This is a genomic window from endosymbiont of Bathymodiolus septemdierum str. Myojin knoll, assembly GCF_001547755.1.
Lineage (GTDB): Bacteria > Pseudomonadota > Gammaproteobacteria > PS1 > Pseudothioglobaceae > Thiodubiliella.
In genome coordinates, this window is the sequence record NZ_AP013042.1 from 457,514 (window position 1) to 513,872 (window position 56,359).

Consider the following 56,359-nt stretch of genomic DNA (forward strand, 5'->3'; position numbering starts at 1 on the left):
TCGTCAAGACGGTGAAGTTTTGGTGGAAGAAGTAACACAACAACAATACAAGGAGAAGTAATGACTAAATTAATTGATTTGTACAATCGGACTTTTGTATATTTGTATAAATTCACAGATGATATTTTTAAACTTTTTTTACGCTTATATGTTGCAGATGTATTTTTTCGTGCAGGCTTAACCAAACTTGGTAGCTGGGATTCAGAGTTGCCTTTTTTGTCATCAGGCGCACAATATTTATTTGAAAGTGAGTATAGCGTTCCTCTCATTCCCTGGGAATTGGCAGCCTATCTTGGCACGGCAGCAGAGTTGTTTTTGCCAATATTATTGCTATTGGGTTTGGCAACTCGTTTGAGCGCATTGGCTTTATTTGCTTTTAATATTGTTGCGGTTGTTTCGTATCCTATATTGTGGGAAGGTGGATTTTACGACCATAAGCTTTGGGGCGCGATGCTTTTGGTTGTTGTCATTTACGGGCAAGGAAAAATATCGTTAGATAATATAATTTGCAGGAGAGTGTCAAAATGAAAACAGAGACTGTGATAGAGATGTTTGAAACAGCAACCCCTGTTCTGGAGGCTTTGTCCACGCTATTTGTTTTTGCGATTGGTTTATTTGTTCTACTTATTGTTATTGTTTTTATCTTTGATATTAGCCAAAGAAAGAATGCGGTTTTACGAAATTACCCTGTTATTGGGCATTTTCGCGGTATTTTTTCTAGTTTAGGTGAATTTTTTCGTCAATATTTCTTTGCGATGGACAGAGAAGAGATGCCATTTAACCGTGCAGAACGAGAATGGGTGCACAGGGCTGCGAATAATACCGATACCACAGTGGCTTTTGGCTCTAGCAAAAATTTAACCCCTGTGGGTACTGTAATTTTTGCCAATTGCCCTTTTCCAACCCTTGACGAAGATGCGACTGAAACTCGTCCAATTGCAATTGGCGAGGGATTTTGTCAAAATCCCTACACGGCAAAATCACTTTTTAATATCTCGGGTATGAGTTTTGGTGCGATTTCTAAACCTGCAGTTTTAGCATTGTCAAACGGCGCAAGAATGGCAGGTTGTTGGTATAACACAGGTGAAGGCGGGCTGTCACCTTATCATTTAGAGGGCGGCGGCGACATTGTTTTTCAAATAGGCACGGCAAAATATGGTGTGCGTGATTTAGAGGGTAATTTAAGTGATGAAAAATTAATCGAAATTGCTGAATATGAGCAGGTCAAAATGTTTGAAATTAAAATGAGTCAGGGTGCAAAACCTGGCAAAGGTGGTATTTTGCCAGGTGCCAAAGTGACCGAGCAAATCGCCCAAATTCGTGGCATTGACGCGGGAGAAGATTCTATTTCCCCTAATCGCCATTTGGATATAGCATCTACTGACGACTTATTAAATATGATTAATCATGTGCGTAAGGTTACTGGCAAACCTACGGGTTTTAAGTCAGTGATTGGTGCGACGGATTGGCTGGATGATTTTTTCAAAGAGATTAACAAACGCGGCGAAGCATTAGCACCAGATTTTATTACCCTAGATAGTGGCGATGGTGGCACAGGAGCAGCGCCGATGCCATTGTTAGATAATGTCGGCTTGACGATTAAAGAAACCTTACCACTATTGGTTGATAAATTAGAGCAATACGGTTTAAAAAATCGCATTAAGGTTATTACCTCTGGCAAATTGATTACCCCATCTGAAGTGGCTTGGGCGTTATGCGCAGGGGCGGATTTTATTACCAGTGCGCGTGGGTTTATGTTTTCAATTGGTTGCATTCAAGCATTAAAATGCAATAAAAATACCTGTCCAACTGGCATTACCACACACAATAAACGCCTACAAAAAGGCTTAGACCCAGATAATAAAGCTACCAAAGTCGCTAACTATGTACATAATATGAATCACGCAGTTGAAGTTATTGCCCATTCTTGTGGCGTATCAGAGCCTAGAAAATTAAATCGCAATCATGTGCGTATTGTGCAAAATAACGGCCGATCAATACCAATGAATGAACTTTATCCGTCGCAACATTTAGGGGGAACGGTATGAAGGCATCCGATTTATTTGTTAAAGCCTTAGAAAACGAAGGCGTTGAATATATTTTTGGCATTCCTGGCGAGGAAAATCTAGATTTTTTAGATTCTTTGCAAGGCTCAAGTATTAAATTTATTTTAACCAGACATGAGCAAGGGGCGGCCTTTATGGCGGCCACTTATGGCAGAATGACAGGGAAAACAGGTGTGTGTCTAGCCACTTTAGGTCCTGGCGCTACTAATTTTGTTACCTGCGCAGCTTATGCACAACTTGGTGCTATGCCAATGCTGATGATTACGGGACAAAAACCAATTAACTCAAGCAAGCAAGGGCGTTTTCAAATTGTTGATATAGTGCGTATGATGGAGCCATTGACTAAATCTACCAAACAAATTGTGAATGGCAGTATGATTCCATCATTAGTGCGTGATGCCTTTCGTTTGGCTGAAGAGGAAAGACCAGGGGCAGTACATTTAGAATTACCCGAAGATGTGGCAGCTGAAGAAGTTGATAATTGGCATATTTTTCCTGTGCATGAAATTCGTCGCCCTGATGCCGATAAGCAGGCTTTGAATGATGCTATGCAAATGATTAAACTTGCTAAACGCCCATTAATATTAATGGGTGCGGGTGCCAATCGTAAAAAAGTGTTTGAGCCGTTAAAGTGCTTTATTGATAAATCGGGCATTCCTTTTTTTAATACACAAATGGGTAAAGGGGCGGTGAGTTGTGAAAATCCATTATTTTTAGGAACGGCTGCCTTATCAGATTCTGATGTATTGCACCGAGTGATAAACATGGCTGATTTAATCATTAACATTGGTCATGATGTGGTGGAAAAACCACCATTTTTTATGCACGAAGGTGGCACTAAAGTTATTCATGTTAACTTTAATTCAGCACAAGTAGATGAAGTGTATTTTCCACAATTAGAAGTAATTGGCGATATTGCCACCAGTATTAGTGCGCTAAGTAGACTTTTGCCAGAAGCATTGGACAATGATGTCGCTAATTTGCTTAAAAAGCGTGAAGAAATCAAGCGTGTTATTCATGAAATGGATACAAATGATTGTTATCCTTTGCTACCACAGCGCATTGTTGCTGATGTACGCCGTGCACTTGATAAGGATGCAATTATTGCCCTGGATAATGGTATGTATAAAATTTGGTTTGCAAGGCATTATCACACCTATATGCCCAATACGGTTTTACTTGATAACGCCTTAGCAACGATGGGTGCAGGTCTACCAAGTGCAATGGCATGCGCTTTAATTTATCCAAATAGACAGGTAATGGCCATCTGCGGTGACGGTGGGTTTATGATGAATTCTCAAGAAATAGAAACCGCAGTGCGTCTTAATTTGAATTTAGTTGTATTGATTATAACCGATCGTGCGTATGGAATGATTCGTTGGAAACAAAAGGGACAGGGCTTAAAAGATTTTGGGTTGAAATACAATAATCCTGATTTTGTTAAATACGCGGATAGTTATGGTGCAATAGGGCATAAAATACAAAGCGCAGATGAGTTTGTGCCATTGATTCAATCTTGCTTTAAGCAAGGTGGCGTGCATATTATTGATGTTCCGATTGATTACCGAGAAAATAAAAAGCTTTTCCCTAAACAACTACAAAATATATAGGCGTTTATTATGAAACAATTAATTGTTAAACAGGCTTATACTGATGCGATATTGGCTGAACTTACAATGCACAACGCCGAACAGGTAACGGCAATGTTGGCAACAGCCAGTGCTTTAGATAAAAACGGTTGTTTGCCCACATATAAGCGTATTCAGATTTTGCAAAAATTGGCAGATTTAATAAAAAATGAAGAGGAATATTTTGCGCGCTTAATTGCCAATGAAGGTGGCAAACCAATTAAAGATGCACGGGTAGAAGTTGCCCGTGCTATTGATGGTGTGCATTTGGCAATCTCAGCTATTCGTGATATTAAAGGTGCAGAAATACCAATGGATTTAACCCCTGCAGGTGCAGGTAGAAAAGCTTTTACCAGTATGGAGCCAATTGGCGTGGTGGTTGCTATTAGTGCTTTTAATCACCCTCTAAATTTAGCCATTCATCAGATTATTCCTGCTATTGCCACAGGTTGTCCCATTATTATCAAACCTGCCAGTTTGACGCCATTATGCACGCTACGCCTATCCAAGTTGATTGAGCAAGCAGGTCTACCGGTAGGTTGGGTGCAAGTGGCATTATTAGACAACGAAAATGCAGAAAAATTAGTAACCGATCCACGAGTGGCGTTTTTTAGTTTTATCGGTTCTGCAAAAGTAGGTTGGTATCTTAAATCAAAACTTGCGCCTGGTGTTCGTTGCGCCTTAGAGCATGGTGGAGTGGCGCCCTTAATTTTTGATGATTATCAGGATATAGACGGTTTTGTAAATGGCGTGGTAAAAGCCAGTATGTATCACTCTGGACAGGTCTGCGTTTCTGTGCAACGCGTTTATATTCCAAGCGTTAGAGCAGAAGAGATAGCACAAAAAATTGCCGCTGTTGCCAACCAACAAGTTGTTGGCGATGCAATTAATGAAGACAGTGACTTAGGGCCTTTAATCGCACCCAAAGAGGTGGATAGGGTAGAATCATGGGTAAATGAGGCTGTTGCTCAGGGTGCACGAGTAGTAACTGGAGGTCGGCGCATCAATAAAATCACTTATGAGCCAACAGTGCTGCTTAATCCAGCAAAAGATGCCAAAGTTTCAACGCAAGAAATATTTGCCCCTGTGGTTTGTGTATATGCTTATGATGATATCAATGAAGCGATTGAAGCGGCTAATAGTTTGGATGTGTCTTTCCAAGCTGCTGTATTTAGCGATAATCTCTCTCTTGCCATGGATGTGGCTGATAAATTAGAAGCCTCGGCAGTGATGATTAATGATTACACCACGTTTAGAGTAGATTGGATGCCATTTGCAGGTCGCAAGCACTCAGGCTATGGCATTGGCGGTATTGGCTATACCATGCGTGATATGCTTGAGCATAAAATGATTGTTATTAAATCTTAATTTAAATAAATCATTCCAGCCGAGCGCTTACGCGTCAGATGATTTTAGGCGTTATGTGTAAAAATTCTCACCACTTGCCCTGCGTGTAAGCAAGGTTTAGCACGGTATGAAAATTCAACAGGGGTTAATACATTGGTCTCTCTTAATCTTTTCATTTTGGACTTTCCGTTCATTTTTTTGTATTGCCAAAAAAACGAACCAAAAAAAGGCAACCCTTATTCCGCATTTTATTTTTACTAAACTTGTTTGCTAAAACTTTTAAACTCGCTACGCTCAAACAAAAAAGTTTTTTAACGCAAACGGCGTTAAGAAAAAATTAAAAATGCTTCATCAAGGGAACGCATTAGAGCTTCGTTGTTGGTGTATGTGAAAATCAAAAGCAGGGTAAAAAATAATAATTACAAATATACCTTGTATAATATATAAAAAATACAGGATTAATTCATAATAAGGATTAAGTATATCTTTATGAAAATATTGATAATATTAAACAATAATTTATATATTAATATATTTTTAGGTTTATTACACAATATATTCAATTTTTAATGAAATACATATGTTTATTAACGAATTGTGGTAATAATAAATAGTTAGCTCAAAAAAAGGAAAAACAATATGCCTCGTAAGTTAAAAGGAAGAGATGGTATAGCCATTACCATTCCAGATGGTGGTCATGGTTTGCAAGGTCGTGATGGTCATATGGCTGCCATTCCAAAAGGAGGCCGTGGGTTACAGGGAAGAGATGGCAGGATGGTTGCTATCCGCACTGGAGGGCGTGGCTTACAAGGCCGTGATGGTCGTATGGCTGCCATTCCAAAAGGAGGCCGTGGGTTACAAGGACGTGACGGCAGGATGGTTGCCATTCCTGCTGGCGGGCGTGGACTGCAAGGTCGTGATGGACGAATGGTTGCTATTGGCAAGGGGAAACATGGTGTCCAAGATACAAATGGACGTGTACGTGTTAAGAGCTAACAAGGCCTGCAGTTGACCCAGCAATACGCCGTTTCGCTTCGCTGCACGTCGCATCGCAGGTCAACTGAGTTTAAGCGTTATACGCCTAATTAAAATTATGGGTAAAATTTAGATTTTAAATAAAGAGGATAAAAAAATGTTAAAAAATATAATTATCAGTGTTATTGTATTGGTGAATATGTTGATTGTTGGCTGTGTATCTCAACCAATAAATAATAATTCACAACAGGGCGATAGAGTTACAGTAGGCACAGTACAAAAAGAAATTAAAGTTGGTATGAGTGCTGCCTCTGTTGCTTCTGTACTTGGTAGTCCGAATATTGTAACATCAGGTGACAACGGTGGAGAGGTTTGGATTTATGACAAAATATCCTCAAATGCGAGTTATTCAAGTAGTGATGCTTATGCAACGATATTACTAATTGGCGGTAGTGAATCAAGCTCTAATGTTTCTAGTTCTCAAAGAACATTAACCATTATTATTAAATTTGATACCAATAAAAAAGTATCTAGTTTTAAATATCACACTTCTAGATTTTAATATTTATTGGAGATAAATTATGCGTTTTAAATTATATGTAGTTATTCTATTTTCTCTATTTATCACATCGTGTGGCACAATACCAAAGGACGCTTTAAGGCTTACACAAAAAAGTTTAGAACTGCGACAAATGCAGCAAAAAGAATACGACAATGTTACAGAAAAACATATGTTGATTGCTTCTGCTAATGTTTTACAAGACATTGGTTTCATCATCAAAGAAAGTGAGCAGGATTTAGGATTGTTGATAGCAGAAAAAATCAGAGATGCAACTAACACTGGTCAAGTGATAATGGCTATATTGTTAGGTACTCCAATGGATACACATCAAAAAATTAGAGTATCCTTAATTACTAGAATTAAAAATAATAATTCTATTTTAGTTCGTGCAAGTTTTCAGAGGATAGTGTTTAGTGATACACAATACCAAAGGGACGTACCCACTACAATGGAGTACATAAAAGATAAGAAAATTTATCAAGACTTTTATACTAAGTTAGATAAAGCTATATTTTTAGCAAAACAAGGAATTTAACATGAATATCAAAAAACTATTACTTTTAAGCGTTATAACTTCATCTTTTTTATTGACTGGCTGCGTTAGTTCTACCGCTCAAATTATCAATTCAGAATCAGAGTCACAGTTAAAAGTTCGTTCATATCAAACTAAAACTTACGATAATATTTCAAAAGTCAAAGCAATTAGAGGTACAATAGCAGTATTACAAGATTTAGGTTTTGTCATTGATAAAGCAGATTCATTAACTGGAACTGTATCTGGTACAAAATTAGATGGCTATAAGGTAGTCATGAGTATTACCATAAGACAAATACAAAAATCAGTAAAAGTAAGGGCTAATGCACAATATGGTGTTAAAGCAATTAAAGACCCTAAAATATATCAAGACTTTTTTGTATCTTTAGATAAAGGCATGTTTTTAGAGAAAAATACACTATAAATGAAAAATAGGGACGCTACCTTTTTAACTAAATTGGTGCTGGTAAAGTGAGGCGTATTCGCCATTTGCATCGAGCAACTCTTGGCGTGAACCTTGCTCAATAATCCTGCCTTGTCGCAGCACGACAATCTTGTCTGCTTTTTTAACGGTGCTAAGGCAATAAAAGGGTAGCGCCCCCTTCTTCTCTTTTGACGTTTTGTGTATAATAGATTTTCTTATATTATAGAGATAACAAAGATGGCAAAGAAAGAATCTAAAACGACTGAAGTAGCGCAATCAATTGATTTAATACAGGAAACTTATGTTGATGGCACAGCAAGTATCACTATTCGTCAAAATGTTGCGAAGATTGATTTTTACCAAGCCTCTCCAGTGGTGAATGAAGACAGCTCCGGAGAGCAAAAAGAATTCCGTAAGGTTTCTCATCGTTTGATTTTACCAGTGGCTGGTTTGGCTGAGATACATGGAATCTTAAGTAAAATTATCAAAGAAAGCCAAAAAGACAATAAAGAGTAATTCTTTATTTTTTTTTTGCATCTAAAAAAACCTTAACTGATAATATTGCTACTAATGCCAATATTTTCAAAAATTGAAAAATAGGGACGCTACCTTTTTAACTAAATTGGTGCTGGTAAAGTGAGGCGTATTCGCCATTTGCATCGAGCAACTCTTGGTGTGAACCTTGCTCAATAATCCTGCCTTGTTGCAGCACGACAATCTTGTCGGCTTTTTTAACGGTGCTAAGGCGGTGGGCAATAATAATTGTGGTGCGGTTTTTTTGCATTTCATCGATAGCCGCTTGAACTTTTTGCTCGGTGGCAGAGTCTAATGCGGAAGTGGCTTCGTCTAGAATTAGAATTGGGCTATCTTTGGCGATTGCTCTGGCAATCGCTAAGCGTTGCCTTTGTCCGCCAGAGAGAGATACGCCGTCTTCACCGATTTGTGCGTCAAATTTTTCGCTCAATGCTTGAATAAAGTCATAGGCATTGGACACTTTGGCGGCATTCTCAATTCTATCATTACTCATTGTATCTACTTGACCTAGGGCAATATTGCCCTTAACGCTGTCATTAAACAGGCGTACATTTTGATCAACAAAAGCGATTTGTGAGCGTAACGAATCTAGCTCAAATTCATTGATATTAATACCATCAATGGCAATAGAGCCAGAATTGATGGAATAAAATTTTGCTAATAATTGAATAATCGTGCTCTTGCCACTGCCTGTAGCACCAACAATTGCAACGGTTTCCCCAGCTTTAATATCTAAGTCAATATGCGATAGGACTTGATGCTTGTCGCTGTAAGCAAAGCAAACATTTTTAAAACTAATGTTGCCTTTTGTATCTTTTAGTTGTATTTTACCTGTGTTGCTTTCTTCTTTTTCATCCATCAATCCAAACACACTTTCACCTGCAGCCATCGCCCCCTGCAAGGGTTTGTTGATGTTAATCAAACTTTTTGCAGGTTTGACCAACATCCCCATCGCTGTAAAGTAAGACAAAAATGCACCAGCACTCATTTGTAAATAAGTGGCAGAAAAATACACGACAGTGCTTAACGATAAGCCAATCAAAATATTCACTACTACTATATTCAATGCACTGGTCATATCCACCTTAAAGCGTTGCTGACGGATATTTTTAATCAATTCGCCAAATTTAGTGCGTTCTTGCGCTTGTGCTTGATAAATTTTCACCAAAGAATTGCCCGAGATATTTTCATCCAGTAAGTGTGTCATATTGCCCATTGACTGTTGCACTTGCGTGTTAGAAGCGCGCATACGATTTGATGACAGTTTGACAATGAGATAAACCAACGGCAAAAATACCAGTAAACTCAGGCTCAATTCCCAACTTTTGTAAAATAAATAACCAATTAAAATAATCACAAACACTGAAGATTTGATAAGACTCAGCCAAATTATCGAAGCCGCAGATGCAATCTGCTCTACATCGTAAGTTAATTTTGATAATACCTTACCTGTTGTATTTTTATCAAAATAGAGCTTAGGCATCCTCAGCAACTTTGCAAACATATCCTCACGCAAGTCCATAATCACTTTATTAGACACCCAAGAACTTGCCGCCGTAGAAGTTAGTGCTAATAATGAACTGATCACAATGACAATTAACAGTATGCCTGCATACAGTAATGCTGTATCGTTGTTACGATCTCCTGCAAATAAATCATCCACAATTCGCCCTGTGATTTCAGGAATTGAAGTTTCCAGCGCCGTTGCAAGTACCATCAACAATGAGGTAAATATTAATTTACCCAGGTGATTTTTTAGATATGCATATAGTTTAGTAATAAAGTTTTTGTAACCCATTGGGCGAATTTTACCCATTTGATTGAGATGAATTGGTTAAAAAATATAAAATTAGGGTATCATACGCATTTCAACTTTGTTACTTTTTTATGGCAACAAAATACATATTTATTACAGGTGGTGTGGTTTCTTCTTTAGGGAAAGGCATCGCATCCGCCTCTTTAGCAACGCTGCTTGAATCTCGTGGTTTGAATGTAACCATGCTCAAATTAGACCCTTATATTAATGTTGACCCTGGGACGATGAGTCCATTTCAACATGGCGAAGTTTTTGTGACCAATGACGGTGCAGAAACAGATTTGGATTTGGGGCATTATGAACGCTTTGTGCGTTTGCAACTCGGTAAGAAAAACAATTTTACTGCAGGGCGTGTCTATCAGCGCGTGATTGAACGCGAACGGCGTGGTGATTATTTGGGCGCAACAGTGCAAATTGTGCCACATATTACCAATGAAATTAAGGAGTTGACACAAGCAGGTGCAGAGGGTGCGGATGTTGCCTTGGTTGAGATTGGCGGTACAGCAGGTGATATTGAGTCATTGCCATTTTTAGAGGCAATTAGACAAATGGGTCTTGAATTAGGTCGTGAAAATACCTTATTCGTGCATTTAACCTTATTGCCTTATATTAAAGTCGCAGGGGAATTGAAAACTAAGCCAACGCAACACTCTGTGAAAGAATTGCGTGGTATTGGTATTCAGCCAGATATTTTGATTTGTCGTTCTGAGTATCCATTACCAGACGAAGAGCGTGCTAAAATTGCATTGTTCACTAATGTGGCATCGGATGCGGTTTTTACTTCGTTAGATGTAGACAGCATTTATAAAGTGCCGAGAGCCTTACATGATCAAGGGTTAGACAGCGTAGTAGTGAAGAAATTATCATTAGACTGTAAACCAACAGATTTGAGCGAGTGGGATAGCGTGGTTGATAAATTGAATTCATCAACTGCGGATATTAATATCGCTATGGTGGGTAAATATATGGATTTGACTGAGGCGTATAAGTCGCTGTCTGAAGCGTTATTGCACGCGGGTATTCATACACAAACTAAGGTTAACATTCACTATTTTGACTCCGAAGAAATTGAAAAAGTAGGCACAGATTGCTTAAGTGAAATGAGTGCAATTTTGGTGCCAGGTGGCTTTGGTAATCGTGGCGTTGAGGGAAAAATTGCCACCGTTACTTATGCGCGAGAAAATAACATCCCTTATTTAGGCATCTGTTTAGGTATGCAGGTTGCTGTGATTGAATATGCACGCAATGTTGCCAATATGGGTGGTGCAAATAGCACTGAATTTGATGCATCTACATCATATCCAGTTGTGGGCTTAATTACAGAATGGAAGGATGAGGATGGCAGCACACAAATGCGTGATAAAGACTCTGATATGGGCGGTACAATGCGTTTGGGTGGTCAAGAATGCGCATTAGTTAGAGACTCTAAAGCCAAAGAAATTTATGCCAAAGAGGTTATTACTGAGCGCCATCGTCATCGCTATGAAGTTAATAATACGCTTATTGAAAAAGTAGAAGATGCTGGACTGAAAATCTCAGGCCGTTCAATTGATGGAACTTTGGTAGAGATGGTAGAAATTCCAGGTCACCCGTGGTTTGTAGCGTGCCAGTTTCACCCAGAATTCACTTCCACGCCTCGTGATGGACACCCATTGTTTGAGAGTTTTATCAGAGCTGCAAGCAAGGCGCACGACCTTATTCTATCGGCATAGTGTTTCAAGAGGCACTTGATAATTTTGCTGTAGATGGATTTACTCACGCATTCAAAGATGCATTTAAGTTATTGCCCGTAGGTGATTTGCCGTTAAGTGTTTGTTGTCAACACAGTGGTAATATTGACGAGAATTCTATTGTTGTTACTATTCTATCCAGTGCAGAAACCGAGAAAATTGTGCAATTAAAAATTGGCATATTTTTTCAAGAAGTGCTTGTAGGCTGTGCGTGTAGTGATGACTCATCACAGGCAATGATTTATGAAAATGGGTATTGTGAATTAACAGCAGAAATTAACAAGACAACTGCACTTATTTCTTTTTCTTAATAAACTTCATTAAGCGACGCTTTTTGGCAATCTGCCTGGCGTTCAATTCATTTTTTTTGCCTTTAAATGGATTGTCACCACTCTTATATTCAATCCTCATTGGCGTATTGGTCAAACCCAAGGCGTTAATAAAGAAATTTTTTAAATAACGGTCATACGCATTTGGAACACTTTGCAAGTGGTTACCGTGAAAAGTCAAAGTTGGTGGAAAAGTGTCGGTTTGATTGACATATTTAATTTTCAAGCGTCTACCTTTCACTGGCGGTGGCTGATGTCCAGCGTTGGCTTTTTCTAATATTTTATTAAGTTCAGGTGTTGCAAAATTAGTCCCCGCATTGGTGTAAGCCTTGATGATTGGCGCAAATAATTTGCCCACGCCCGATCCATGTAATGCAGAGATATAATGCACAGAAGCGTAATTGACAAAGGATAATTTCACTTCTAATTTGCGTTTAACTTCCTGCTTTTGATACTCATCTAAGCCATCCCATTTATTAATTACAATTAATAATGCCCTGCCTTTCTCGCCAATCATACCTAATAAAGTAGCATCCTGTTCCGTTACCCCTTCACTGGCGTCAAGCACCAATATCACAACATGAGAACGGTCCAAGGCTTCGCGAGCTTTAATGATTGAGAAAATTTCAATCTTCTCGTGGGTAGAGCGTTTACGACGAATGCCCGCAGTATCAATCAAAGTATATTCCTGACCTTCGCGTTCGAATGGGATATAAATACTGTCACGAGTTGTGCCAGGTAGGTCGATGGCTAAAACGCGCTCTTCACCTAAGATACGGTTAATCAAAGTTGATTTCCCTACATTTGGTCTACCTAAAACAGCAACAGCAATACCTTCAATTTCCTCCTCTTCCACTTCAATATTCTCTTCTTTTGGAAATTTTGGCAGGGTGTAATCAATCAAATCACCAATTCCCTGACTGTGTTCTGCGGAAATAAGTTGTGGATCACCCATGCCTAATTCGTAAAATTCTGATGCCAGAGTAGGATCTAAACCCTCTGCTTTATTGCAGACTAGGATAACTTCTTTTTTGAGTTTTCTAAGTTGTGCGGCGATTTCTCGGTCTAAACCGATGACGCCATCACGAGCACTGACGATAAAATAAATAATATCAGACTCTTCTAATGCATTAAGTACCTGCGTTTGAATGCCGCTATCAATGATATTATCTTGCTTGGTCAAGCCACCTGTGTCAATAATTGTGGCTTGCGTTTGCGTCTCTTCGTCAAACATCACCTCTGCATATTGACGGTCACGCGTTAAACCTTCAAAGTCAGATACCAAGGCTTGACGCGAATTGCTTAAGCGATTAAAGAGTGTAGACTTGCCGACATTAGGACGCCCAACAAGAGAAATAATGGGCATTTAATTTAAATCTTTGAGTTTGATTGTAATTAAATTAATTAACGCTGAGCCAGTTGGCAATTGTGTTAAAGCTGCTTGATAATGTTTTTTGGCGTTCGTTATATCATTTTTAGAAAAATAAATATCCCCTTTGATATTGTCATACATGGCGCCAAAGATTAAATCAATATTGTTACCTAATATTGCAAGTGCTTCATCTGTTTTATTCATTTCTAAATAAACGCTGGCTGCTCTCATTTTAGCGATGTGTTTTAAAAATTTATTCTCACTTTCGGTTAATGGCAATAAGTGTGCAATTGCACTTTGATAATCGCCTTTTGTTACGGCTTGTTTTGCTAGCAGTAATTCTGCTTCTTGTGTGTAAGTACCACTCGCTTTTAATGCGCTTAATGCTTTGGTGTTATCTGGATTTGCAACGACAGACAAGTAATTAGCACGCGATTCAAGTGCTTTTTTATATTGTTCAGTTTCATAATAATTAAAACCCCAAATGCCACCCAAACCTAAAGCAACACCGATAATGATATGTGGTAAATTTTCTTTTAGCCACTTTTTAATCTGTTCCGCTTGTTCTTCTTCAGTTTTACTTACTTCAATAAAATTTTTCATATTGTTATCCTTTAAAATATTGTATCGCATCATCAAGACTCATTGTCTGTTGTTCGCCTTGACCTTTAAGTGGTTTGATGGACACTTGATTGTTATTAATTTCTTCTTCGCCTAAAATAATCGCAAAATCTGCACCTGCCTTATTGGCTTTTTTAAACTGAGATTTAAAACTGCCCATACTGATGTCATTATAGAGGATTATCCCGGGTAATGCTTGATGGAGTTGTCGAGAAATTTGTATAGATTTGAGTTGCGCAGCATCACCAAGTGCTACTATATAAATAGACTCGGTGGTTTTACCAATAGACAAACCTTGTGTTTGTATGAGTAAAATCAAACGCTCTAAACCTAAAGCAAAACCCACGGCAGGACAGCCATTACCCCCCATTTGCTCTACCAATCCATCATAGCGACCACCCGCACAAATCGTTCCTTGTGCGCCTAAATCTGTCGTTGTCCATTCAAATACCGTACGGTTGTAGTAATCTAAGCCACGCACCAAACGGGCATTGATGACATAAGGAATGTCAAGGCAATCTAAGTAAGTTTTGAATGTTTCAAAATGTTGTGTTGAGGCTTCATCCAAATGGTCCATTAATTTAGGCGCAGATTCAATTAACGCCTGCATGTCGTTATTCTTAGAGTCTAAAATTCTCAAAGGATTGGTCTTTAAACGGCGGGTAGAGTCTTCGTCTAGTTGGTCTTTATGTTGCATGAAATATTCGACCAAAATCCCGCGATAATTTGCTCGTGCTTCAGTAGACCCTAAGGTATTGATTTCTAATTGTACATTTTTTAAGCCTAAATTCTGCCAAAGTGAATGTGTAATCGCAATCAATTCTGCATCACACTTTGCAGTATCCGCACCAAAAACCTCTGCACCGATTTGATGAAATTGACGATAGCGACCTTTTTGCGGGCGCTCGTGTCGAAACATTGCCCCTTGATAAAATACCTTTTGAATACCTTCTCTCGGTAAATTATGTTCAATCATACAGCGCACCACACCTGCTGTATTTTCAGGTCGGAGGCTTAATAAGTCGCCATTTGAATCCGCCCAAGTGTACATTTCTTTTTCAACAATGTCTGTTACCTTACCAATTGCACGATGAAAGGTTTCGGTTTTCTCAACGATAGGTGTGCGTATATTTTTGTAACCATAAGCAAGAAGCAAATCAAAAATGGTTTTCTCCAGTGATAACCATAGATTAGAATCGTTCGGAAGTAAATCGTTCATTCCACGAATGGCGTTGATTTTGTTATTCATTGGTTATGATGGATATAAAATTAAAATTGAGGTTTATTTTACCATTGGAGACCTTTGCATAAATATAAATAATCAAAACCACAAACTAAGCCCGGCTTAGTTTGTTTAAAGTGGAGCGTTATTCATTAGTAATGCCGTTTGGCACATGTCCTGTGGAGACATATTGAGCAGCGGATTTACAATGACTATGTTGGTCGTCAAAGAAAATATCAGCGCCAAATTCTTTAAGGAATTTGCCTTTATCCAACCCCCCTAGAAAGAAAGATTCGTCAATACGAATGCCCCAGGAGCGCATGGTGTGAATGACGCGTTTGTGTGAGGGGGCGCCTCTGGCGGTAGCAAGTGCGGTTCTGATTGGATTGTCTTCTTCTGGAAAAGAAGATTGAATGTCGTGCAATGATTTTAAGAAAGATTTGAATGGACCTGATTTGAGTTCAACATCGGCAAATTTTTCTTCATTTTCTGAAAAAGCTTTGATGCCACTTTCTTGATAAACTTTTTCAGCTTCATCAGAAAATAAAACTGCATCGCCGTCAAAGGCAATTCTTAGTTGAGTTTTGTGCGCATTTTTAGAACTGGTGCCAATAATAGAGGCGGCAGCAAAGCCAGATTTTATGGCTTTTTGCACATCTTCATAATGACTGGATAAAAATAAATCTGCTTCAAAGGCATCTAGCAGAGAGTGCGTTGGCTCACCACGGGTAAAAGCCGCTCGTTCAATGTTTAATCCGTAATGTTCAATTGAGTTAAAAATGCGCAAACCAGTATCAGCACTATTACGAGAAAGTAAAATTACATCAATAGGTGTTTTTTGGCTATTCAGTGAGAGTAGTTTTTTCACCATCGTAAAGCCAACTCCAGGTTTTAACACCATAGTTTCATTTTCTTGCTGATGTTTGGCGTAGGCTTTCACACCTTTTTCTTTAAAAATTTTATGTGATTCATCTAAATCAAATAACGCTCTTGATGAAATTGCAACGACTAATTTACCTTTTGCGTTGGCATTTACACTGTCTGCCATAATTTTCCTTTGTATGTATTTAAACAATAATCCAACCACTTTTCAATAAAAGTATTTAACTCCCATTGTATATTCATATCATTGCATATGGATGCGAACTATTCAGCGTGGTTTCGTTACACACTGATAACACTTCCAATAATTTTGCATCAAAAAATATCTTGAATTTAATATCAGGGCGATTAACTTCACCCAAAATATGAGTAAGGATAAAAGTACCGGTATAAGGCGTTCTTTCTTCAACCAACAAATGTAAGTCTTGCATACTATCATGGCGAATTATGCGGTTATTTGTTACTTCTTTTAGAGTCGGTATTAGTTTTAAAATCTTATGATAATTTAACTCAAACAACGCTGACACATCTGAATAACGCTTCGGATTGTGTTGCGTATATAATGATTTTAAAAAATTATCTTCTATACCCATTGCGTTTCATAGTCCAAGTGTCCGCTATCGCTTAGCGTGTAATAATTAAAGCCAATGCGTTTTTCATCGGTAAATTGCATTGCCGTTGAAGGGCAGGCGATAATTTTTATGCCTTGTCTATTAAATTCTGCCGATTCGTGCACATGCCCAAACAATACAGCTCGTATTTTAGCGTATTTGTTCAAAACTGCGAATAAATCCTGCGGATTTTTCAAAGAAAGTGTGTCATCCCAAGTGCTGTTCATCGGTACGACAGGGTGGTGTAGCATTACAATAATGTATTTGGCAGTTGACAGGCTCAGTCGTTTGTTTAATTTAGTTAGAGTATTTACTGTGAGATAGCCACTGGTTTTATCTTTTTGCACAGAATCAACGCTGATAATATCCCACGCACCAAGCGATATTTTTTTAAATAAATTCTGTGCAAAAACATCGTTAAGTTTATCCGAATCATGGTTACCACCAATGACAAAAATGTCACTGCGTATAGGCGATAAAAGGGCTTTTAATTTTTCATAAGATTTTGTTGTGCCATGATGTGTTAGATCCCCACTGATAAAAACAGCCTCACTTTCCACAGTGGTGATTTCTTTAACAACCTGTGCTAAATTTTGATGCGTATCAACACCCATCGACTTTGCAGTGTCGTCAATATGACAATCGCTTATTTGAACAAAATTATGCACCACGAACAAACGCCACGCGATTACTCACACCTGTCAATAATTCATAACTAATGGTGTCGCTATGTGTTGCTACCGTTTCCACGCGCAGTTTTTCATCCCCCCATAAAATCGCTGTATCGCCTATTACAACTTTCACATCGTTAACATTTATCATAATCATATCCATTGACACGCGCCCAACTAACGGACAAAGTGTGTTGTTAATTAAAACAGGGGTGCCATTTTTAGCGTGGCGAGGGTAACCATCGCCATAGCCAATACCAATGATTGCGATTGTTGTTGCTTTATCCGCTGTCCAAGTTGCACCATAACCAACCGATTCACCCGTTTGAATGGTTTTAACCGAGATAACCGGCGCGGATAGTTGCATCACGGGCTGTAAGTCAAAATCATTATCAGAAAATGGCGATGCGCCATACAGCATAATGCCTGGACGCACAAAATCAAAATGCGTGTCTGGATTGGATAAAATCGCCGCAGAGTTCGCCATAGAGCGATTATTGGTATTGTTGGTTAATCGTTCAAAGGTCTTGAGTTGTTTTTGATTCATTGGATTTACCAACGCATCAGCGCAGGCAAAATGACTCATTACAGATTCAATGCTAATCAATGGGTTACTTTCAAAATCAAGCAAACACTGTTGATACTCATCTTGTGACAAACCCAATCTGTGCATCCCCGTATCAATTTTCACCCAAACACGAATTGCCTTATCATACTTAGCAATCAAAGATATTTGCAATCTATGATGCAACACAATCTGACAGTCCAAATCAATCGCCTGTTGTAATTCTTGAGAAGAATGAACGCCTGACAATAAAAGAATAGGGCGGTCGGTTATTCGGCGTAATTTTTGCACTTCTGCCAATTCGCTGACTGCCAAGATATCCGCCCCTTCAATCAAAGGCATTACCAAGTTTAAATGGTGCCCATAGGCGTTAGCCTTCACCATTGCCACGATTTTTGCAGATGATTTTCTCTTAACAACGGATAGGTTGTGTGTCAGCGCAGATTGAGAAATGACTGCAACAGCGGACATGATTTAGAAGGCCTCTGTCTCGAAATTAGGTGTGTCACCGTCTTCAAAATTAGGCACATTGTGTGCATCTGCGGCTTCTATCTGATATTCATTAGGTGCATATTGCATTTGTGAATCATTTGCTAAGTTCTCAAAGCGTGTATATTGCCCAATCCATGCCAGTTTAATATTACCCGTTTCGCCATTACGATGCTTAGCAATCATCAAATCCGCCTTACCTACTTCTTCGGGGTTGGAGTAGGTTTCATCGTGATATTGCTCATCGCGATAAACAAATGCAATAATATCCGCATCCTGCTCAATCGAACCCGATTCACGCAAGTCCGACATTTGCGGCATACGACCCTTGTTCGCTTTAGGGCGTCCTTCAACGCCACGATTTAACTGCGACAGAGCAATTACAGGCACATCGATTTCTTTGGCAAGTGCTTTGAGTGAACGAGAAATTTCAGAGATTTCTTGCACCCTATTCTCACTCTTGCCGTGTACCGTCATCAATTGTAGGTAATCCACCATAATAAGGGACAAATTAGGATATTGTCTTTTAGCTCGGCGTGCTTTCGCACGAATTTCTGTCGGTGTAATAGAGGGTGTTTCATCAATCAAAATGTTATTTTTATCAAGTGCCGTAACCGCATGACTAAAACTGTTCCAATCGGTTTCCGTCATTTCACCCTTGCGGATTTTCTTGCTATCAATATGCCCAAATGAAGAAATCATTCTCAATACCAATGCTTCAGTTGGCATTTCCAATGAAAATACCAAGACAGGTTTACCTTGTTCTATTGCGACATTACCCACAACATTCATTGCAAACGCTGTCTTGCCCATCGAAGGACGACCAGCAATGATGATTAAATCACCATTCTGTAAGCCCGAGGTTTTTTCGTCTAAGTCGGTAAAACCTGTTTCCAGCCCTGTGATTGAGCCTTGACTTTCTGCCCATTCCTGCACTTGGTTAGCAATATTTTTAGTGATGTCTTTGACATTTACGACATCTTGTTTGCCACGGGTAATTTGTTCGGCAATCTTAAAGATTTTTCTTTCAGATAAATCAATCAATTCTTGGACTTCAATGTCTTTCGGTTGATAAGCCGCATTGGCAATTTCTTGACTGACTATAATTAACTGACGGTAAACAGATAACTCTCGTACATGTTGCGCGTAAGTTTTAACATTGCTAACACTCGGTGTGCTTTCAGCGATTTGTGCTAAGTATTCAAAGCCACCAGCAGTTTCTTCATCACCTGTCTTTTTAAGTCTTTCTTTAACCGTTAAAATATCTGCAGGTTCGCCGTGTTCTAAGAGTATATGAATTGCATTAAAAATAGCACGATGAGAAGGTCGATAAAAATCATCTGCCGTCAATACATCTGCCACATCATCCCAAGCATCATTATGCATTAGTAAGCCACCTAGTACAGATTGCTCTGATTCTAGTGAATTTGGCGGTACTTTAATGTTTTCAATGTCCATAATGCTTAATAAGTATTGCTTTTGAGGTAAAAAAACCCTCGCAAGAGGGTTTTTTATTTTAACTTATTTTTGTTGCTTTTTACTGCTCTTCTTCCGAAGCCTTGACAATTACTTTAACAGCAACGCTGATATTAGTGTGTAGTGTAACGCTAACTTCATATTCGCCAACATGGTGAATCGCCTCTGACATATTAATGTTGCGCTTTTCAACTTCATGACCTGTTGCTGCCAAACTGGTAACGATGTTCATTGTTGTAACAGAGCCGAATAATTTACCTTCGTCACTCGCATTTACAGTCAATGTACAAACCACGCCTTCCATTGCTGCCGCTTTTTCTGTTGCTACTTTAACGGTTTCTGCTTCTTTCGCTTGTAAGTCTGCTTTAATAACTTCAAACTCAGCTAAATTTGCCGCCGTTGCTGGCTTTACCTTACCTTGTGGAATTAGAAAGTTACGCGCATAGCCTGCTTTCACATTAGCCGTGTCGCCTAGACCACCTAATTTACCAATTGTTTCTAATAAAATTACTTGCATAATAACTCCTATTTTTTATGTTTGTCAGTGTAAGGAATCAATGCTAAAAATCTAGCGCGTTTGATTGCAGTCGTTAATTGACGCTGGAATTTAGCGCTAGTCCCTGTCATTCTTGATGGGGTAATCTTGCCACCTTCGTCAATGTTTTTTAACAAAACATCTACTTCTTTATAGTCAATCTCTTTAACACCTTCTGCTGTGAAGCGGCAAAAAGTGTTGATCTTAATTTGAGGTCTGCGTTTTCTCTTCTGTTGCTTAGCCATAATATCTCCTATTTCCTCTCTTTTCTTTCTTTATCAGCGTCTTTAGCCGTCATCATAATTGAAGGTTCAGTGATTGCAGTCTTTCTAGAAATGATTAAATTTCTAAGGATAGCGTCATTGAAACGGAAATTATAATTCAACTTATCAAGCGTTTCTTGATTGCATTCGATGTTTAACATCACATAATGCGCCTTATAGATTTTGTTGATTGGATAAGCCAGGTGCTTACGACCCCAGTCTTCTTCGCGATGAATGTTACCGCCATCAGCAGTAATCATTTCTTTGTATTTGTCCATCATTGTACCAACCTGTGTAGATTGATCAGGATGCACAATTAGTGTAATCTCATAGTGTCTCATGAGTGTTTTCTCCTTGTGGTTATTATAAAAAAAGCTTGCTAGGATGGACCCAGTCAAGCAAGGGAACAGATATTATACACTTTTTATATGGATTAACTGCCAAATTTTTGATAAATTAGCGTATATTTTGAGTCTTGAATCAATATTAGTGATATTAAATTATGTCAATAACAGACTGGCACGAAAACGACAGGCCGAGGGAGAAACTGATTAAGTTTGGGGCTAAGAGTTTGACGGATGCAGAATTGTTGGCAATATTTTTAAGGGTAGGGGTTAAGGGTAAAAGTGCAGTAGAATTGGCGCAAGAATTGATTAATCAATTCGGGTCTTTGAATAATTTATTAATGGCAAGCGAGGAAGAATTTTGCCAAGGTAAGGGTCTGGGGGTGGCAAAATATGCAGGGCTTCAAGGGGTGCTAGAGATGGCAAAACGGCATTTTGAATCAGGGCTAAAGAAGGGCGATGTGTTTACCAATCCAGAACAGATTGCAAATTATTTACATTTACATATTGGTAATTCAAGCCGAGAGACTTTTGCGGTGATGTTGTTAGACCAAAAACATCATCTGATTGAATTGGTGTCGTTGTTTACGGGGACGGTTAATCAGGCAAGTGTGCATCCACGAGAGGTATTAAAATTGGTACTAATGAAGAATGCGTCAGCGGTGGTATTGGCGCACAACCATCCATCGGGCGACCCAATGCCGTCGCAGGCGGATATTGATATTACACAGAAAATCAGGCAGGCATTGGCACTGATTGATGTTCGGATGCTGGATCATATTATCATTGGTAATAAAGGGCAATTTGAGAGTTTGGCGCAAAGTGGCAATATCTGATGAAGTGGTTCAGTCGATTAATGGTACTTGGGGTAGTGGTTTTTGTTGTTTACGCATACCAACTTCATACGCTAGTTAAGGTTGAATTTTCAAAACCGCTTGATGCGACTAATTCTAATTTGGCATTAAAAAATCACCCAACTGCATTAATTAATATGTTGTTAATTGTGGAGGATCAATCATTTTTTAAGCATAATGGCGTGGATTTTACGGAGATTGCAAGAGTTATTCGTGATTATTGGGTTGATGGAAAAAAAATTCGCGGGGCAAGTACAATTACGCAGCAGTTGATTAAAAATACCTTATTGACACACGAAAGAACACTTGGTAGAAAGACAAAGGAGGCGTTGTTGGCGCTGTTGTTAGAGTTGTCTTTTGATAAAGAAACGATTTTAAATCGATATATGAACAGCGTGTATTTAGGGCAGTATGGTAATAACGAAGTACACGGTTTTCAGCGGGCATCACAGTTTTATTTTAACAAGAAATTAAATAAATTGTCACTTGAAGGTTTAGCAACTTTAGTGGCATTATTAAAAGGACCGAGTTATTATCATCCAATCAAGCATCCTAGTCGTTTAGTTAAGCGTAGGAATTTGGTGTTACATTTGTACAATAAGTATAAAATAGCTAAATGAAAAATATACTTGCCATCGATACCTGTACTGAAGTGTGCTCTGTTAGCCTTTATACGCAAGGGAAAATAATTTCTCGATTTGTCAAAGATGTGGCAAAAAGTTCGAGTTTGGTGTTACCGTTGTGTGATGAGGTGTTTACGCAGGCAGGGGTGTCGGTGGCAGATTTGGAGGCGATTGTTTACACGCAAGGACCAGGTGCGTTTACAGGTGTACGGGTGTGCGTCAGCGTGGTGCAGGGGATATCTTTGGCGCACGCTATACCGACAATGGGTTTTTCGACGCTGGAAGTGGTGGGCTTTGGTGCATCGCAGAAATACCAGACAGATAAAATTGCTGTGGCGTTGGATGCACGAATGAGTGAGGTGTATTGGGGCGTGTATGAACAGGGTGTTTTAACAGAGGAACGCCTGGCAAAACCTAATGAAGTTGATGTTTTGAGTGGGGATTTTATTGGCGTTGGAGCAGGCTGGGGTGCTTATCAAGATACTTTGGTTGAGCGGACGGGGGTTGAGAATTTTGTGGCAGATTTTTACCCTAAATCGGAGAATTTAATAACTTTGTATATCAATAAAAAATCAAGTGCTAGTGATGAATTACCCTTGCCGATTTATTTGCGTAACAATGTCGCTAAAAAGTCATTAAAATAATCTATTTTTAGGTAACGCATATAATTATGTGGAAATGGATACAGGCATTTGCCTCACCTCGCAATTTTTATCAAACCAGTGCAAAAATTATCCCTTGGATGATGGTACCGTTTATCGCTTTGTCATTACTGGGCTTGTATTGGGGCTTGGTGCTGTCGCCGTCAGACTATCAACAGGGTGAGAGTGTGCGGATTATGTATGTGCATGTGCCAGCAGCGTGGATGAGTTTATTTATTTATATTGTGATGGCAGTTTCAGGGGCAATTGGGCTGATTTGGCAGATTAAATTGGCGCATGTGGTGGCAAAAGTGTCGGCACCGATTGGTGCAGTGTTTACACTGTTGGCGTTAATTACGGGCAGTGTTTGGGGTAAGCCGATGTGGGGTACTTGGTGGGTTTGGGATGCGCGGTTGACTTCTGAGTTGATTTTGTTGTTCTTATATTTGGCCTATATCTCGTTGAATAATGCTTTTGACAATCCAAAAACGGCGTCTAAGGCATCCGCAATTTTGGCGATTGTTGGTTTGGTAAATATTCCGATTATTTACTATTCGGTAGAATGGTGGAATAGCTTGCATCAAGGTTCATCTATCAGTGTTAATAAAATCTCAATGCAGATTGATATGTTTATTGCGTTGATGTTGATTAGTTTTGCCTTTAAATTTTTATACGCTGCGTTGGTACTGATGCGTGCAAGGGACGAAGTGCTGGTACAAGAACAGAATTCTCGTTGGGTGAAAGAAGTGATAGGAGATCAGTGATGGATTTTTTAATGTTTGATAAATATACAACTTATATATGGGTATCGTATGGGCTGACTTTTGCAATGGTGGCGTTTTTGTTTATTAGCGCTAAGTCCAATCACACTCGCGTGGTCAATCAATTACGCGTTAAATATGCAAGGGGTAAATAATGACTAAAAGACAAAATAGAATGGCGTTGGTAGCAATGTTGGTAGCAGGTGCAGTACTTGCAGTTACGCTGTTGTTTCAGGCACTTGGTAGCAATACTAATTATTTTTATTCACCGACGGAAGTAGCAGAAGGCAAGGCGCCGATTGGCAAGAGTTTCCGTTTGGGCGGTTTGGTGGCAGTGGGTAGTTTCAAACGCGAGGATTTAAAATCTACTTTTAATGTAACCGATAATAAACATCAATTTACTATTCAATATACAGGCATCTTGCCAGATTTATTTAGAGAGGGGCAGGGGATTATTACTACAGGTTCTTTGCAAGGTGATATTTTTGTGGCAACGGAAGTGCTGGCAAAACATGACGAAAATTATATGCCACCAGAAGTCGCGGATGCCTTAGAAAAAGCCAAAGGGAGTCAAAAATAATGGGTAAGTTTTTACCTTTGGTTATTTTTGTCGTCTTGGCGTGGTTTTTATATGACGGTTTAGGGCGAGATACTAAGAAAATTCCATCGCCATTAATTGGTAAAACTTTCCCAAATCTTATGGTGGAAGATTTTCAAACGGGTAATAAATACAATCTACACGATAGATTAAAAGGCAAAGTGTCTTTGGTGAATGTATGGGCGTCTTGGTGTGTAACTTGTAGGGCAGAACATCAAATGCTGAAAGACATTGCTAGGATGAGTAGCGTGCAGATGGTGGGCATTAACTACAAAGATACCAAGAAAGAAGGTAAGCGTTTTTTAAAGATACTAGGCAATCCCTTTGACTTTATTGTGTTTGATGATAAGGGAGAATTGGGTTTAGAATTGGGCGTGTATGCAACACCCGAGACTTTTTTAGTGGATAAAAACGGCGTGATTCAGTTTAAGCGAATTGGCGAGCTAACCCCAAGGATTTGGCAAACTAAAATTTTGCCGTTGATTAATCAATTACAGAAATAATATTTTTTTCTAAAAGCCTCTTGACAGTAAGGATTTTTGCGGGATAATTGCTTTTTTTAAAACAGTTTACATAAATAGGAGTAAGATGATGAATAAATCAGATTTAATTGATGCAATTGCATCAGCGACAGATCTTTCTAAAGCAGATGCAGGTCGTGCATTAAACGCAACAACAGACGCAATCTCAGGTGCTTTATCAAAAGGCGACAGTGTTGCCATTACTGGGTTTGGTAGTTTCTTAGTGAGAGACCGTGCAGCACGTACAGGTCGTAACCCACAAACAGGTGCAACGATTCAAATTAAAGCCTCTAAAAACCCCGCCTTTAAAGCAGGAAAAGCGTTAAAAGAAGCTGTAAATTAATTTTTTCATTACACTATAATATACCGATTGCTTAATTAAGCAATTAATGATTTTTTGGGCGCTTAGCTCAGTTGGTAGAGCATCGCCCTTACAAGGCGAGGGTCACAAGTTCAAGTCTTGTAGCGCCCACCAAAAAATGGAGCGGTAGCTCAGTTGGTTAGAGTGCCTGCCTGTCACGCAGGACGTCGCGGGTTCGAATCCCGTCCGCTCCGCCATTTTTGAACCCACCGAAAGGTGGGTTTTTTTTTACTCATTCAAAAAATATAGACATGATATTCTGGCACAATTTAGGTTAGAGTGCCTGCTATTGCCTTTATTACGCAGGACGTCGCGGGTTCGAATCCCGTCCGCTCCGCCATTTTTGAACCCACCGAAAGGTGGGTTTTTGTTAGTCCAAATTTTTTTTATGTTTATTTGTATTAATAGTAAAATATTTGGGCTTTTCGTTTATAATTTAAGACTTTAAAATTTTATGAGATTTATCTATGTTGGGCTCTATTAGAGAAAAAATTAAAGGCTGGGTTGCCTATGTTGTTATTGCTTTAATCATTGTGCCGTTCGCTTTATTCGGTGTCAGTGAATATCTCACAGGTTCGTCAAATATTGTGGTTGCTAATATTGATGGAGATGAAATCTCTAAAGAGGTTTTTTTATCGGAGTTTGAAACTCGTAAAAGACGCTTGCAAGAGGAACTGGGTGAGCGATATACGGCTGAAATTAATCAGTCGGTTAAAATGAAAACCATTAATGGGATAATTAATAGACGCTTATTGAAAAAATTGTCAGATAAGTTAGGGTATGTAACTACGCAGCGTGAATTACAGATATTTATTCAAACAAATGATGCATTCAAAGTGGATGGTAAGTTTTCTGTAGATAGATACAAGCAATTACTTAGGTTAAGCGGGTTTTCTGATACAGAATACGAAGCCTCGCAAACGAACGAGTTAACACAAAGTCAAATTAATTTTAATTTCTTAGATTCTGCATTTGTTACGCAGTCGGTTTTGAAACGCCTACAATTATTAAACGACCAGCAACGACAGTTTGACTACCTTACATTGAGCGTCAAGGAGCACTCTAAAGAGGTAGAGGTGGATCTTAAGAGTGTAAAAGAATTTTATAAAGCGCAAAAACAAGCATTTTTTGAACCACAAAAAGTAAAGGTTGATTTTGTTGAGTTGTCATTTAAAGAGGTGGCTAAGGGCATCAAAGTGAGTGACGATGAGTTGTTTAATTTTTATGAAGACGAACAAGCGCGCTTTACTATCGAAGAAGAACGACAGGCTCAGCATATTTTGGTTGAAAGTGAGGCACTGGCAAACACCATCGTTGCAGAACTTAAAGCGGGCGCTGATTTTACTAAGTTAGCAGCCAAGTACTCGATAGATACTGGCTCAAAAGATAAAGGTGGTGACCTAGGTTTGTTTGGCAAAGGCGTTATGGTGCCAGAGTTTGAGGCTGAAGCATTTAGCATGAAAGTGGGTGAAACCAGTGCGCCAGTGAAGACTGATTTTGGTTATCATATTATTAGATTGACTAAAGTGCAAGCGGAGGCAGTGAAGTCATTTAAGTCGGTGCGTAGTGAGCTAAAAAAACTTTATACCGAGCGCGCTGCACAAAAGTTGATGTATAAATTGACCGATGATTTTAGTAATTTGGCATACGAAGTAAGCTTGGAAGAGTTGGCAGATCAGATGGATTTAAAACTTAAAACTTCTATTTTCTTTTCGCAAGATAGCAAAAATTATAATGCTAAATTTGTGGCAGTGGCTTATAGCGATGCAGTATTGAATAAAAATGAGAATTCTGCACCAATTGAAATAGACAAAGATAAACTTGTCGTGTTAAGAATAAACAATAAAATTGCACAAAGACAAAAAACTTTTAAAGAAGTAAAGGCAGAGATTACTAAATATCTCAAGAGTTTGCTGGCAAAGGCTTTTATTGATGATGTGGCAAATAAAATTTCGATTGCGCTGAATAAGGGTGACAGCAAAACGGCAGAGCAATTAATCAAGAGCAATAAACTTAAGTGGAAGAAAGTAGGTTGGATTGGTAGAGACTCTAAGAAAGTGGATGCTAATGTTATTGACGGTGTGTTCGCCCTACCAAAGCCGAGTAAAGGTAAAAAGGCAATATATACAGCAATAAGCACGGACCAAGAGGCGATTGTTTTAAAGTTGCTTGCAGTTAAAACACCTAAAAGCACCTCAAGTGCGTTACTGGAAAATGTGTTGTTAAATTTTGAGTCTGAAGAAGTGTTTAGGAGTATTTTGATGACTTTGCGTAAGGATACGGATATAGAAATCTTTGCGGATAACCTCTAAAGATTTTATTTAATTGATAGACAACAAAAAACCCTTCGATGCAGGGTTTTTTTTGTTTTTAGTGCTAAATGTTATTACTCAGGACCTTTGTCGTAGAAGTTGTAACCTGAATCGATATAAGTGATTTCGCCAGTGATACCTGATGCCAAATCAGAGCATAAGAACGCAGCGGCATTGCCCACTTCTTCGGTGGTAACATTGCGTTTTAGGGCAGAAGAGTCTGCTGCATAATCTAATAATTTACCGAAGTCCTTAATACCTGACGCCGCTAAAGTTTTGATTGGACCTGCGGATACTGCGTTTACACGAATGCCCTTTGAAGGTCCCATCGCTGCTGCCATATAACGCACATTGGCCTCAAGTGAGGCTTTGGCAACGCCCATCACATTATAGTTAGGAATAGCACGGATGGCGCCCAAGTAACTAACAGTAAGCAGGGCACCGTTTTCATTTAGCATTGGGCTTGCAGCCTTGGCTAATGCAGTAAAACTGTAAGAGCTGATGTCGTGAGCGGTGGCAAAGTTTTCACGGGTGGTGGCTTCAACATAATTACCATCTAGGGCTTCGCGTGGGGCAAAAGCGACAGAATGAACTAAGATATCAAAGTTATCCCAATGGGTTTTGAGTTCGCTAAAAGTTTCTTCAATGCCACTGTCAGTGCCTACATCACAAGGGATGACGATGTCTGAGTGACAAACAACGGCACACTTGTCCACGCGTTTTTTCAGTTTTTCGTTTTGATAAGTCAGTGCAATTTCGCAACCTTGTTTCGCCATTGCTTCGGCAATCCCCCATGCAATTGAACGGTTAGAGGCAACGCCTACAATTAATGCTTTTTTTCCTGTTAAAAATCCCATAATAATCTCAATAATATAAAGAGACAAATTATAATGGTAATTTTCCCTGAGTGAAAATTATGTTGGATATTTTATTAACACCGATTAAGGCGATGCGATTACGCTATGTGCCATTGCTTTTGATTTATTTCGCTTATGGTAGTAGTTTTTTTACTGCAATTGCAGAGAGTTTTTGGGTCAAAGACAGTTTGAATATGACTGCGGCAGATTTGGCAGAGTTGGGTATTTGGCTGAGTGTACCATGGACAGTGAAGATGATTTTTGGCTCATTGGTAGACAGCGTTTTGGTTTTTGGCTCTAATCGAAAATCCTATGTGTATATTGGGGCTTTGCTGATTACTGTCAGTTCCTTATTGATGATTGCGGTGGTGGGCGACTACGAATTTGTTGTACAATTTTCTAAAAAATCGGTATATATTGTTGCCAGTGTCATTGCTGTCATCGGTTTTGTAATGCAGGATGTGGTGGCAGATACGATGAGTACCGAGGTGGTGGGTAAGTCCCAAACCGAAGCCCAAATCCATCAAGAGCTGGCAACCATTCAAGTGTTAGCGCGGTTATCTCTAGGTTTTGCAATTTTTATCACTGGTTGGATTGGCGGTGAGTTGGCAAGTGTGTTTAAGGATAATCGTGAAATGGTGTTTATTATTGCTTTATTTATACCGATACTATCAATTATCGGGGTAACATTGGTTAATCTGAATCCTGTGGCAGTGTCGCCGATTAATAAACGCGTGTTATTTGGTGGCTTGATTTTTGCATTATTCGTGGTATTAATAGGTTATTCTGAGGTGCCTTATTCACAAGAAATCGTGTTCGTTATTTCTATTAGCATCGTCTTATATTTACTCAATGATTTGATTGGTGACTTGAGTGAAAATGCGATTCGTCATATTAAAATGGCAATGATTATTATCTTTGTTTATCGGGCAATGCCGTCGGTAGGCGTTTCTTTACAGTGGTGGCAAATTGATGTATTGGGTTTTGATGAATCGTTTTTTGCCAAATTGTCGGCAATTGGCGGCGGTATTGCTTTGGCAGGGATGTGGTTTAGCGCCAAATTTATTGTTAAACGGGATATTGCTGAAGTATTAATATTTTTAACCATTATTGGTACATTATTGTCACTGCCTATTTTGGGCATGTATTACGATTTACACATTTGGCTAGGTGTGGAAGCCCGTACTGTGGCGTTGGTAGATACTGCGCTGGCATCACCTTTTAACTATATTGCACAAGTGCTAATGTTAACCTTAGTGGCAATTTATGCACCTGAAGGCAAAAAAGGCACTTGGTTTGCACTCATGGCATCATTGATGAATATCGCCTTATCGGCGGGTGGCTTATTAACGAAATATTTGAATAAAATCTTTATTGTTAGTCGTGAAATTGTTACCGATGGCGTGGTCACGACGACGCAAGATTATTCACAACTTGGCGACTTGTTATGGATAGTGACTTTGGCAGGTTTTATCATTCCAATCATCGTTATTGTTAAATACAACCCGAGTAAAGCATGACACTCAGTAAATATTATGGCATCGCCATCACTCTAATTTTACTTGACCAATTGAGTAAAATTTTTGTAGCAAACACGATGGAATTTCAAAGCAGCATTATTGTCACCGAATTTTTCAGTTGGCATCATGTGCGTAATTATGGCGCGGCATTTAGTTTCTTAGCTGACCAAGGTGGATGGCAGAGGTATTTCTTTGCTGGTCTTTCTTTTATTGCTAGCATTGCTTTGATTGTTTGGATGAAAAAAACATCGTCAACCAAGAAATTTGAATTACTTGCACTTAGTCTCATTTTGGCAGGTGCTGTGGGCAATTTGATTGATAGAGTTGTTTATGGTTTCGTGATTGATTTTATTGATTTACATTATCAAGATTTTTATTGGCCAGTGTTTAATGTTGCTGACATTACCATTAGTGTTGGTGTGGCGTTGCTATTATTATCTGAATTTAAAAAATAAGGAAACTGAATTTATGAGCATGCAAAAAGATCAAATTGCCGAGGCGCTTGTTAATGAATTTATTACACTTTGGAAAGAAGAGAGAGGGGTCGCTAAACAGAATTTAATTAAAAAGACTTACGAAGAGCTAGGGCTTCCAAAAATTATTATTCGCATAGCTATAAATTTATTAGAGGCGGCTATTAAATCTCACTTAGAGGACAATAAAAACGCACTTATTAAAAAGGCAAAGGATTACCCGTCTATTCAGCGTTTATTATGCTGGTTTTTAACAAAAATAAAAGGAGAGGTGCCAGCAGATAAATTGGATGACTTAAATACGAAAGATTTTTTTGACGCCTTGCAAGATTTAGAAAATAGTATTACTCAAAACCTTTCTTGGAATCCAATATTAACATTTGATACACCAACTAAAAACATTGAAGAGGATATTATTAAGCAACTACATGCCCACAATAAATACCATACCTATATTGGCAGAGAAAAAAGCAAAAACATATTGCAAACCTTTTTAGAACAAGACGCGGCGTTTTCATGGATGGGGATTGTTGGCGATGCAGGCAGTGGCAAGACGCGTTTTGCTCATGAATTTGGTCAAATTGCACAACAGCAATATTGGCGTGTTGGATTTTTAGGAAAAAGCAGTCTGCAATCTTTAGAACAATTACAGAACTGGCAACCTATTAGACCAACACTCATTTTTATTGATTACGCCAAAGATCATGTGGATGAGGTGCAGAGATTGCTCAACGCTTTAGCGACTAAATCATGGGATGATGGTGTGCTGGTGCGTTTAGTGTTGATTGATAGATCTGGCTTTAAAGTTACAGCGGATAACCAAATTGAAGATCATATAAACGCTCGGCGTTTTACCGATTTTAAAGGTCTGGTGGAGTCGGATAATTTAGTGTTAACTCCATTAGAAGATAACGATATTAGGAGGTTAATTAGGCAATTTGAAGGCATTAATGTTGAGCAAGTACTTAAAAAAGTTAAGCAGAAACACTATCAAGCAAAACCATTGTATATTTTGCTTTTGTGCATTCAAAAAGAACAAGGGGAGCAGGCAGACATAGAAGATATTTTGGCGCATTTACTCAAGAGACAAGGTCGATTGCCTTGGGACACTGAGAACGATGACAATGCTGTTGAAGTTTCGCAAGCCATTCAAATTGCCACCTTGTTTGGAGAATTTACATCTCAAGATTTTTCAGCTATTCAGGTTAATCCCACTGAAAATAGTAAGAAACAGAAAATTATGAAGGCCGCTGCTATCATCACCAAACAGGAAGACGACGTATTAAAACCTTTAGAGCCTGATTTACTAGGTGAGTATTTTGCACTCGCATTGATGGATTTTTTAAGCAAACAAGGCTTATCGCTTGACTCAACTTTATTTGAAAAAGACTTGAATTATTACGAGGCGTGTATTAAGCGTTGTCATGATGATTTTCCAGAAAAATTAAAGGCGTTGCGTAGCTACCTAATTGATCCATTGAAAGATGACACGGTAAAACAAGATATAGAAGCATATCTCGAGCCTAATGCGGATACATTATTTGAAAAGCATTTGAATGCTGTACTAACAAATAATTTTGAAGAAGCACGCAAAGTGTTTGAGCAATTAACAACCCTAGCCAAAGACTACCCCAACAATCAAGAGATGCAGTTAGCCCTTGCCAAGGCTGCGTTTAATTGGCTAAGTGGTTTAAATAAGAATCCAGCAGACTTTAAAGAAGCGCGCAAAGTGTTTGAGCAATTAACAACCCTAGCCAAAGACCACCCTAACAATCAAGAGATGCAGTTAGCCCTTGCCAAGGCTGCAGTTAATTGGCTAAGTGGTTTAAGTGAGAATCCTAAAGAAGCGCGCAAAGTGTTTGAGCAATCAACAACCCTAGCCAAAGACCACCCTAACAATCAAGAGATGCAGTTAGAACTTGCTAAGGCTGCAGTTAATTGGCTAAGTGGTTTAAGTGAGAATCCAGCAGACTTTAAAGAAGCGCGCAAAGTGTTTGAGCAATTAACAACCCTAGCCAAAGACCACTCTAACAATCAAGAGATGCAGTTAGAACTTGCCAAGGCTGCGTTTAATTGGTTAATTGATTTGTTGAATAATGATTCAACGGCATTTGTTAGTGAAATTAAGCAAACACAGCTAGTTTTACAGAATGTTTTACAGGGTTTAGTGCAACAAGTTGACTCTTTTAAGCCAGGATTTGCACAAGAAGTGTGGAATGTGTGTCGTTCTTTTGAGAAAATAGAGTCTCTTAAAGAAATCGTTAAAGCCCTGCAACGAGCTATTCAAGCGCATTTTTCATCATGAGTGATTGCATCATCATCGGCGGCGGTGTGATTGGAATGATGAGTGCACGCACTTTAGCGATGTCGGGGGCGAGTGTTAGATTGATTGACCAACGAGCCTGTGGTAAGGAATCTTCGTGGGCAGGGGGCGGCATTATCAGTCCGCTGTATCCGTGGATGTATAGCGATATGGTGAATGAATTGAGTATGGCATCCCAGGTAGTTTATGAGGAACTGTGTGCGACTTTACTTGAGGAAACGGGGATTGATACCGAGTATGTGCGTTCTGGGTTGCTGATGATGGATGAATACGACAGGTATGAGGCGATTGATTGGATGGCTGTGCATAAAGTACACGCTGAAAAACACCCTAAAGGGACACTGTTTACCGATGTAGCGCAGGTGCGTAATCCGCGATTGTTAAGGGCACTTAAGGCTGATATTTTAAAACGCGGTGTGGAAATTGTCGAATTTACCAAAGTCGATGAATTGATTGTTGAAAATAATACTGTGCTTGGTGTTAAGACTGAGAATAAAGCCTATTATGCGGATAATACCGTTATTTGTGGCGGCGCCTGGAGCTCTGAATTATTAGAGGCTAAAAACGAGATGTATCCCGTTAAGGGGCAGATGATTGTGATTCGCTCTAAACCTGACACGCTTGCGCATATTGTACTTGATAAAGGCAGGTATCTGATTCCAAGAAAAGATGGGCGTATTTTGATTGGCTCTACCACTGAAAATGTTGGTTTTGACAGAAGTTTGAGTGACGAAGTGGGACTTGAGTTGCTTAGATTTGCCACAGAGCGATTTCCAGAATTACAAGGCGCAAGTATTGAACATCATTGGTCGGGTTTTAGACCAGCGAGTAAATCGGGAGTAGTTATTAAAAAAGATGAAAAATTGGATGGTTTGTTTATCAATACTGGACATCTTCGTAATGGCTTAAATATGGCGCCTGAGAGCGCTAAAAGGATAGCTGAGTTGATAAAAAAATGTTAACACGAAAAATAGATGAGGCTTTATTTGAATCATATTCAGATGATATTCCTTTAATTCTAAAAAAAATTTACGCCGCTCGTGGTGTGGCAGAATCACAATTAACTTTATCCTTGGCTAAATTAATTACCCCCAATTTTGAGCAATTACCCGCTGCCAACACGATACTTACACAAGCTTTAAATGAACAAAAACGCATTTTAATTATTGGTGATTTTGACTGTGATGGTGCTACAGCATCAGTACTTGCTGTGAAATCTCTACGCTTAATGGGGGCAAAATATGCAGATTTTTTAGTGCCAAATCGCATCGAACACGGCTACGGACTTAGCCCTGAAATCGTTAAATTAGCCATTAAAGAAAAACAACCCGATTTGATTATCACTGTGGATAACGGCATCTCCAGTTTTGATGGGGTTGCATTGGCAAAAAAACAAGGTATCAAAGTTATTATTACCGACCATCATTTGCCCAGTGAATTCGTGCCAGAAGCCGATGCGATTATCAATCCGAATCTTAAAAATTGTGATTTTCCAAGTAAAAATTTAGCAGGAGTTGGCGTCTGTTTTTATTTATTTTCATCGCTAAAAACCCATTTACTAAAGCAAGATTATTTTACCAATAATAATATTCCAGTACCTGATTTACGCACTGTCTTAGATTTGGTTGCGCTCGGCACGGTGGCGGATGTCGTCAAGTTAGATCAAAATAACCGTATTTTAATTGCAGAGGGTATTCAGCGTATTCGTGGTAAATTATGTTCACCTGGTATTTTGGCATTGTTAGAAGTTTCCAATCGCAAAGCTGAAACCTTGCAGGCCTCTGACCTGGGTTTTTCCGTAGGGCCGAGGCTGAATGCCGCAGGGCGCTTGAGTGATATTTCTCGTGGCATAAAATGTTTGCTCACGGATGATATGAATGACGCAAGGCGTTATGCCAATGAACTTGAAGAATTTAATCAAACTCGTCGAGCCAAACAAGCTGATATGCAAGAAGAAGCACAAGCCATCATCGATGCGCAAGATGAGCAATCGGGAAAATTTGCTATCTGTCTATTTAGCGAAGAATGGCACGAAGGCATTGTTGGTATTGTCGCTGGTAAACTCAAAGAGGACTATCATTGTCCAGTTGCTGTTTTCGCTCAATCTGGCAACGATTTAAAAGGCTCAATCCGCTCTATTCCCAGTGTACATATTAAAGATTTACTAGATTTGGTTGATAGGAGGCACCCTGATTTAATCCTCAAGTTTGGCGGACACGCAATGGCAGCAGGACTTAGCATTAAGCCAGAGAATTTTGATAAATTCCAGCAAGAATTTTCAAATGCCATTCAATCCCACTTAAACAACGAAATCCCGAAAGTAGAATTACTCACCGACGGTAAACTTAATGCGTCTGATATCACACTTAAAAATGCACAATTAATTGCTGACTCTGGTCCGTGGGGGCAAGGCTTTGAAGAGCCTGTGTTTTTTGGTAATTTTGAAATCGTTGAACAAAGAGTGGTTGGCGAAAAACACCTAAAACTACGCCTAAAACCCACCAATGGCACCACCATCATCGACGCTATCGCATTTTTCCAATCCCCCCTTGAGAGTAAAAAATCAACCGTTGCTTATAAGTTATCTATTAACGAATGGCGCGGTAGTACTTCCCTGCAATTAATGGTTGAGCAAGTTAATTAAACGCTAAGATTGACGGTGTATGCGCGCACAAATACGGCGATTTCTATTTTAGCGTGCCAAATATGGTCTGATTGAATTGGGTAATAAACCTAATATAATCTTCCTACTTTGATGCCAATAGATTGATAATAAAAGCAACATGGTGCCGATTAATACACCAGTTAAAGCAAAATTATAGCCAATATCACCATAAATTTTTAGAATGTTTGAGATTGCATATAAAACATATATCAAAGAAGAAACCATAAAAGCACGCCTATCAATAGCGATAGACAATAAACTCATAAAAATGTATAAGACAACAACGCTGATTAAAACACCGATGCCTGAATCGCCATCTAGTAAACCAATCATTTTAAAAACAGGATGGATAATTAAGGGGGCCGAGACTAAATGCAGCCAAAAAGCAACATCAGATTTGTGTGTAACTCTGTCAATATCGGCATAATCCCAAAACATAGCCCACATAAAAGTCATCACCCCAAAAGTCAATATAATTGGCGTTAGATAATTTTCCGTTGCAGGAAAAATGGAAAGGATAAGTGCGATTAAAAATCCGATCAGCGAGACTGCGCCAACAGCAATGGTAATTGGCACTTTAAAACGCAACCAATGTAGATAAGCACCCAATGTTGACGAGGAAGCGGCAATGGCAAAGGCTATTTTATCGACAGTTGGAAATGACAGTAAATTGATACACAGGGAAAATATACCACCAATAAAAGCAATGAGTAGCACAATAGCGGGTAACGACATTTTTTTATTGCGGATAAAAATTTCACTCAGCCCCCATGCCAGTATTGGAAATGCAATATAACCACTGTTATCTTGCATGCTGTTTAGCCACCATCCTACGGAAAATAACAGTAACAAGCAGGCGATAACAACAAAAATATCGTTAAAACTACTGATTAACTTGAAATTCTCTTCGTCAACACGATTGGTATTTTTGCTGGCAGCGGTAAATTGTCTAAAATTGTCAACCGCTGATTGGTTAAAAATATCTTGTTTAATGGCGTCGTTTAAATCTTCTTCTGTGTACATAATTTTTTTTTGTAATTTAGTAAAATTATATACTTAATTTAGTTTCATATGACAACATAAAAGATTTACAAAATAATTTTGTGTTTATTACATTATTGTATCGAATTATATATTTGAATTGACACTCATGACGGTTGCGCACAGCGCGCATAAAATCTCAATAATAAGGTAAAATAGACTCTTTTTTATTTTTCCGAAATTTATTCATGCCGATTATCACTTTACCAGACGGAACGCAAAAATCTTTCGACCAAGCGGTTAGTGTCTTTGAGGTGGCTAAGTCGATTGGTTCGGGGTTAGCTAAGGCAACGCTTGCGGGTAAGGTCAATGATGAGTTGGTAGATGCGTCGCATATCATTGAGGCGGACAGTTCGTTGTCGATTATTACCGATAAAGATGCAGAGGGTTTAGAGGTTATTCGTCATTCGACGGCACATTTATTGGCACAAGCCACGCAAATGCTCTATCCAGAGGCGCAGGTGACGATTGGACCGGTGATTAATGACGGTTTCTTTTACGATTTTGCTTATAAAGATGGTTTCTCAGAGGCTGATTTAGCCAAGATTGAGAAAAATATGAATAAGCTGGTGAAACAAAACTTGAAAATTGAACGCTCTGAGATGTCACGAGATGAGGCAGTGGCGTTTTTTAAAGACAAAGGCGAGCATTATAAGGCGGAAATTATTGAGTCTATTCCAGCTGATCAGTCGTTGTCATTATATAAACAGGGCGATTTTATTGATTTGTGTCGTGGACCACATGTACCAAGCACGGCAAAATTAAAAGCCTTTAAATTAATGAAATTGGCAGGTGCTTATTGGCGCGGTGATTCTAATAATGAAATGTTACAACGCGTGTATGGCACGGCTTGGGCGAATAAAGAAGATTTGGCGACGCACTTGCACCGATTAGAAGAAGCAGAAAAGCGCGACCATCGTAAAATTGGAAAAACACAAGATTTATTTCACATGCAAGAAGAAGCGCCAGGTATGGTTTTTTGGCATGAGAAAGGCTGGACTTTGTATCAAATTGTTGAGCAGTATATGCGCGGCGTGTTTCGAGATAATGACTATAAGGAAGTACATACCCCGCAGTTGATTGACAGAAGTTTGTGGGAAAAATCGGGTCATTGGGATAAGTTTGGCGATGCGATGTTTACCACCAGTAGTGAGAATCGTGATTATGCAGTGAAGCCGATGAATTGCCCGGCGCATATTCAGATTTTTAATCAAGGTTTGAAGTCGTATCGTGATTTACCGTTGCGTCTGGCAGAGTTTGGCTCTTGTCATCGCAATGAGCCGTCTGGCACGCTACACGGTATTATGCGGGTGCGTAATTTTGTGCAAGATGACGGGCATATTTTTTGTAGTAATGAGCAAATTCAAGCGGAAGTATCAGACTTTATTGATTTAACTTTTAAAGTCTACGAGCATTTTGGCTTTGAAAATGTGGACCTTAAATTATCTACTCGTCCTGAAAAGCGTGTTGGTTCTGATGAAGTTTGGGATAGGGCGGAGGCAGCATTAGCAGAGGCCTTAGATGCGAAAGGCATTAAATGGGAATTGCAAGAAGGCGAGGGTGCATTTTATGGACCTAAAATTGAATTTGTGTTGAAGGATTGCCTGGATAGAGAGTGGCAGTGTGGTACTTTACAGGTTGATTTTTCAATGCCAGAGCGATTAGATGCATCGTTTATTGCCGAAGATGGTTCAAAGCAAACGCCAGTGATGTTGCATCGTGCAATCGTTGGTTCGCTAGAGCGATTTGTCGGTATTTTGATTGAACATTATGAGGGTGCATTTCCCGCTTGGTTGGCGCCTGTTCAGGCGGTTGTTTTGAATATTTCTGAAAAGCAGACCGATTTTACTGTTGAAATAGAGAAAAAATTAAAAAAACAAGGGCTTAGAGTGATTTCGGACTTGCGTAATGAGAAGATAGGCTTTAAAATACGCGAACATTCTATGCAACGATTCCCTTATTTATTGGTTATTGGTGATAGAGAAATGCAAAATAACGAAATTTCAGTACGCAAACGCGGTGGCGAAGACCTTGGGTCAATGTCAATTGAAGCGTTTGTTAAATTAGTAACAGAGGAATAATTATTAAAAAACCAAATAGAATACGAATTAATAACGATATTAAAGTTTCGAAAGTTCGTGTCATTGATAGTAAAGGCGAACAGGCTGGTGTATTAAGTACCAGTCAAGCATTAGAAATGGCAGTGGCTGCTAAACTTGATTTGGTTGAAGTATCACCGAATGCAGAGCCACCTGTTTGCAAAATAATGGATTTTGGTAAATATCGGTACGAGCAAAAGAAACAACTGAGTGACCAAAAAAGAAAACAAAAGAAAAACACCGTTAAAACCATTAAATATCGCCCGGGTACAGAAGAGGGTGATTACCAAATAAAAATGAGAAATTTGGTCAAGTTTTTAGATAATGGCGATAAGGTTAAAGTCAGTATTTGGTTCCGTGGACGCGAAATGCAGCACAGAGAATTAGGTATGGAAATGCTTGATAGAATTGAGAAAGATACAGAAGAATTTGCCAATGTAGAGCAAAAGGCAAAGATGGAGGGTCGCCAGCTAGGCATGATGCTGGCCCCCAAATCAAAGAAAAAATAAGCGCTGCTTATTTTAGTTGTTTAATCGTTACTTATTAAGGGTAACTTATATGTCCAAGAGGACAAGGAGAAAATTATGCCGAAGTTAAAAACCAATAGAGGCGCTGCAAAGCGCTTTAAAAAGACTGCCAGTGGTGGTTACAAATGTAAACACTCTCACCTGCGTCATATTTTGACCAAGAAGAGTACTTCTAGAAAGCGTAGCTTGCGTTCACCAGACATGGTCGAGAAAGTCGATGTCCCAATGGTTCGCAAAATGTTACCGTATAGTTAATCAATAGGAGTATAAGAAAATGGCAAGAGTATCAAGAGGTGTGCAAGCGCACGCAAAACATAAGAAAATTTTAAAGAAAGCCAAAGGCTACTACGGCGCTAGATCAAAAGTCTATCGTGTTGCTAAGCAAGCGGTTATCAAAGCAGGTCAATATGCGTATCGTGACCGTCGTCAAAAGCGTCGTCAGTTTCGTAGGTTGTGGATTGTTCGTATTAACGCTGAAGCGCGTAACAATGGTTTAAGCTATTCAAGAATGATTGACGGTCTGAATAAAGCAGGTATTGAAATTGACCGCAAAGTTTTATCAGATATAGCAATTTTTGACAAAGCAGCGTTCGCACAGATTGCAGAGCAAGCGAAAGTAGCTTTGGCATAAATAATGTTAGAATAGAACTTTAGATAATAAGAAAAAAGGAGCAGGCGTATGAAAAATAAGGTTATTTTATTAATGTTAGTTGTATTTTTGACATCTTGTCAATCTTCAACAAATCGTTTTACGCAAGATGAGAGGGGTGCAAATACTTATTCTTCTACTGAAACTGGTCAATTATCTAGCGTATTGGAAGGCAATATTATTTCTATTAAGCAAGTTCGATTATCAGGTTCTAAAGGTATGGGTTCTGGTATTGGCACAGCGTTAGGGGCTGTAACTGGCGCTAGTGTAGTCGGTAGTGATGATAGTGATAAGGCCGCAGGCGCCATTATTGGTGGTTTGTTGGGTGCAATGGCAGGTAGAGCAATTGAGGAAAACGCCACGGCTGACACTGGATTTGAATTTTTAGTTAAATTAAGTAGTGATGTAATCAAAGCTTTTGTACAAAAATCTAAGCAAGGATTGAGAGTTGGTGATCAGGTGTATGTACTTTATGGTAATGGCACAGCGCGTTTAACGCGTAAATAATTGACTCACAGTGATAGATGATATCCTCAGTAGAGCAAAAGACTCTATTGAAAAAGCACAAAGTTTAGGTGAACTTGAGGATTTAAGAGTTGCATTCTTAGGTAAGAAAGGTGAACTGACGGCTCTTCTTAAAGGACTTGGGCAGTTGAGTGCGCAGGAGCGTCCAAAAATGGGTGGGGTGATTAATCAAGCCAAAGGCGTTGTGCAAGATTTACTCACCCAGCGCAAAAATAACTTGGAAACAATTGAGTTAGAAAAGCGTTTATTGAGTGAAAAAATAGATGTCTCTCTGCCGGGTCGTAACGCTGAAATGGGTGGGTTGCATCCAGTCACTACCACCCTCAAACGCATTCAATCACTATTTGCAAAGAACGGTTTTGAAGTGGAAACAGGTCCTGAGATTGAGGATGATTTTCACAACTTTACTGCGCTTAACATCCCTGAGCACCATCCTGCACGGGCGATGCACGATACTTTCTATTTTGACGAAGGCTCCGTGTTGAGAACACATACCTCGCCTGTGCAAATCCGTACTATGGAAAATCAAAAACCACCCCTGCGTATCATTGCGCCGGGTAAGGTATATCGTTGTGATTCAGATATTACCCATACGCCGATGTTTCATCAGGTGGAAGGTTTGATTGTTGATAAAAATGCAAACTTTGCACAATTAAAAGGCTTATTAATTGATTTCTTGCGTGCTTACTTCGAAAAAGAAGATTTAAAAGTGCGTTTTCGTCCTTCGTATTTTCCCTTTACTGAACCTTCTGCAGAAGCAGATATTGAATGCGTTATTTGTGGTGGTGAAGGTTGTCGAGTTTGTAAAAAAACAGGTTGGTTAGAAGTGTTAGGCTGTGGGGTTGTTCATCCGAATGTTTTGAATTCAGTCAAGATTGACCCTGAAGAATATACAGGATTGGCTTTCGGTATGGGTGTTGAGCGTTTGGCAATGTTGCGTTATGGCGTGAATGATTTGCGTCTTTTCTTTGAAAATGACATTCGTTTTTTACGACAGTTCAAGTAGGGTAGATTAGTAAATGAATATTTCAACAACATGGTTGCGTGAGTGGGTTAACCCAGAAGTGAGTGATAAAGTGCTTGCTGAGCAGTTAACAATGGCAGGCTTGGAAGTGGATGGTATTGCACCAGTTGCACCATATTTTGAAAAAGTGGTTGTTGGTTTCGTGGTATCTTGCGAAAAGCACCCCGATGCAGATAAGTTGAGTTTGTGTCAGGTGGATGTTGGCGAGCGTGAAAACTTGCAAATTATTTGCGGTGCGAAGAATATTCGTGCGGATTTAAAGGTGATTGTTGCGACAGTTGGTGCGGTGTTGCCGAATGGTTTGAAAATCAAGAAAGCAAAACTGCGTGGCGTTGAGTCATTCGGTATGATTTGCTCAGAGTCTGAACTAGGCATGGCAGAAGATTCAGATGGTATCAGTGAATTGGATGCTGACGCACCCATTGGTAAAGATATTAGAGAATACTTAGATTTAGATGATAATATCATTGAGTTAGACATTACGCCTAATCGTGGTGATTGTTTCTCAGTATTAGGTGTGGCGCGTGAAGTCAGTGCGAATTATTCAGTCGATTTTGAATTACCAAGTTTTTCTGTTGCGTCAAATGGCGTATCAAAAATCACCACTAAAGTAAGCAATACCACTTCTTGTTCGAAATACTTAACCAGAAGTGTTACAGGTATCGATAATACGGTTAAAACGCCACAGTGGATAGTTGATAAACTCATGCGCTCTGGTCAAGCAGCTCATTCGCCAGTAGTTGATATTACTAACTTTGTTTTATTGGAGTTGGGTCAGCCAATGCATGCCTTTGATATGGCAAAAATCAGCGGTAGCATTGAAGTTAGAAATGCTAAATCAGGCGAAAAAATTGAATTGCTAAATGAAACCACGGTTGAACTAAAAGAGGATACTTTAGTGATTGCTGATAATAAATCAGTGCTTGCGATTGCGGGTGTAATGGGTGGTATGGATAGTTCTACACAATCTAATAGTACAGATATTTTATTAGAAAGTGCATTTTTTGAGCCAGTATCAATTGCAGGAAAGGCAAGGAATTATGGTTTGCACACTGAATCATCATTGCGTTTTGAGCGTGGTGTGGATTTCGCTATTACTGAAATAGCAATGGACCGTGCTACACAATTGATTGTTGAAATCTGCGGTGGGCAGGCGAGTGATACAAGTCATTGTATTGACGCTTCTGCACTGCCAGAGTTGTCAGAGATTAACATTACACAAGAGAAGATTCAGAAAATTTTAGGTTTTGAATTAGACAGGGATTGGATTACTGAAAAATTCCAAAGTTTGGGCTTTGAAATCAGTGAGAAAACAGAGAATTCATGGCGCATTATTCCGCCAAGTTTTAGATTTGATATTCGCATTGCTGCGGATTTAATTGAAGAATTAGCAAGATTGTATGGCTATGATAAGTTACCAGTACAAAAGTTATCGTTAGATGCAAATATTAGCGTAGTGGCAGAAGCGCAGATTGATAAATATGTCATCATGCAATCTTTGGTAGCGCGCGGTTATCAAGAAGTGATTACTTATAGCTTTGTTTCAGAAAAATACCATGATTTAATTGATGCGAGCGCCAATAAGATTATGTTGTCCAATCCAATTTCAGCAGAACTTTCTACCATGCGTTCGTCGTTGTGGGCAGGCTTGCTACAGACGCTTGAGTCCAATCAAAGACGCGGACATAATGACGCAAGATTTTTTGAAATTGGCTTATGTTTTGAAGGCGTTGAAGCCAATAAGCAGTCCAATAAATTAGCGGGCATTGTTACTGGAAATCGTTTTGATGCACAATGGTCAGGTGAATCAGCCCCAGTGGATTTCTTTGACGCTAAGGCAGATTTAGAGTCATTACTTGAGATGACAGGCGCCAAGTTTTCTTTTGAAGCCGGCGAACATTCAGCCTTGCAAAAAGGACAAACAGCCAAGATAATATTAAATGGCGAGCAAGTTGGTTGGATTGGCGCTTTATCGCCAATCGTGGCAAAGGAATTATCGCTTTCTAAATGTTATTTATTTGAGATTAATTTAGACGCTATACTGACGAGGAAAGTTGCCAAATATAAAGCTTTCTCACAATATCAGCAAGCACAAAGAGACATCGCCTTAACATTAGATGAATCAATCCCTGTGTCTGAATTAGTGGATGCAATTAAAGCGTTAAAACAACCTAACTTTGTTAGTGTAAATTTATTCGACCTTTACGCAGGCGAAAACATTGAAATAGGTAAGAAAAGCGTTGCTTTTAATTTAACCTACCAGTCGCTTGAAGTAACTTTAAGTGATGAAGAAGTTAATACCAAGGTTAATGAAGTGTTAACTTTGATGAATGATAAATTTTCAGCCGTTCAAAGATAAGGAGGGAATAATGTCCATTACTAAAAAAGATATTTCTGATATGCTGGTTAAGAAAATTGGCATTACCCACGCTCAAGCGTTGTCAATGACAAATAATTTCTTTGATACAATTAAAGACACGCTTGCCAAAGGCGAAGATGTGAAATTATCGGGTTTTGGTAATTTTGTCGTCAGAAATAAAGTTGCCAGGCCAGGTAGAAACCTAAAAACGGGCGAACCTGTTATGATTTGTGCAAGAACAGTGGCAACCTTTAAAGCAGGCGTTAAGCTAAAAAAAGCAACCCAGTTAATTACTCAGAAATAGCCGACATAAAACCTTTTAAAATAGGCATTATTTTATCAACCATTTCTTGCTCTTTTTCGGTGCTTCTAACTTGATCATCTAAACGCTTATCTGTATCTTTTAAGGTCACTTGATAATCATTATCAAATTCAAACGCGATAAAGTAAAAACCTTTGCCTTTACTTCTGGTTGAGTGAATCGCTAAGAAATCAGTCTCCCAAGAGAATTCTGCTTGATAAACTGCCGAAGAATCTGTGGTGTCTTTTTGCACTAAAATAACTGTTTCACCAAAGCTAAATACAAATCGTTCTGCGCCACATGCAGATGCGGGCTTAGTGGTTAACTCGCCACTATTCAGCGCATCGGCAATTTGTTTTAACTGCGGAGCAGTAAGTTGAATGTATTTAGAATCTAAGTAATCATTAATATTGCTATCTGGATAGTTATTTTTTAAGAATTTAACAAGTTTAGTAATCATAATTTTGATTTTTCGTAAAAAAGTGGATATTATCCCATCGATAGCGACCAATAACCCTTACTTTTGAATGAGGTAGACAGTATAATTTTTAACTTATGAATGATGAAGATTTATTGAGATATTCTCGGCAAATTATGCTGCCAGAAATTGATATAGAAGGGCAAAAAACCCTGTTAGATACCACGATATTATTAATCGGTATCGGTGGCTTAGGCTCGCCAAGTGCTCTTTATCTCGCCGCTGCTGGTATCGGACATCTTATTTTGGCAGACTTTGACCAAGTAGAGCTGTCTAATTTACAGCGACAAATCATCCACAGTACAGACGACATCGGTAAAGATAAAGTAACTTCCGCCAAAGAAACTCTATTAACTATCAACCCTAATATCAAAATCACCACGCTTACCAATCTAAGTGAAGACAATATTGATGAATGGGTGCAAAAGGCCAACATTGTCCTTGATGGTACTGACAATTTTGACACTCGTTTCAAAATCAATCAATCCTGCGTTATCAATAAAACCCCTTTGGTCTCAGCTGCTGTCATCCGTTTTGAGGGTCAACTCTCCGTCTTTAAAGGTTACGAAAAAAATCAACCCTGTTATCAATGCCTTTATCCAGCTACTAATAATAGTGATGAAAACTGCGTTGACAATGGCATTCTCGCGCCTGTCGCTGGCATGCTCGGCACCATGCAAGCCTTGCAAGCTTTAAAAGTTATTTTAAATTTAGGTGAGCAACTCACCGGAAAGCTAATGATTGTTAATGCCTTAGATATGACTTTTCGAACCCTTACTCTAAATAAAGACAGCAATTGCCCAATCTGTAAATAGTCAACCTTTAAAAACCAAAATCACATGACAAGGTTTAACCTTGTAAAAAATAAAGCAAAGAAATTATTGATGGTAATTTGGCGCTTCTTTGGTGATAGACACATCGTGAACATGCGACTCGGTCATACCAGCAGTGGTAACTTGCACAAAAACCGCATCTGTACGCATTTTGTCCAATGTCTCACAACCTGTATAACCCATTGAGGATCTAACACCCCCCACCATTTGATGAATGATAGGGCGAATGGACCCTTTGAAGGGGACGCGACCTTCGATACCCTCTGGCACTAATTTATCAGCCTTAGAATCAGATTGAAAATATCTATCAGATGAGCCATGTGATTGGTTCATTGCACCGATTGAACCCATGCCGCGGTAAGATTTGTAGGCACGACCTTGGTAGAGCTCTACTTCACCTGGGGACTCTTCTGTGCCTGCTAACATTGAACCGAGCATAACGCAATAGGCACCTGCGGCAAAGGCTTTGGCAATGTCGCCTGAATAGCGAATACCACCGTCGGCAATCAACGGAATACCTGTGCCTTTTAAAGCTTCGGCAACATCGGAAATTGCGGTGATTTGTGGCACACCAACACCAGCAACGATACGCGTGGTGCAAATGCTACCTGGACCGATGCCAACTTTTACACAGTCTGCACCTGCTTTAACCAAATCTAATGCGGCGCTACCGGTGGCAATGTTGCCAGCGATTATGTTAAGATTTGGATGCTTAGCTTTGGTCTTTTTAACACGCTCAAGTACCCCTTGTGAATGCCCGTGAGCGGTATCGATAACAATCACATCGACACCCGCTGCAACCAATGCATCAATGCGTTCGCCTGTGCCAGTAGCAACGCCAACGGCAGCACCAACGCGCAATTGTTCTTGATCATCTTTACAGGCATTCGGGAAATCGGTTGAATTTTGAATATCACGCACAGTAATCATACCGCGCAATTCAAAATTATCACCAGTGATAACCACGCGTTCAATGCGGTGTTCGTGTAATAACGCACGGACTTCACTCATTGCAGTGCCTTCTTTGACGGTAATTAATTTGTCTTGTGGCGTCATCACGCTTTTAACTGAACTGTCAAAATTTGTTTCAAAGCGCACATCACGACTTGTTACCATGCCAACAATTGTTTTGCCATCCATTACGGGTAATGCTGAAATCTTGTATTGCTGTTGTTTGTCGCACACATCTTTAATGCTTGACTTGGTGTCAATCGTTACAGGATCTCTAATAATGCCAGACTCAAATCGTTTAACTTTATTGACTTTTGCCGCTTGCTCTGCAACCGACATATTTTTATGAATGATACCAATACCGCCTTCTTGCGCCATAGTGATGGCCAATTTTGCTTCGGTTACTGTGTCCATTGCTGCAGATAAAATTGGCGTGTTTAAAGTGATATTTTTGGTTAACTGTGTTTGTAAATCAACTTCTTTTGGCATTGTTGTTGAATGCGCAGGAACTAACAATACATCGTCAAAAGTGAGTGCAGTTTTTAGTAATTTCATTTTAAAATCTCCTTTGATTGTTTGTGCGTTTAGGAATAACAAAGCCTATCATAAAGCCAAAAAATAACACCAATGCACCAACAATAAACCAATTTCTAGAGCTGGAATCTTGGTCAATTGTGTTGTTATTTTTCAATAATTGTAATTTTGCCGTTAATTGCAGTACTTGGGCTTCGAGATTTTTATTCTTATACTCCAGTTTAAGTGCATTTTTATAAGTATCTTGAATGTGTTTTTTTTCTGATTCTAATTTGCCATTTTGAATAGATAAAATGGCATTTTCTTTTTTTAATCTGGCGATATCTTTTTCAAGTGTTTTATTTCTCTCATTTTGTTTAGAAAGTGAGCGTTGGCTGTTATTACTACTACGCTTTAGTTCTTCCAGTTGTACTATAGCAGGCACATTAGAGGTCAAATAACGAGAAATCATCCAACCTATTGTATTATCGTGTTTAACCTTGGTCCAACCTTTTTCAGTGGATAAAATCTCCAATTTTGTACCTGAATCCAATAACTTAATTAGGTTACTTGGGTTGTTTTGAATGATATTTTCAGAGCGCATCGGAATTGGCACCGTGTCGGTAACATACACAAACGAACTGGCATTTGTTATTGAATGCAGCGACAAAAGTGGCAAGAGTAAGAGATATTTTAGTTTCATAAGCTACCTATTTTTTCTAATTGTGTTGATAAGTCAGCGATGGTACCTTCAGTCGTTGCCAATCTCTCCCTTTCTGTGTTGACAATGACTTCTGGTGCGCTAGCAACAAATTTTTCATTGCTTAATTTACTTACAAACTGCACCTTTTGTTTTTCTAGTTTCTCAATTTCTTTGGTTAATCGTGCCACTTCTTGTTCTTTGTCAATTAATCCAGCTAATGGAATTAATATTTTCATTTCACCAACCAATGCAGTCGCTGATTCGGGCGCTTCATCTGTAGGGGAGAGTTTATCAATAGTTTTCATTTTTGACAAGGTGTTTAAGAGGATTGCATTCCTGTTTAAATAGACTTCATCAATTTTATTAAAGTCCTGTACAAAGCAATTTAATGGCTTGTTTGGTGGAATATTCATTTCTCCACGAATCTGACGAATGCCGAGAATAAAGGTTTTCAGCCATTTAATTTCTGTCTCAGATTGCTCTGAAATCAGCTGCTTATCTACTTCTGGATAGGATTGCGTCATCAGGCTTTTACTGTCTTTTCCAGCAATCGTATTACATTGCTCAAAAATAGCTTCGGTAATGAACGGAATAATTGGGTGTAATAGCGTTACTATTTCATTTAACACTTTAATCAAAGTCGCCTGCGTCCCTGCCTTAGTTGTTTCGTCCTCCAACAAAGGTTTGGACAATTCCAAATACCAACTGCAATAATCATCCCACACAAATTCATACAATTCTTGACTCATTAAGTCCAGGCGATAATCCCCCAAATGCTTAGTTACTTTAGCTTTGGTGTCTTGTAAACGCGACAAAATCCATTCGTCCGCCGTTGACAATTTTGCACGGGTATCAATAGACTCACCTTCCAATTTTATCAACACAAAACGCGATGCATTCCATAACTTATTGCAGAAATTACGATAGCCTTCCACGCGTTTAAGGTCAAATTTAATATCACGACCAAATGACGCCAACGCTGCAAAAGTGAAGCGCAATGCATCAGTACCAAAAGCGGGAATACCATCGGAAAACTCTTTCTTTGTTTGTTTTTTAATCTTCTCAGCCATTTTTGGCTGCATCATTCCCTGTGTTCTTTTTTCTAATAAGTCCTCGATAGAAATGCCGTCAATCAAGTCAATTGGGTCTAAAACATTACCCTTGGACTTCGACATTTTTTGCCCTTGTCCATCTTTGATTAAACCGGTAATATAAATGTCCTTAAACGGCACATCACCCGCAAATTTAAGCCCGAACATAATCATTCGTGCCACCCAAAAGAAGATAATATCAAAACCCGTGACTAAAACATCGGTAGGGTAGAAACGGGATAAATCAGGGGTTTTTTCTGGCCAGCCCAAGGTAGAAAACGGCCACAGCGCCGAAGAAAACCAAGTATCAAGTACATCATTATCTTGTCGCAACACCACGCCTTCACCTGCCTGTACCTGCGCTTCTTCAAGTGATTCTGCCACAAAGATATTACCTTTGTCGTCATACCAAGCAGGAATTCTGTGCCCCCACCAAATCTGACGAGAAATACACCAGTCTTCGATATTTTCCATCCAGTTGTAATAAGTTTTGTTCCAGTTTTCAGGAATAAAACGAATATCACCATTTTTTACAGCATCAATCGCAGGCTTTGCTAACGGTGCAACCTTTACAAACCATTGGTCGGTCATATAAGGTTCAATCACTGCATTGGTTCTATCGCCTCGTGGTACCATTAATTTATGCGGTTCAATTTTCTCTAGCAGCCCCTGCTCGTCCAAATCCTTAATCATCTGCTTACGCGCTACAAACCTATCCATGCCTGTATAAGCACTCTCAACTGTATCGTTGATTTTTGCATCATCCGTTAGGATATTAATCACATCTAAATTATGTCGTTGCCCCATTTCATAGTCATTGAAATCGTGTGCAGGTGTGATTTTTACACAACCCGTGCCGAATTCCATATCCACATAATCGTCAGAAATAATAGGTATTTTTCTATTTGTGAGTGGCAAATCAATCGTCTTGCCAATCAAATGTGCATAGCGTTCATCGTTAGGGTGTACTGCCACCGCACTATCGCCTAACATCGTCTCAGGACGCGTCGTCGCAACTACCATCATCTCATTAGAATCTGTAATTGGATAGCGCATATGCCACAAAGACCCCTGCTCTTCGGTGTTAATTACTTCTAAATCAGATACTGCCGTGTGTAACACAGGGTCCCAATTTACCAAGCGTTTGCCACGATAAATCAACCCCTCTTGGTGTAACTGTACGAACACTTTCTTTACCGCATCAGACAGTCCATCATCCATGGTAAAGCGTTCTTTTTCCCAATCAACCGATGCACCCATACGACGCATTTGTGAGGTAATTGTGCCACCCGATTGCGCTTTCCAGTCCCAAATTTTTTCAATAAACTTCTCACGCCCAACCTCATGACGGGTAATGTCCTGCGCCGCTAATTGTCGCTCCACCACCATCTGCGTTGCAATGCCCGCATGGTCAGTACCTGGTTGCCAAAGGGTTTGCTCACCCTTGCCACGATGATAGCGTGTTAATACATCCATAATGGTATGCTGAAAAGCATGTCCCATGTGTAAACTGCCCGTCACATTCGGTGGCGGCAGCATAATACAATAGGCGTTTTTACTGGTTGAATTTAAATCAGAAGAGAAAAGATTTTCCGCTTCCCAAATCGAACGATATTTACTTTCGATTTGTTTGGGATTGTAGGTTTTTTCCATTAACTTGTAAAGATGGATTAAACTGCGTTATTATACTATCAATTCAGCATAAATATACGATTTATAATGCCAGTCACAAATAAAAACAAACCCTGGTTCGTTTACCTTTTAAGATGTATTAATGGCACCCTCTATTGCGGCGTTACCAACGACATCGACAAGCGACTACGCCAACATAACGGTGAAATCAAAGGCGGTGCCAAATATACCCGTGCCAATGGCCCCTGCGAATTAGTCCATCAAGAACCCGCTAAAGACCGTAGCAGCGCTCAAAAGAGAGAATATGAAATCAAAGAAATGCCCCGTATTGAAAAAATGCGATTGGTTAATAAAACTTAGTTATTGGATATTATTGGATAAAATAGGATAAAATAAACAATTATTTATTCATAAATTTATCCAAATGGATTTAAAAACGCTCAATATTACACCAGAACTGCTAAATACCATTGCTGAACTTGATAAATTTAATGGCGGTTGGCAAGTGCAAAGTAACCTTAATCCTGAATTTTTAACACACCTGCGTCATGTTGCAACCATTGAAAGTATTGGTTCATCCACTCGCATTGAAGGTTCAAGGTTAACCGATAGTGAAATAGAATCCCTACTTAGCAAAGTCAAAAAACAATCTTTTACTCATAGAGATGAGCAAGAAGTTGCGGGTTATTCCGAAATAATGGAAACCGTATTCTCTAATTTTGAATATATTGAAATTAGTGAAAACTACATTAAACAATTGCATATTATCCTACTTAGACATTCAGACAAGGATGTTAGACACCGTGGTGAATATAAAAAACACACTAACAATGTCGAAGTTTTTAATGCGACTGGTGAAAGTTTAGGTATCGTTTTTGAAACAACATCTGCTTTTGACACGCCTCAAAAAATGCAAGAATTAATACACTGGACAAGAGAAGCCTTGTCAGACAAAAGTTACCATCCACTCATCGTCATTGCTATATTTAATGTTATGTTTTTAGCCATCCATCCTTTTCAAGATGGTAATGGTCGACTCTCTCGTGCCTTGGTATCTTTGTTAATGCTCAAATCGGGCTACGGATATATTCCATACAGCTCACTTGAAAGTGTTATCGAAAAAAATAAGGATGGCTATTATCTTGCCCTGCAAAGAACACAAAAAACACTCAAATCAACAATAGACTGGCTACCTTGGTTTAATTTCTTTTTTCGTTCATTGAAACGCCAAAAAGACCATTTAAAAGTCAAAACCGAAAATGTCGAAAAATACAGTCATCTGCCTCAAGAAAGTGTCCTCATTATGCAATACTTAGTAAAATATAATCGTATAACAATCACTGATGCCAGTGCCTTAATCACAACCATTTCCAGACCAAGTGTCAAAAATAGACTAAATGAATTGGTTAAATTGGGACTTATTATTCGTAACGGCAAAGCACGAGGCACTTGGTACAGTCTAGCAATTTAATATCACATCAAAAAAAAATTATGAGAATATTACATACTATGTTACGCGTTGGCAATTTGGATAAATCCATTGTTTTTTATACGCAAGTATTGGGGATGCGTTTGTTGAGGCAGAAGGAATATCCGCAAGGAAGATTTACCAATGCGTTTTTAGGCTATGGGCCTGAGACAAAAGAGTCAGCGCTGGAGTTGACTTATAATTGGGGTAAGAATGATTATGAGATTGGTACAGGATTTGGTCATATTGCCATTAATGTGAAAGATGTTTATCAAGCCACAGCTGCCGCAAAAGCAATGGGCGTTAAGATCACTCGGGAAGCTGGACCAATGAATGCAGGTGATACTATTGTGGCATTTTTGAAAGACCCTGATGGATATGAGATAGAGTTGTTGTCTAAGTAATTAATCGTAATCTTTTCTGCCTGATAGGGCGTGGGCAATGGTATTTATATCAGCGTATTCTAATTCACCGCCGATTGGGATACCGTGAGCAATGCGGGTGATGCGAATGTTGAATTGTTTACACATATTACTGATGTAATGAGCGGTAACTTCGCCTTCAATAGTAGCGTTGGTGGCGAGGATGATTTCTTCGACACTTTGGGTGCGGAGTTTTTGCTCTAATTCGTCCAAGCCTAATTCGGCAGCACCGATGCCGTCAATGGGGGACAGGTAGCCACTGAGAACGAAATATTTTCCTTTATAAGCGCCACTTTGTTCGATGGCGTGGATATCAGTGGGGGTTTCTACGATGCAGAGTTGGGTGCTGGTGCGGTTGTTATTGGTGCAGATGTTGCAGAGTTCTTTTTCGCTGAGGGTGCGACACGAGGCGCAGTGTTTGACATGTTCCATAGCATCCACTAAGGCTTTCGCGAGTTCAAAGCCGCCATTGCGGTCGCGTTCTAATAGATGATAGACGAAGCGTTGAGCAGTTTTTTTACCAACACCAGGTAAGGCGCAAAATGCTTGGTTTAGAGATTCAATCATTAAAAGTCTCTTTTTATTAAAAGGGTAAGCTCATGCCACCTGGGATTTTCATACCACCAGTTGCAGTTTTCATTTTGGCAGCGGAAGCATCGGCAATCTGTTGACTGGCATCATTGAAAGCTGTCAAAATCAAATCTTCCAACATATCTTTATCATCCATTACATTGTCGTTAATTTGAATATTAGTTGCTTGGTATTCGCCATTGATACTAACTTGCACACCACCACCTGCGGCTTTTCCTGTGGCAGTGAGTAATTTAATTTCCTCTTGTGCTTGTTTCATATTATCTTGCATTTGTTGGGCTTTTTTCATCATACCTGCCATTCCACCTTTAAACATTTCTTATCTCCTTTATTGAATTAATATCTACTTTTGCATTAAAAACTTGTTGTAATTTTTGCACCCCTTTATCGGCGAAGTAAGATTTTTGCAGGGTGTTCATTCTTTCATTTTCTACTTGCGTTTCTTTTTGTGCTAGGGTTTTGCCCGTGAGTTTGTTAAGGTTAATGTGTAATGTGATACCTTTGAAATTCGCCTGCAAAATGGCTTGAATAGAGTTTTGAATGGTGTTAGTGAGTAAACTGGAAAATTGCGCATCTAAACTTAGGGTTAGTAATTGCTTTTCGTTGCTTTTAAATAAGGTGTTTTTGAGTAACATCCGTGCAGGAATATTGAAATCAAGGGTTTTTACTAAAGTTTCCCATTTTGATTGAGAATTGACGGTAAATGGCATTTTTTCGATATTTTCAATCGTTTCTACAGGTTTTTCTGTATTTTTTTTCTGTTTTTTGGGTTTTTCTTCTATTTTTGGCTGTTTTTTAGATATTTTGACTAATTTAGGTGTTTTTTTTTCTCAGAAGGGGATTCAGAGTGAAAAGTCAGCATACGCAAAAGCGTCATTTCAAAACCGATTTGTTCGCTTGGTGCCAGTGGCAAATCTTTGCTGCCATTGATAGTGATATGATAAAAAAGTTGTAAATCCTGGTTTGAAATTTGTGTAGATAAGGCTTTTACATTGTCAGAAATATCAGCATTATCCAATATTTGTGCAATAGAGATTTTATGAAATAAGGTACTTAAATCTTTAAGTGCTTGCGTTAGGTTTTCGCCTTCATGTGATAATTCTCTGACAAAATTTACCGAGGCTTTAGCATCTTGATTGAGTAGGTGCTTTGCTAAAGTGATGATATCATCATGATGCACCAAACCGAGCATCGCCTTGATGTCTTTTTCCATTACGCTACCATTGCCGTATGAAATAGATTGGTCAAGTAGGCTGAGGGCATCACGCATTGACCCGTTGCCGAAATCTGCAATTTGACTGAGGGCTAATTCTTCGTATTGGTGTTTCTCGGTGTCCATAATGAACTTTAATTGTCCGAGGATTTCTTCGTGGGTTAATTTTTGTAGCGTGAATTGCAAGCAGCGAGATAGGACAGTCACAGGGACTTTTTGTGGGTCGGTAGTTGCAAGTAGAAATTTAATATGCTCTGGTGGCTCTTCAAGGGTTTTTAGCAGCGCATTGAAACTGCTTTTTGAGAGCATATGCACCTCGTCAATTAGGTAAATCTTATAGCGATTTTTGGTCGGCATATATTGTGCGTTTTCCAAAATATCACGCATATTGTCAACGCCTGTGTGCGAGGCAGCGTCGAGTTCGATGAGGTCGATGGACTGACCTTTGTCGATTTCTATGCAAGTTGGGCAAGTGCCACAAGGGGTAGAGCTAACACCGCTTTCGCAGTTGATGGATTTGGCAAAAATTCTAGCAATGGTAGTTTTGCCTACACCTCGCGTTCCGGTAAATAGGAAGCCATGGTGTAAATTGTCCGCATCAAGTGCATTAATCAAGGTTTTAGTCGTGTGCGATTGACCGACCATTTCACCAAAGGTGTGTGGGCGGTATTTACGCGCTAAAACTTGATAAGGTTCGCTCATGTTAAGTCCTGAATTCAAAATGGTAACACCGAGAATGACAGCCGACACCTGAAAAAATTATTACCGTTGCTTCCTTCCGGATCTGGCGGGGTTCATAATCATTCATTGTTAACGCACCCTTGATGTTACCAAAGATTATTTTACTTAAAATTAAGGCTGGTTTATATCTTATTCATTAATTCAAGTCGCTCTGGCGTACCAATATCGTGCCAGTCGCATTGGTAGTGTTTGCCAGTGAGTTTGTTACTGCTAATGGCTTCTTTGAATAAGGTAATAAGCGGAAGTTTTTGTTTACTGTTTAAGTGTGATTGAAAAAAATTGGGGTGGTAGATGCCGATACCTGAAAAAGTGTAAGTTTGCTCTTTTTTCAAGGTGATTCGGTTGTCGTTTAGGGAAAAATCACCGACCAGATTGTGTCCTGGGTTGTCAATCAATACTAAATGCGCCAAAGCATCATTGGGTAAGATGGGCAGGGATAAATCTAAGTCGCATAAGACATCGGCGTTAATCACCATAAAAGGCTCATTACCTAATAAGGGTAAGGCTTGAATGATGCCACCAGCAGTTTCTAAAATGGTGGTTTCAGCACTATATTGGATTTGCACGCCGAATTGACTGCCATCACCTAAATACACCTGGATTTTATTGCCAAGATAGGCGGTATTAATGACAATATCGGTAATACTTGATTTTTTAAGGTTGTCTATCGTATGCTCAATCAGCGTTTTACCATGGACTTTGAGTAATGGTTTTGGCGTGTCTTTGGTTAGTGGCATCATTCGTTCACCTTTGCCTGCGGCGAGAATCATAGCCTTCATATAACATCCTTTAAGAGGGTGAAATCTGGGTATTTATCGGCGACTTGTCGTATATATTTTTCAACCAAAGGAATGTCGTCTAAATATTGATGTTTGCCGTCACGAATAGAGAGGCGTTTGAAGATGCCAAGGATTTTCAAATGGCGCTGTAAGCCCATTAATTCAAATTGTTTTTCAAAATTTGAAAATGCAATTTTTATATTTGCTTGTTGATAATAATATTTTAAAAGTATTTGAATTTCATCGCTAGATAATTCAAGGTAGGCATCTTTGAGTAAAGAACATAAGTCATAAGTGTTTGAACCGACTAGTGCATCTTGAAAGTCAATAAGCGCAATCTCACCATTAACCATCATCATATTGCGTACATGGTAATCACGATGGACGAAAACTTGTGGGCTGCTGAGTGCATTGTCGCTAAGGCTTTGAAAAAGGCTTTGTAATGCGTTAAGATGCTGACTGTTTTTTGGTAGATACCAATCAACCAATAACTGCATTTCAGCTTTTAATAGGTTGTTATTATAGATAGGTAAGTGCTTGTTTTTGCAATCAATGGCTTGCATTTGCACGAGTGTGTCAATGGATTTTTTATATAAATCTATACGGTTATCCTCTCTTAGTGCTTGTAAAAAAGTGGTATTGCCTAAATCTTCAATCAATAAAAAACCCTGAATTAAATCAAATTCAATAATTTTTGGCGCGTATAGATTGTTGTTTCTTAACAACTGGGCAATTTTTATAAACGATTTATTGTCTTCTTTTTCAGGGGGGGCATCCATTGCAATAAAGGTGCTATTACTGCGTTCCACTCTGAAATAACGACGAAAACTGGCATCATCGCTGGCACTAACAATGACGAAATTTTCATCACCAAAGAAAATTTCCAGCCAGTCTGTGAGTGCATCCAGGCGTA

At 39.1% G+C, this 56,359-nt stretch carries 62 protein-coding genes, 2 tRNA genes and 1 other RNA gene (2 of these 65 cut by a window edge); 40 read left to right on the top strand and 25 right to left on the bottom strand.

Annotated features, from left to right (window positions below):
• The 10 genes from BSEPE_RS02425 to BSEPE_RS02470 form a co-directional block, all read left to right on the top strand.
• Positions 1-61, top strand: the 3' portion of a protein-coding gene (locus BSEPE_RS02425; RefSeq protein ID WP_066043638.1) for an HvfC/BufC N-terminal domain-containing protein. It extends 476 nt beyond the left edge of the window; the window shows 61 of its 537 coding nt (coding positions 477-537); the start codon falls outside the window, past its left edge; the stop codon is at positions 59-61.
• Positions 61-528, top strand: coding sequence for a DoxX family protein (locus tag BSEPE_RS02430; protein ID WP_066043641.1), 468 nt, complete (start codon positions 61-63; stop codon positions 526-528). Before BSEPE_RS02425 ends, BSEPE_RS02430 begins: the two co-directional genes overlap by 1 nt.
• Entirely contained in the window at positions 525-2,048 is a 1,524-nt protein-coding gene (locus BSEPE_RS02435; RefSeq protein WP_231893516.1) for an FMN-binding glutamate synthase family protein, read from the top strand. Before BSEPE_RS02430 ends, BSEPE_RS02435 begins: the two co-directional genes overlap by 4 nt.
• The gene (locus BSEPE_RS02440) at positions 2,045-3,676 is read left to right on the top strand and encodes an acetolactate synthase large subunit (protein WP_066043643.1); all 1,632 of its coding nucleotides are present in this window, start codon (positions 2,045-2,047) and stop codon (positions 3,674-3,676) included. The genes BSEPE_RS02435 and BSEPE_RS02440 overlap by 4 nt, the downstream gene beginning before the upstream one ends.
• Before the next feature lie 9 nt (positions 3,677-3,685).
• The gene (locus BSEPE_RS02445; RefSeq protein ID WP_066043647.1) at positions 3,686-5,062 is read left to right on the top strand and encodes an aldehyde dehydrogenase family protein; all 1,377 of its coding nucleotides are present in this window, start codon (positions 3,686-3,688) and stop codon (positions 5,060-5,062) included.
• A gap of 667 nt (positions 5,063-5,729) precedes the next feature.
• On the top strand, positions 5,730-6,053 hold the full coding sequence (locus BSEPE_RS02450) for a hypothetical protein (RefSeq protein WP_157059367.1): 324 nt from the start codon (positions 5,730-5,732) through the stop codon (positions 6,051-6,053).
• A gap of 120 nt (positions 6,054-6,173) precedes the next feature.
• Positions 6,174-6,578, top strand: a complete 405-nt coding sequence (locus tag BSEPE_RS02455; RefSeq protein ID WP_070104548.1) for a hypothetical protein — start codon at positions 6,174-6,176, stop codon at positions 6,576-6,578.
• Positions 6,579-6,597: 19 nt separating this feature from the next.
• Complete coding sequence (locus tag BSEPE_RS02460) at positions 6,598-7,113, top strand: hypothetical protein (RefSeq protein WP_066043653.1); 516 nt, start codon at positions 6,598-6,600, stop codon at positions 7,111-7,113.
• A 1-nt stretch (position 7,114) separates the two neighbouring features.
• Entirely contained in the window at positions 7,115-7,537 is a 423-nt protein-coding gene (locus tag BSEPE_RS02465; protein WP_066043656.1) for a hypothetical protein, read from the top strand.
• 237 nt (positions 7,538-7,774) lie between these two features.
• A complete protein-coding gene (locus tag BSEPE_RS02470) occupies positions 7,775-8,053 on the top strand; it encodes a hypothetical protein (protein ID WP_066043659.1) in 279 nt (92 codons plus the stop codon).
• A 97-nt stretch (positions 8,054-8,150) separates the two neighbouring features.
• Here BSEPE_RS02470 and msbA read toward each other — a convergent pair whose 3' ends face one another.
• Positions 8,151-9,869 carry a lipid A export permease/ATP-binding protein MsbA gene (gene msbA / locus BSEPE_RS02475; protein WP_066046050.1) on the bottom strand — a complete coding sequence of 573 codons (1,719 nt, stop codon included), beginning with the start codon at positions 9,867-9,869 and terminating at the stop codon, positions 8,151-8,153.
• Between the two features lie 89 nt (positions 9,870-9,958).
• On the opposite strand from msbA, the gene BSEPE_RS02480 reads away from it, so the two are divergent.
• Positions 9,959-11,599, top strand: coding sequence for a CTP synthase (locus BSEPE_RS02480; protein WP_066043662.1), 1,641 nt, complete (start codon positions 9,959-9,961; stop codon positions 11,597-11,599).
• Complete coding sequence (locus BSEPE_RS02485; protein WP_066043665.1) at positions 11,599-11,928, top strand: hypothetical protein; 330 nt, start codon at positions 11,599-11,601, stop codon at positions 11,926-11,928. The genes BSEPE_RS02480 and BSEPE_RS02485 overlap by 1 nt, the downstream gene beginning before the upstream one ends.
• Here BSEPE_RS02485 and der read toward each other — a convergent pair.
• The 11 genes from der to rpsF form a co-directional block, all read right to left on the bottom strand.
• A complete protein-coding gene (gene der, locus BSEPE_RS02490; protein WP_066043668.1) occupies positions 11,912-13,312 on the bottom strand; it encodes a ribosome biogenesis GTPase Der in 1,401 nt (466 codons plus the stop codon). The two genes, BSEPE_RS02485 and der, sit on opposite strands and share 17 nt — an antisense overlap.
• Positions 13,313-13,921, bottom strand: coding sequence for a YfgM family protein (locus BSEPE_RS02495; protein WP_070104584.1), 609 nt, complete (start codon positions 13,919-13,921; stop codon positions 13,313-13,315).
• A 4-nt stretch (positions 13,922-13,925) separates the two neighbouring features.
• Complete coding sequence (gene hisS / locus BSEPE_RS02500) at positions 13,926-15,188, bottom strand: histidine--tRNA ligase (RefSeq protein ID WP_066043674.1); 1,263 nt, start codon at positions 15,186-15,188, stop codon at positions 13,926-13,928.
• 118 nt (positions 15,189-15,306) lie between these two features.
• Positions 15,307-16,209, bottom strand: coding sequence for a 5'-nucleotidase (locus tag BSEPE_RS02505; RefSeq protein ID WP_066043677.1), 903 nt, complete (start codon positions 16,207-16,209; stop codon positions 15,307-15,309).
• 73 nt (positions 16,210-16,282) lie between these two features.
• A complete protein-coding gene (locus BSEPE_RS02510) occupies positions 16,283-16,636 on the bottom strand; it encodes a DUF1249 domain-containing protein (RefSeq protein WP_231893517.1) in 354 nt (117 codons plus the stop codon).
• The gene (locus BSEPE_RS02515) at positions 16,627-17,322 is read right to left on the bottom strand and encodes a metallophosphoesterase family protein (RefSeq protein WP_231893518.1); all 696 of its coding nucleotides are present in this window, start codon (positions 17,320-17,322) and stop codon (positions 16,627-16,629) included. Before BSEPE_RS02515 ends, BSEPE_RS02510 begins: the two co-directional genes overlap by 10 nt.
• Complete coding sequence (gene alr / locus BSEPE_RS02520) at positions 17,315-18,361, bottom strand: alanine racemase (protein ID WP_066043680.1); 1,047 nt, start codon at positions 18,359-18,361, stop codon at positions 17,315-17,317. Before alr ends, BSEPE_RS02515 begins: the two co-directional genes overlap by 8 nt.
• 3 nt (positions 18,362-18,364) lie before the next feature.
• Positions 18,365-19,837, bottom strand: coding sequence for a replicative DNA helicase (dnaB, locus tag BSEPE_RS02525; RefSeq protein ID WP_066043683.1), 1,473 nt, complete (start codon positions 19,835-19,837; stop codon positions 18,365-18,367).
• Positions 19,838-19,916: 79 nt separating this feature from the next.
• The gene (rplI, locus tag BSEPE_RS02530) at positions 19,917-20,372 is read right to left on the bottom strand and encodes a 50S ribosomal protein L9 (RefSeq protein ID WP_066043686.1); all 456 of its coding nucleotides are present in this window, start codon (positions 20,370-20,372) and stop codon (positions 19,917-19,919) included.
• Positions 20,373-20,380: 8 nt separating this feature from the next.
• On the bottom strand, positions 20,381-20,635 hold the full coding sequence (rpsR, locus tag BSEPE_RS02535; protein WP_066043690.1) for a 30S ribosomal protein S18: 255 nt from the start codon (positions 20,633-20,635) through the stop codon (positions 20,381-20,383).
• 8 nt (positions 20,636-20,643) lie between these two features.
• Positions 20,644-20,994, bottom strand: coding sequence for a 30S ribosomal protein S6 (gene rpsF / locus BSEPE_RS02540; protein WP_066043696.1), 351 nt, complete (start codon positions 20,992-20,994; stop codon positions 20,644-20,646).
• 161 nt (positions 20,995-21,155) lie between these two features.
• Between rpsF and radC the strand changes: the two genes are divergently transcribed.
• The 11 genes from radC (at position 21,156) to BSEPE_RS02595 (ending at position 27,668) form a co-directional block, all read left to right on the top strand.
• Positions 21,156-21,833 (top strand): RadC family protein, encoded by a 678-nt coding sequence (gene radC / locus BSEPE_RS02545; protein WP_066043699.1) that lies wholly within the window; start codon positions 21,156-21,158, stop codon positions 21,831-21,833.
• The gene (locus BSEPE_RS02550; RefSeq protein WP_066043701.1) at positions 21,833-22,471 is read left to right on the top strand and encodes a biosynthetic peptidoglycan transglycosylase; all 639 of its coding nucleotides are present in this window, start codon (positions 21,833-21,835) and stop codon (positions 22,469-22,471) included. The genes radC and BSEPE_RS02550 overlap by 1 nt, the downstream gene beginning before the upstream one ends.
• Positions 22,468-23,118: a tRNA (adenosine(37)-N6)-threonylcarbamoyltransferase complex dimerization subunit type 1 TsaB gene (gene tsaB / locus BSEPE_RS02555; protein ID WP_066043704.1), complete on the top strand. Its 651-nt coding sequence runs from the start codon at positions 22,468-22,470 to the stop codon at positions 23,116-23,118. Before BSEPE_RS02550 ends, tsaB begins: the two co-directional genes overlap by 4 nt.
• Positions 23,119-23,144: 26 nt before the next feature.
• Positions 23,145-23,879: a heme ABC transporter permease gene (locus BSEPE_RS02560; protein ID WP_066043707.1), complete on the top strand. Its 735-nt coding sequence runs from the start codon at positions 23,145-23,147 to the stop codon at positions 23,877-23,879.
• Positions 23,879-24,031, top strand: coding sequence for a heme exporter protein CcmD (gene ccmD, locus BSEPE_RS02565; RefSeq protein WP_070104551.1), 153 nt, complete (start codon positions 23,879-23,881; stop codon positions 24,029-24,031). The genes BSEPE_RS02560 and ccmD overlap by 1 nt, the downstream gene beginning before the upstream one ends.
• Positions 24,031-24,456 carry a cytochrome c maturation protein CcmE gene (gene ccmE, locus BSEPE_RS02570; RefSeq protein WP_066043709.1) on the top strand — a complete coding sequence of 142 codons (426 nt, stop codon included), beginning with the start codon at positions 24,031-24,033 and terminating at the stop codon, positions 24,454-24,456. Before ccmD ends, ccmE begins: the two co-directional genes overlap by 1 nt.
• A complete protein-coding gene (locus BSEPE_RS02575; protein ID WP_066043712.1) occupies positions 24,456-24,977 on the top strand; it encodes a DsbE family thiol:disulfide interchange protein in 522 nt (173 codons plus the stop codon). Before ccmE ends, BSEPE_RS02575 begins: the two co-directional genes overlap by 1 nt.
• A gap of 70 nt (positions 24,978-25,047) precedes the next feature.
• Entirely contained in the window at positions 25,048-25,338 is a 291-nt protein-coding gene (locus BSEPE_RS02580) for an HU family DNA-binding protein (RefSeq protein ID WP_408065665.1), read from the top strand.
• A 56-nt stretch (positions 25,339-25,394) separates the two neighbouring features.
• Positions 25,395-25,470: transfer RNA gene (locus BSEPE_RS02585), tRNA-Val, on the top strand.
• 6 nt (positions 25,471-25,476) lie between these two features.
• A tRNA-Asp gene (locus BSEPE_RS02590) sits at positions 25,477-25,553 on the top strand.
• 270 nt (positions 25,554-25,823) lie between these two features.
• Positions 25,824-27,668, top strand: a complete 1,845-nt coding sequence (locus tag BSEPE_RS02595; RefSeq protein WP_066043718.1) for a SurA N-terminal domain-containing protein — start codon at positions 25,824-25,826, stop codon at positions 27,666-27,668.
• 74 nt (positions 27,669-27,742) lie between these two features.
• Here BSEPE_RS02595 and BSEPE_RS02600 read toward each other — a convergent pair whose 3' ends face one another.
• Positions 27,743-28,525, bottom strand: a complete 783-nt coding sequence (locus tag BSEPE_RS02600; protein ID WP_066043721.1) for an enoyl-ACP reductase FabI — start codon at positions 28,523-28,525, stop codon at positions 27,743-27,745.
• Positions 28,526-28,584: 59 nt separating this feature from the next.
• On the opposite strand from BSEPE_RS02600, the gene BSEPE_RS02605 reads away from it, so the two are divergent.
• From BSEPE_RS02605 to recJ, 5 genes are read left to right on the top strand one after another with little or no spacing between them, the layout of a single operon-like run.
• Positions 28,585-30,045 (top strand): MFS transporter, encoded by a 1,461-nt coding sequence (locus BSEPE_RS02605; protein WP_066046056.1) that lies wholly within the window; start codon positions 28,585-28,587, stop codon positions 30,043-30,045.
• Positions 30,042-30,500, top strand: coding sequence for a signal peptidase II (gene lspA, locus BSEPE_RS02610; protein WP_066043724.1), 459 nt, complete (start codon positions 30,042-30,044; stop codon positions 30,498-30,500). The genes BSEPE_RS02605 and lspA overlap by 4 nt, the downstream gene beginning before the upstream one ends.
• Positions 30,501-30,513: 13 nt before the next feature.
• Positions 30,514-32,823 (top strand): tetratricopeptide repeat protein, encoded by a 2,310-nt coding sequence (locus BSEPE_RS02615; RefSeq protein WP_066043727.1) that lies wholly within the window; start codon positions 30,514-30,516, stop codon positions 32,821-32,823.
• Complete coding sequence (locus BSEPE_RS02620) at positions 32,820-33,803, top strand: NAD(P)/FAD-dependent oxidoreductase (protein ID WP_066043730.1); 984 nt, start codon at positions 32,820-32,822, stop codon at positions 33,801-33,803. The genes BSEPE_RS02615 and BSEPE_RS02620 overlap by 4 nt, the downstream gene beginning before the upstream one ends.
• Complete coding sequence (gene recJ / locus BSEPE_RS02625) at positions 33,797-35,485, top strand: single-stranded-DNA-specific exonuclease RecJ (protein ID WP_066043733.1); 1,689 nt, start codon at positions 33,797-33,799, stop codon at positions 35,483-35,485. The genes BSEPE_RS02620 and recJ overlap by 7 nt, the downstream gene beginning before the upstream one ends.
• Before the next feature lie 48 nt (positions 35,486-35,533).
• On the opposite strand, the gene BSEPE_RS02630 is transcribed toward recJ, so the two are convergent.
• Complete coding sequence (locus BSEPE_RS02630; RefSeq protein ID WP_066043735.1) at positions 35,534-36,529, bottom strand: hypothetical protein; 996 nt, start codon at positions 36,527-36,529, stop codon at positions 35,534-35,536.
• A 206-nt stretch (positions 36,530-36,735) separates the two neighbouring features.
• Between BSEPE_RS02630 and thrS the strand changes: the two genes are divergently transcribed.
• From thrS to BSEPE_RS02670, 8 genes are all read left to right on the top strand, one after another.
• Complete coding sequence (gene thrS / locus BSEPE_RS02635; protein WP_066043738.1) at positions 36,736-38,628, top strand: threonine--tRNA ligase; 1,893 nt, start codon at positions 36,736-36,738, stop codon at positions 38,626-38,628.
• Positions 38,628-39,155, top strand: a complete 528-nt coding sequence (gene infC, locus BSEPE_RS02640) for a translation initiation factor IF-3 (protein ID WP_157059370.1) — start codon at positions 38,628-38,630, stop codon at positions 39,153-39,155. Before thrS ends, infC begins: the two co-directional genes overlap by 1 nt.
• A gap of 75 nt (positions 39,156-39,230) precedes the next feature.
• Positions 39,231-39,428 carry a 50S ribosomal protein L35 gene (gene rpmI, locus BSEPE_RS02645; protein ID WP_066043746.1) on the top strand — a complete coding sequence of 66 codons (198 nt, stop codon included), beginning with the start codon at positions 39,231-39,233 and terminating at the stop codon, positions 39,426-39,428.
• A 19-nt stretch (positions 39,429-39,447) separates the two neighbouring features.
• Positions 39,448-39,804 (top strand): 50S ribosomal protein L20, encoded by a 357-nt coding sequence (gene rplT, locus BSEPE_RS02650; protein WP_066043750.1) that lies wholly within the window; start codon positions 39,448-39,450, stop codon positions 39,802-39,804.
• Positions 39,805-39,852: 48 nt separating this feature from the next.
• Entirely contained in the window at positions 39,853-40,329 is a 477-nt protein-coding gene (locus BSEPE_RS02655) for an outer membrane lipoprotein (protein WP_066043754.1), read from the top strand.
• A 13-nt stretch (positions 40,330-40,342) separates the two neighbouring features.
• Positions 40,343-41,353 (top strand): phenylalanine--tRNA ligase subunit alpha, encoded by a 1,011-nt coding sequence (gene pheS, locus BSEPE_RS02660; RefSeq protein WP_408065666.1) that lies wholly within the window; start codon positions 40,343-40,345, stop codon positions 41,351-41,353.
• A 13-nt stretch (positions 41,354-41,366) separates the two neighbouring features.
• Complete coding sequence (pheT, locus tag BSEPE_RS02665; RefSeq protein ID WP_066043762.1) at positions 41,367-43,730, top strand: phenylalanine--tRNA ligase subunit beta; 2,364 nt, start codon at positions 41,367-41,369, stop codon at positions 43,728-43,730.
• A gap of 10 nt (positions 43,731-43,740) precedes the next feature.
• Positions 43,741-44,034 (top strand): integration host factor subunit alpha, encoded by a 294-nt coding sequence (locus BSEPE_RS02670; protein WP_066043765.1) that lies wholly within the window; start codon positions 43,741-43,743, stop codon positions 44,032-44,034.
• Here the strand turns inward: BSEPE_RS02670 and BSEPE_RS02675 are convergent.
• A complete protein-coding gene (locus BSEPE_RS02675; RefSeq protein ID WP_066043768.1) occupies positions 44,021-44,491 on the bottom strand; it encodes a hypothetical protein in 471 nt (156 codons plus the stop codon). The genes BSEPE_RS02670 and BSEPE_RS02675 overlap by 14 nt on opposite strands.
• Positions 44,492-44,586: 95 nt before the next feature.
• Between BSEPE_RS02675 and BSEPE_RS02680 the strand changes: the two genes are divergently transcribed.
• Complete coding sequence (locus BSEPE_RS02680; protein ID WP_066043771.1) at positions 44,587-45,324, top strand: HesA/MoeB/ThiF family protein; 738 nt, start codon at positions 44,587-44,589, stop codon at positions 45,322-45,324.
• A 63-nt stretch (positions 45,325-45,387) separates the two neighbouring features.
• Here BSEPE_RS02680 and guaB read toward each other — a convergent pair whose 3' ends face one another.
• The 3 genes from guaB to BSEPE_RS02695 are packed head-to-tail and all read right to left on the bottom strand — an operon-like array spanning position 45,388 to position 50,253.
• Positions 45,388-46,848 (bottom strand): IMP dehydrogenase, encoded by a 1,461-nt coding sequence (gene guaB / locus BSEPE_RS02685; protein ID WP_066043774.1) that lies wholly within the window; start codon positions 46,846-46,848, stop codon positions 45,388-45,390.
• Position 46,849: 1 nt separating this feature from the next.
• Positions 46,850-47,509, bottom strand: a complete 660-nt coding sequence (locus BSEPE_RS02690) for a TIGR04211 family SH3 domain-containing protein (protein WP_066043777.1) — start codon at positions 47,507-47,509, stop codon at positions 46,850-46,852.
• A complete protein-coding gene (locus BSEPE_RS02695) occupies positions 47,506-50,253 on the bottom strand; it encodes a valine--tRNA ligase (RefSeq protein ID WP_066043779.1) in 2,748 nt (915 codons plus the stop codon). The genes BSEPE_RS02690 and BSEPE_RS02695 overlap by 4 nt, the downstream gene beginning before the upstream one ends.
• 66 nt (positions 50,254-50,319) lie before the next feature.
• On the opposite strand from BSEPE_RS02695, the gene BSEPE_RS02700 reads away from it, so the two are divergent.
• The 3 genes from BSEPE_RS02700 to gloA all read left to right on the top strand — a co-directional run bounded on the left by BSEPE_RS02700 (position 50,320) and on the right by gloA (position 52,104).
• On the top strand, positions 50,320-50,592 hold the full coding sequence (locus BSEPE_RS02700; protein ID WP_066043784.1) for a GIY-YIG nuclease family protein: 273 nt from the start codon (positions 50,320-50,322) through the stop codon (positions 50,590-50,592).
• A 64-nt stretch (positions 50,593-50,656) separates the two neighbouring features.
• Entirely contained in the window at positions 50,657-51,703 is a 1,047-nt protein-coding gene (locus BSEPE_RS02705) for a Fic family protein (RefSeq protein WP_066043789.1), read from the top strand.
• Positions 51,704-51,723: 20 nt separating this feature from the next.
• Positions 51,724-52,104, top strand: a complete 381-nt coding sequence (gloA, locus tag BSEPE_RS02710; protein WP_066046058.1) for a lactoylglutathione lyase — start codon at positions 51,724-51,726, stop codon at positions 52,102-52,104.
• Here gloA and recR read toward each other — a convergent pair whose 3' ends face one another.
• The 7 genes from recR to BSEPE_RS02740 all read right to left on the bottom strand — a co-directional run.
• Positions 52,105-52,689 carry a recombination mediator RecR gene (recR, locus tag BSEPE_RS02715; protein ID WP_066043794.1) on the bottom strand — a complete coding sequence of 195 codons (585 nt, stop codon included), beginning with the start codon at positions 52,687-52,689 and terminating at the stop codon, positions 52,105-52,107.
• Positions 52,690-52,705: 16 nt separating this feature from the next.
• Positions 52,706-53,029, bottom strand: coding sequence for a YbaB/EbfC family nucleoid-associated protein (locus BSEPE_RS02720; RefSeq protein WP_066043797.1), 324 nt, complete (start codon positions 53,027-53,029; stop codon positions 52,706-52,708).
• The gene (locus BSEPE_RS08120) at positions 53,022-53,423 is read right to left on the bottom strand and encodes a DNA polymerase III subunit gamma/tau C-terminal domain-containing protein (protein ID WP_231893519.1); all 402 of its coding nucleotides are present in this window, start codon (positions 53,421-53,423) and stop codon (positions 53,022-53,024) included. The genes BSEPE_RS02720 and BSEPE_RS08120 overlap by 8 nt, the downstream gene beginning before the upstream one ends.
• Before the next feature lie 98 nt (positions 53,424-53,521).
• Positions 53,522-54,646, bottom strand: coding sequence for a DNA polymerase III subunit gamma/tau (gene dnaX / locus BSEPE_RS02725; RefSeq protein ID WP_231893520.1), 1,125 nt, complete (start codon positions 54,644-54,646; stop codon positions 53,522-53,524).
• Positions 54,647-54,654: 8 nt separating this feature from the next.
• Positions 54,655-54,750, bottom strand: an RNA gene (ffs, locus tag BSEPE_RS02730) — signal recognition particle sRNA small type.
• Between the two features lie 39 nt (positions 54,751-54,789).
• Positions 54,790-55,446, bottom strand: a complete 657-nt coding sequence (gene murU, locus BSEPE_RS02735; protein WP_066043799.1) for an N-acetylmuramate alpha-1-phosphate uridylyltransferase MurU — start codon at positions 55,444-55,446, stop codon at positions 54,790-54,792.
• Positions 55,443-56,359, bottom strand: partial view of an aminoglycoside phosphotransferase family protein gene (locus BSEPE_RS02740; RefSeq protein ID WP_070104552.1) — the 3' portion only. 10 nt of this gene lie beyond the right edge of the window; 917 of the gene's 927 nt are visible here — the last part of the coding sequence; its start codon lies off the right edge, out of view — the gene reads right to left on this strand; its stop codon occupies positions 55,443-55,445. Before BSEPE_RS02740 ends, murU begins: the two co-directional genes overlap by 4 nt.

Excerpts from the sequence above, each read along its gene's own strand:
- rpsF (WP_066043696.1), bottom strand. The coding sequence starts at position 20,994 with ATGAGACACTATGAGATTACACTAATTGTGCATCCTGATCAATCTACA.
- lspA (WP_066043724.1), top strand. The coding sequence starts at position 30,042 with ATGACACTCAGTAAATATTATGGCATCGCCATCACTCTAATTTTACTT.
- thrS (WP_066043738.1), top strand. The coding sequence starts at position 36,736 with ATGCCGATTATCACTTTACCAGACGGAACGCAAAAATCTTTCGACCAA.
- BSEPE_RS02595 (WP_066043718.1), top strand. The coding sequence starts at position 25,824 with ATGTTGGGCTCTATTAGAGAAAAAATTAAAGGCTGGGTTGCCTATGTT.
- BSEPE_RS08120 (WP_231893519.1), bottom strand. The coding sequence starts at position 53,423 with ATGCCATTTACCGTCAATTCTCAATCAAAATGGGAAACTTTAGTAAAA.
- BSEPE_RS02680 (WP_066043771.1), top strand. The coding sequence starts at position 44,587 with ATGAATGATGAAGATTTATTGAGATATTCTCGGCAAATTATGCTGCCA.
- pheT (WP_066043762.1), top strand. The coding sequence starts at position 41,367 with ATGAATATTTCAACAACATGGTTGCGTGAGTGGGTTAACCCAGAAGTG.
- alr (WP_066043680.1), bottom strand. The coding sequence starts at position 18,361 with ATGTCCGCTGTTGCAGTCATTTCTCAATCTGCGCTGACACACAACCTA.
- BSEPE_RS02460 (WP_066043653.1), top strand. The coding sequence starts at position 6,598 with ATGCGTTTTAAATTATATGTAGTTATTCTATTTTCTCTATTTATCACA.
- recJ (WP_066043733.1), top strand. The coding sequence starts at position 33,797 with ATGTTAACACGAAAAATAGATGAGGCTTTATTTGAATCATATTCAGAT.
- der (WP_066043668.1), bottom strand. The coding sequence starts at position 13,312 with ATGCCCATTATTTCTCTTGTTGGGCGTCCTAATGTCGGCAAGTCTACA.
- BSEPE_RS02505 (WP_066043677.1), bottom strand. The coding sequence starts at position 16,209 with ATGGCAGACAGTGTAAATGCCAACGCAAAAGGTAAATTAGTCGTTGCA.
- rpmI (WP_066043746.1), top strand. The coding sequence starts at position 39,231 with ATGCCGAAGTTAAAAACCAATAGAGGCGCTGCAAAGCGCTTTAAAAAG.
- BSEPE_RS02690 (WP_066043777.1), bottom strand. The coding sequence starts at position 47,509 with ATGAAACTAAAATATCTCTTACTCTTGCCACTTTTGTCGCTGCATTCA.
- BSEPE_RS02480 (WP_066043662.1), top strand. The coding sequence starts at position 9,959 with ATGGCAACAAAATACATATTTATTACAGGTGGTGTGGTTTCTTCTTTA.
- ccmD (WP_070104551.1), top strand. The coding sequence starts at position 23,879 with ATGGATTTTTTAATGTTTGATAAATATACAACTTATATATGGGTATCG.
- BSEPE_RS02655 (WP_066043754.1), top strand. The coding sequence starts at position 39,853 with ATGAAAAATAAGGTTATTTTATTAATGTTAGTTGTATTTTTGACATCT.
- BSEPE_RS02675 (WP_066043768.1), bottom strand. The coding sequence starts at position 44,491 with ATGATTACTAAACTTGTTAAATTCTTAAAAAATAACTATCCAGATAGC.
- BSEPE_RS02465 (WP_066043656.1), top strand. The coding sequence starts at position 7,115 with ATGAATATCAAAAAACTATTACTTTTAAGCGTTATAACTTCATCTTTT.
- BSEPE_RS02605 (WP_066046056.1), top strand. The coding sequence starts at position 28,585 with ATGTTGGATATTTTATTAACACCGATTAAGGCGATGCGATTACGCTAT.
- BSEPE_RS02560 (WP_066043707.1), top strand. The coding sequence starts at position 23,145 with ATGTGGAAATGGATACAGGCATTTGCCTCACCTCGCAATTTTTATCAA.
- BSEPE_RS02445 (WP_066043647.1), top strand. The coding sequence starts at position 3,686 with ATGAAACAATTAATTGTTAAACAGGCTTATACTGATGCGATATTGGCT.
- BSEPE_RS02600 (WP_066043721.1), bottom strand. The coding sequence starts at position 28,525 with ATGGGATTTTTAACAGGAAAAAAAGCATTAATTGTAGGCGTTGCCTCT.
- BSEPE_RS02495 (WP_070104584.1), bottom strand. The coding sequence starts at position 13,921 with ATGAAAAATTTTATTGAAGTAAGTAAAACTGAAGAAGAACAAGCGGAA.
- BSEPE_RS02630 (WP_066043735.1), bottom strand. The coding sequence starts at position 36,529 with ATGTACACAGAAGAAGATTTAAACGACGCCATTAAACAAGATATTTTT.
- BSEPE_RS02440 (WP_066043643.1), top strand. The coding sequence starts at position 2,045 with ATGAAGGCATCCGATTTATTTGTTAAAGCCTTAGAAAACGAAGGCGTT.
- BSEPE_RS02615 (WP_066043727.1), top strand. The coding sequence starts at position 30,514 with ATGAGCATGCAAAAAGATCAAATTGCCGAGGCGCTTGTTAATGAATTT.
- BSEPE_RS02670 (WP_066043765.1), top strand. The coding sequence starts at position 43,741 with ATGTCCATTACTAAAAAAGATATTTCTGATATGCTGGTTAAGAAAATT.
- gloA (WP_066046058.1), top strand. The coding sequence starts at position 51,724 with ATGAGAATATTACATACTATGTTACGCGTTGGCAATTTGGATAAATCC.
- guaB (WP_066043774.1), bottom strand. The coding sequence starts at position 46,848 with ATGAAATTACTAAAAACTGCACTCACTTTTGACGATGTATTGTTAGTT.
- msbA (WP_066046050.1), bottom strand. The coding sequence starts at position 9,869 with ATGGGTTACAAAAACTTTATTACTAAACTATATGCATATCTAAAAAAT.
- tsaB (WP_066043704.1), top strand. The coding sequence starts at position 22,468 with ATGAAAAATATACTTGCCATCGATACCTGTACTGAAGTGTGCTCTGTT.
- radC (WP_066043699.1), top strand. The coding sequence starts at position 21,156 with ATGTCAATAACAGACTGGCACGAAAACGACAGGCCGAGGGAGAAACTG.
- BSEPE_RS02705 (WP_066043789.1), top strand. The coding sequence starts at position 50,657 with ATGGATTTAAAAACGCTCAATATTACACCAGAACTGCTAAATACCATT.
- rplI (WP_066043686.1), bottom strand. The coding sequence starts at position 20,372 with ATGCAAGTAATTTTATTAGAAACAATTGGTAAATTAGGTGGTCTAGGC.
- BSEPE_RS02430 (WP_066043641.1), top strand. The coding sequence starts at position 61 with ATGACTAAATTAATTGATTTGTACAATCGGACTTTTGTATATTTGTAT.
- BSEPE_RS02450 (WP_157059367.1), top strand. The coding sequence starts at position 5,730 with ATGGTGGTCATGGTTTGCAAGGTCGTGATGGTCATATGGCTGCCATTC.
- BSEPE_RS02470 (WP_066043659.1), top strand. The coding sequence starts at position 7,775 with ATGGCAAAGAAAGAATCTAAAACGACTGAAGTAGCGCAATCAATTGAT.
- BSEPE_RS02455 (WP_070104548.1), top strand. The coding sequence starts at position 6,174 with ATGTTAAAAAATATAATTATCAGTGTTATTGTATTGGTGAATATGTTG.
- rplT (WP_066043750.1), top strand. The coding sequence starts at position 39,448 with ATGGCAAGAGTATCAAGAGGTGTGCAAGCGCACGCAAAACATAAGAAA.
- hisS (WP_066043674.1), bottom strand. The coding sequence starts at position 15,188 with ATGAATAACAAAATCAACGCCATTCGTGGAATGAACGATTTACTTCCG.
- dnaB (WP_066043683.1), bottom strand. The coding sequence starts at position 19,837 with ATGGACATTGAAAACATTAAAGTACCGCCAAATTCACTAGAATCAGAG.
- BSEPE_RS02700 (WP_066043784.1), top strand. The coding sequence starts at position 50,320 with ATGCCAGTCACAAATAAAAACAAACCCTGGTTCGTTTACCTTTTAAGA.
- BSEPE_RS02550 (WP_066043701.1), top strand. The coding sequence starts at position 21,833 with ATGAAGTGGTTCAGTCGATTAATGGTACTTGGGGTAGTGGTTTTTGTT.
- ccmE (WP_066043709.1), top strand. The coding sequence starts at position 24,031 with ATGACTAAAAGACAAAATAGAATGGCGTTGGTAGCAATGTTGGTAGCA.
- rpsR (WP_066043690.1), bottom strand. The coding sequence starts at position 20,635 with ATGGCTAAGCAACAGAAGAGAAAACGCAGACCTCAAATTAAGATCAAC.
- recR (WP_066043794.1), bottom strand. The coding sequence starts at position 52,689 with ATGATTGAATCTCTAAACCAAGCATTTTGCGCCTTACCTGGTGTTGGT.
- murU (WP_066043799.1), bottom strand. The coding sequence starts at position 55,446 with ATGAAGGCTATGATTCTCGCCGCAGGCAAAGGTGAACGAATGATGCCA.
- BSEPE_RS02695 (WP_066043779.1), bottom strand. The coding sequence starts at position 50,253 with ATGGAAAAAACCTACAATCCCAAACAAATCGAAAGTAAATATCGTTCG.
- BSEPE_RS02720 (WP_066043797.1), bottom strand. The coding sequence starts at position 53,029 with ATGTTTAAAGGTGGAATGGCAGGTATGATGAAAAAAGCCCAACAAATG.
- BSEPE_RS02575 (WP_066043712.1), top strand. The coding sequence starts at position 24,456 with ATGGGTAAGTTTTTACCTTTGGTTATTTTTGTCGTCTTGGCGTGGTTT.
- BSEPE_RS02620 (WP_066043730.1), top strand. The coding sequence starts at position 32,820 with ATGAGTGATTGCATCATCATCGGCGGCGGTGTGATTGGAATGATGAGT.
- BSEPE_RS02510 (WP_231893517.1), bottom strand. The coding sequence starts at position 16,636 with ATGGGTATAGAAGATAATTTTTTAAAATCATTATATACGCAACACAAT.
- BSEPE_RS02435 (WP_231893516.1), top strand. The coding sequence starts at position 525 with ATGAAAACAGAGACTGTGATAGAGATGTTTGAAACAGCAACCCCTGTT.